Origin of the sequence: Amycolatopsis sp. MJM2582 (assembly GCF_000754115.1) — a bacterium.
GTDB classification, from domain to species: Bacteria; Actinomycetota; Actinomycetes; order Mycobacteriales; family Pseudonocardiaceae; genus Amycolatopsis; species Amycolatopsis japonica.
In genome coordinates, this window is sequence record NZ_JPLW01000003.1 from 1,328,322 (window position 1) to 1,384,839 (window position 56,518).

Genomic DNA, 56,518 nt, shown 5'->3' on the forward strand with positions numbered 1-56,518 from the left:
CGCCCACGCCGCGCAGGTCCACGAGGGTCTGGTCGATGTCCCACAGCACGAGCCGATGCGGAGTAGTCACGCGATCGACGGTACCGGTGAGCTTATTCAACGTCTGTTGACTTCTTTGCGGCCGAGGCCTACCTTGGCAGCTAATTCAACATGTGACGAATAAATGGAGGACGGTCATGTCGAACCGTCGCCCCGCCGGGGCCTTCGCCTTGCTAGCCGCTGTGGCCGGTGCGCTGGTCGCCGCCGTACTCGGCTTTCTCACCTTCGGTGCGCAGGCCACCGTCGCGCCCGACGGTCTCCCTCTCGCCGTGGCAGCGCCTCCGGGGCCGCTTCAAGTGGCCGCGAACGGGATCGCCTCCCATGGCGGAGGTCAGGTCTCGTGGCGGGTGACCACCCCCGGGGAAGGCCGGAAACTGCTGGAGGACAAGGAGGTCTACGGCGTTCTCGAACTTCCGTCGACGGTCGTGCTCTCCGGGGCGGTGAACCCGTCCGGGACGCAGATCGCGCAGCAGGCGCTGACCGGCGCCGCGCAGGCGCTCGGCGGGACGCCGAAGATCGAAACACTGCATCCGGCGAGCGCGGCGGGCCGGGTCGCCCCGCTCGCGCTGAGCGCGCTGGCATGGGTCGGCTGCCTGATCGCGGGCGCCGTGCTGGTCCTGGCCGGACGGCGGATCGGCCGGGACGCGGGAGCCGCCGCGCGCCTCACCCAGATCGTTTCGGCGGGTGGGCTGGTCACCGCCGTGCTGGCCGGGTTCCTGAAACTGTGGGACTCCACGCTCCCGCTCGGCTGGGACGTCCTCGGCTTCCTTTTCCTGGCCGCCACCGGATTCGCCGCCCTGCAGACCGGGCTGCTGAGGCTATTGGGCGTGCGGGCGATGGCGATCCTCGGCCCGCTGTACCTGGTCGCGCCCGCCGTCGCGGGTCAGGTGCCGGAGCTGCTGAACCCCGCGTACCGCGCCGTGCTGTGGTCCTGGACGCCGTTCCGGTTCTCGGCGGAAGGGCTCCGGAGCCTGTTGCAGGGCGTTCCCGGCGCGCCGGACGTCGCGACTGGGGTGTGGGTGCTCTCCGGACTGCTCGCGGTGGGACTGGTGCTCGCGCTGTGGCCGGGCCGGTCAGCCCTCCAGCAGGCTGAAACGGACGCGCCGGACCGGGTTGTCGAGGTTGGTGTCCACTAGGCAGACCGACTGCCAGGTGCCCAGCGTCATCACCCCGCCGATCACGGGGATCGTCGCGAACGGCGGCAGCAGCGCGGGCAGGACGTGGTCACGGCCGTGACCGGGACTGCCGTGCTGGTGCCGCCAGCGGCCGTCGCGGGGGAGCAGCTCGTCGAGCGCCGTGAGCAGGTCTTCGTCGCTGCCGGCGCCGGTCTCGAGGATCGCCAGCCCGGACGTCGCGTGCGGGACGAAGACGTGCAGGATCCCGTCCTCGGCGTCCGCGTCGCGCAGGAAGGCCTCGGCGTCCTTGGTCAAGTCGTGCACCACGGCCACGCTGCCGGTGCGCACCTCGATCTCCGTGGAGTACATGCTCTTCACGGTAGTGCCCCGAAGCGCGCGACGTAGTGCCAGACGCGTTTGAGGGCTTGCGGGTCGAGGTGCCGGGCTTCGCCGAGGACGCGCGGATCGAGGTGACCGTCTTCGGCCAGCGCCAGGCCGAGCTCGACGAATTCGGCGCCGCGGTACGCCGGGTGCCGTTGGAGTTCTTCGGTGGACAGGCGGAAACCCGGATGCCATTCGACCGGACAGCCGAGGCGTGAAGCGGCCTTCTCGACGTCCGTGCCGCGGTGGCTCGGGTCGAGAACCAGGGCCTCGACGTCCTTCGCGAGGTCGACGGGACCGTGGACGTGCGCCTCGATGTAGTCGTCGAGAAGGTCGGCGTCGTCACGGGCCGCCAGCTCGATCAGTGCGGAAACCCTGGTGCCGCAGCCGAAATCCGCCGGATTCAGCACGCTGTCGGGATAGCAGAACGTCGTCCTGCGGAGAGTGTGCGCGGCCATGCGGAAATGGGCGGAGCCGAATCTCGGCGCGCCGCCTGCCGGGCGGCGGCGGAAGTTCAACGCGCCGTACTTCGGCCGTTCGGCCGCGGGCGCGTCGTCGTAGGCGCCACCGAACATCCGGCTTTCCCAGCGCCAGCGGTCTCCGCCGGGACGCGCGGTGAGCCCGCCGTTGCTGGTCCCCGTTTCGAACTGGTTGCGGTAGAACCCGTCTTCGGCCATCGCTTCGAGCAGCGGGCGTCCGTCCACTGTGGATCTGTCGGGGTGGAAGTGCAGCGTCACCGGCAACCCGGCCTCGTGCCCGCCGCGTGCTTTCGCCGCGACGTATGCGAGGGCCCGGGACTGCATCGTCCGAGTATCAGGCGTGCCGCCGGGCGAGCGCGACCAGATATCGGACCGGTTCCCCGGTCGGATTGACGTAGGCGCAGGGCTGCGGAGTGCCGAGCTGCAGGCAATCGCCCGCGTCGAGTTCGTGCTCGACGTCGCCCTCACGGAACCGCAGATGCCCGTCGAGCACCCAGATCTGGTGATGGGTCAGCACGTAGGTGTGAGCGGGGAAGGCGACCTCGGCGCCCGCGGGCAGCACGACCTCCACCAGTTCCAGCGGCCCGCCGAGCGAAGGCGAGACCGCGCGGCGCACGTATCCGGTGTCGGGGTCGGTCCAGGTCGGCTGATCGGCGGCGCGCACCAGCCGCCGGTCGCCGTGTTCGGCGCGCGCGATCAGCTCGGACAACGTCATGCCGAGCGCGGCGGAAAGCCTGCCGAGCAGGACCGCCGTCGGCTGCGCCTCGCCCCGCTCGATCTTGCCGATCATCGCCCTGGACACGCCCGAGGATTCGGCGAGGGCGTTGGCCGAAAGGTTCTGATCGAGCCTCGCGGCCTGGAGCGTCGCGGCGAGCGACGCGGACAAGGGATCCGACATGCTGCTCACTATAGTGGCAGTCTCGGTTACTATGGTCGCCATGATCAGGGAAGGGACGGAAGCCGACGCGACGGCGTGCGCGGAGATCTACGCGCCGTATGTCACCGACACGGTGATCTCGTTCGAAACCGAGCCGCCCAAGCCGGACGAGATGGCCGAACGCATCGCCAAGGCGCAGCGAGCACACGCTTGGCTCGTGCTCGAAGACGACGAAGGCCGCGTCGTCGGCTACGCCTACGGAGGCCCCTTCAGCGGCCGGCCGTCGTATCGCTGGTCTTGCGAGGTCAGTATCTATCTGGAGCTCGGCCGCCGGAGGACCGGCGGCGGGCGCGCGCTCTATCAGGCGCTGCTGGACGAGCTGGCGTCACGCGGTTTCCGGAACTTCTGCGCGGGGATGGTGCTGCCGAACGACGCGAGCGCCGGGCTGCACCGCGCGCTCGGCTTCGAGCCGGTGGGGACGTACCGGCGCATCGGGTACAAGCACGGGGCTTGGCGGGATGTCGCCTGGGTGCAGCTCTGCCTTCCTGAGCTGGACGGGGTTCCGGTGGAGCCGTCCTAGGACTCCAGATACCGCAGCACGGCGAGAACCCGCCGGTTGTCCCCTTCGGACTGGGGCAGCGCCAGCTTCCCGAAGATGCTCGACACGTACTTCTCCACCGAGCCCGCCGAAAGGAACAACGCCGCCGCGATGGCCGAATTCGACCGGCCTTCGGCCATCAGGCCCAGCACCTCGCGCTCCCGCGGCGTCAGTCCCGCGAGCGCGTCCGTCTTCCGGGTGGCGGTGAACAGCTGGCTGACCACTTCCGGGTCGAGCACCGTCTCGCCCTCGGCCACCCGGCGAAGCGCGTCCAGGAAGTCCGAAACCTCCGCGACGCGGTCCTTCAGCAGGTAGCCGACGCCGCCCGCGCGGTCGGCGAGGAGTTCCGTCGCGTACTGCGTCTCGACGTACTGCGAGAACAGCAGGATCGCGCACCCCGGCAGTTCCGCGCGCAACGCGATGGACGCGCGCAGTCCTTCGTCCGTGTGCGTCGGCGGCATCCGGATATCCACAATGGACACGTCCGGCCGATGTTCGCGTACCGCCGCGCACAGGCTGTCGCCGTCGGCGACGGCCGCGACGACCTCGTGCCCCCGAAGGTTCAGCAGTTCGACGAGCCCCGCCCGGAGGATGGCCGAATCCTCCGCGATCACGACGCGCACGCCGCCCCCTATTTCCGTAATGGTATTTCCGCGCTGATCACCGTAGGCCCTCCAGGAGGGCTGTCGATGTCGAGCCCGCCGTCCACCGTCGCGAGCCGCTCGGCGATTCCGGCGAGCCCTCCGCCGCGTACCGGCCGGGCCCCGCCTTCACCGCCGTCGCGCACCACGAGCCGCAGGTCTTCGCCGACGATACCCACGTCGACCTCGATCGCGGAGGAAGTGTGTTTGGCGGCATTCGTCAGCAGTTCCGCGACGGTGAAGTAGGCGATCGTCTCGATCGACGGGGACGGCCGGCTCGGCAGGTCCACGGTGATCCGCGCGTCGATGCCCGAGCCCGCGGCCAAAGTGGACAGCGCGACGTCGAGGCCGGCGTCGAGCGCGGCGGGATGGATGCCGCGGGCGAGGTCGCGAAGTTCGACGAGTGCCTGTTTCGCGTTGGCGTGCGCGGCGGTGACCAGGGCGGTGACCTGCTCGATGTCGCCGTCGCCCGCCAGTTCGTCCTTCGCGATGCCGAGCTTCATCGCCAGCGCGACCAGCTGCGCCTGCGCGCCGTCGTGCAGGTCGCGTTCGATCCGGCGCAGCCGCCGCGTCGCGTCGTCGACCGCGGTCGCGCGGCTGCGTTCGAGGTCACGCACCCGCTTCGAAAGGTCCTCGGCGCCGAGGACGCCGCGCACCAGCAGCCGGTCGAATTCGGTGAGCCCGCGGACCACCCACGGCATCGCCAGCAGAACGGCCAGCCCGGTGGCGGCGAGTGGCAGGGTGAGGGGCCACGTGTCGACGCGCAGGTCGAAGGTCGGCATCGCGTCACCGTGCAGGGTGAACCAGAACAGCGGATAGCTCAGCGTGCTCACCGCGTACACGAACAGGGTCGCGACCAGGAAGAACTCGATCAACGACAGCGGCAGCCGGATCACCAGATAGGCGATCGACCGCCAGCCGAGCGGGTCCCCGAGCCTGCCTTTGACGGCGTTCCAGAGACCTGGCCGCAGTTCGGGCCGGGTGGGCGGAGTGACCGTCGTCCCGAGCAGGGCGCGTGCCAGGCCGATGTGGGCGATGCCGATCAGCCTCGCGCCCGCCAGGACGCCGATGAGCACCGGAACCCCGATGGTCAGCAGGCTCAGACCCGCTCCGAGGATCAGCCCGAGGACCACGAGCACCACGAACGCCAGGGTCAGCGGCGCGCCGATGATCACCCAGGCCAGCTCGCCCCAGTACACGCGGCTCAGCTGTGCGCCGAGGACGCGTCCAAGCAGGGCGAGGCGGGTGATCACGGCTTCAGCTTGCCGTGGCCATCTGCCACGTGGCCATCCAGGTTTCCCTAGTCTTCGGTACAGCTGGTCGTGAGTGGCTACTCGGTCGGGTCGGTGATTGCGCGTGATCCGACGGACGACATGCGTGATTGAGTGGACGACACACCGACACGGCCGGCCCCGTCGCGAGACGTCCACCCAATCACGCGTGTCGTCCATTCAGGCACGCGTGTCGTCCACTCGGTACTGGAGCCCCTTGCCACCCCAGTACATGAAGGCCCCCTTCCTTGCGCCAGGCGCAAGGAAGGGGGCCTTCATGTACCCGGGAAGTTGTGGCCGGTGGGGTTTCCGGAGCAGCCGTGAAGGACTCCTTGAGGGACCCAGAGTCCCTCAAGGAGTCCTTCACGGACCACGCTGGCCTCACGTGCGGTGGGTGCAGGGGGGCAACGAGGACTAACCCGAATCGTGGCTCTCGTCCGCCTGCGCCCGCTGGGACGCCTCACGCATCTCGATGACGTCCGTCAGCCAGTCGCCGGTCTCGCGGGCGATGTCCCGGATCGCGCCGGTGATGATCGTCGCGATGTTGCCGATGTGGGTGGCCGCGGACTCGGTGACCTCTTGGACCACGTCCTTGGTGCTTTCGAACTGACCGACCATGTCAGACACCTTAAGCCGCTCGGAGGGTCTTGTCGCTCTCCACGGTAGCCGGGGTGCGGGGCTCACCGTTCCACGGAAGGGCCAATTTCACGATCTTCTTGGCCACCGAGAACAGCTGCTTGTGCAGGGGGCCGGTGTTGTACGGCAGGCCGTACTTCTCGCAGATCGCCCGCACCTCGCCCGCGATCTCGGGGTAGCGGCGCGCCGGAATGTCCGGGAACAGGTGGTGCTCGATCTGGTGCGAGAGGTTCCCGGTCATGACGTGGAACAGCTTGCCGCCGGTGATGTTCGCCGAGCCGAGGATCTGCCGCAGATACCACTGGCCGCGCGACTCGTTCTCGGTCTCCTCCTCGGTGAAACTCTCGACGTCGGCGGGGAAGTGCCCGCAGAAGATGATCGAGAACGCCCACAGGTTGCGTGTCAGGTTCGCGGTGGCGTTGCCGAGGAAGGTCAGCGGCGCGAGCGGACCGGTCAGCAGCGGGAAGAGCACGTAGTCCTTGCCGACCTGACGTCCCGCCTTGCGCACGATCTTCCGCAGCACCGGCTTGTTCTCGGCCCAGGTGCGTTCGCCCTTGGCGACCCGGTCGACCTCGAGGTCGTGCAGCATGACACCCCACTGGAAGAACAGCGCGAGCAGCGTCGCGTACACCGGGTTGCCCAGGTAGTACGGGTTCCACTTCTGCGCCGGGTCCATCCGCAGGATGCCGTAACCGATGTCGCGGTCCTTGTCGAGGATGTTGGTGTAGGTGTGGTGGATGTAGTTGTGGGAATGGCGCCAGTTCTCCGAAGGCGCGACGGTGTCCCACTCGAACTTCTGGGAACTCAGCGCCGGGTCGCGCGTCCAGTCGTACTGGCCGTGCATGACGTTGTGGCCGATCTCCATGTTGTCGAGGATCTTCGCCACCGAAAGCGCGGCGACGCCGGCGACCCAGGCGGGCGGGAAGAAGCCGGCGAACAGCAGCCCGCGGCCGGCGACCTCGAGCGCGCGCTGGGTCTTGATGACGTTGTGGATGTAGTCGACGTCCACCTGGCCGAGGTCGGCGACGATCCGCTGCCGGATCTCGTCCAGTTCGCGGCCGAAGTCCTCGACCTGCTGAGGGGTCAGCTTGTCCTGCAAGCCGGTCATGGCCCGCTCCTTTCTAAGCGTTGATCTCGACGTCCCCGACCGGGACGGAGATGCAGAGTTGGATCTCTTCGTTCTCTTCGCTGGAGGTCTCGCCGGTCTTGGCGTTGCGCACGCAACCGGAGGTCTTGATCTGTGTGCACGAGAAGCAGATGCCCATGCGGCAGCCGTGTTCCGGGCTCAGGCCGGCTTCTTCCGCCTGCTCCAGCAACGGTTTCCCGGAGTTGGCGAACTCGCGGCCGCTGCGCGCGAAGCGCACCTGTCCTTCGGCGTTCTCGGTGTCGAAGGTGAGCGCGGGCGGGGTGAACTCCTCGGTGTGCAGATGTGCACCCAGGCCGTCGGCCTCGAAGACCTCGCGCACCGAGTCCATCAGCGGCTTCGGACCGCACAGGAAGGTTTCGGCGTCGGGGTACCACGGAGCGGCCTCCGCGAGGTGCTCCTTCGAGAAGAAGCCGTGCAGGTCGCCGCCGGTCTTGGCGTGAGTGAACGCGTGTACCACCCGCAAGCCGGGGAGGCGGCGGGCGAGGTCGGCGAGTTCGGTGCGGTAGAGGGCGTCTTCGGCGCCGTTGGAGTAGTGCAGGAAGACGAGATCGCCCTCGTACTTCTCGTCGGCCAGTGTGCGCAGCATCGACAGGACGGGCGTGATCCCGCTTCCGCCGCTCAGCAGCAGGATCCGCCGCGGTCGCGGCGAAGGCAGGGTGAACTCACCGTCCGCAGTGGACAGTCCGAGCACCGAACCGACGGTGACCGTGCGGTTCAGGTGCCGCGAGACCAGGCCTTGGGGGTCGGCCTTGATGGTCAGTTCCAGTGTCCCGTCGTGCTCCGAACCGGCGGGCGAGTAGCAGCGGGTGCGGCGGACGCCGTCGATCTCGACGGTCACCCGCACGTACTGGCCGGCGAGGTGGCCGCGCCAGGCCCGGCTCGGCCGGATGGTCAGCGTGACCGTGTCGGGTGTCTGCCGCCGGACGCCGGTGACCTGGCCGCGGATCTCGCGGCGGATCAGCATCGGGTCGACGAGTTCGAGGTAGCGGTCCATGCCGTGGGGCGTGAGCAGGGCCTCGGCCAGCGAGGCCAGCCGCCTGGCCCTGCGCGGTACCAGTGCCGTCATCACTTCTCCCAAATTCAGTGAACGCTTGTACACTGAATAGTGAAGTGGTGAAGATCCCGCTTGTCAACGCGAGAGGACGGCGATGTGACGTGGGTGATAGCGCGGAGGCGATTACGCTGTCCGTCGTGACAACCGAGCCCGTTTCCCGGCAGGAACGCAAGCAACGCACCCGGCAGGCACTGCTGGACGCGGCGCTCGACCTGGTCGCGGAACGCGGGTTTTCCGGGCTCAGCCTGCGGGAGGTCGCGAAACAGGCAGGCATCGTGCCGACGGCGTTCTACCGCCATTTCGCGTCGATGGACGAGCTCGGCGTGGCGCTGGTCGAGGAGTCGATGCGCACCTTGCGCACGATGATCCGCTCCGCGCGCACGAGGCCGTCGGCGTACAACGACATGATCCGCTCGTCGGTGCGCATCCTGCGTGAGCACGTACGGGCGCACGAGGACCATTTCCACTTCCTGACCAGGGAGCGCTACGGCGGCACCGGCCCGGTCCGGCAGGCGATCGGCTTCGAACTCAAGCTCTTCGTCAGCGAACTCGCCGTCGACCTCGCGCGTTTCGACTTCCTCCGCGACTGGAGCACCGAAGACCTGCACCTGCTCGCCGACCTGATCGTCACGACCATGCTCACGACGGTGCTGGAGCTGCTCGAAACACCTTCACGTGACGACGAGATCGTCCGCACGGCCGAACGGCGGCTGCGGCTGATCTTCCTGGGCGTGCCGAACTGGCGCAGCGTTCCGTGATGCGGAAATCGTTGCCATAGCGCGCCTATGACGTCGCGCACCTGGATCGATGGCTGGATCGATCGTGATGAGTGATGTCACGGAAAGATGCCGTCCGGATACGTTCAGCCAGGAAAGTTGTCGGCCGGGCGTGGTAAGAAGTGCGGGTTCGTGTGGTCCTCTCCAGCGAGGAGGTCGCCTGTGGCGGCAGAGAACGAGCAGCTCACGGTCGGCGTGGTCCGGGAAACCGGACAAGGTGAACGCCGCATCGCGCTGGTACCGAAACTCATCGAGCGCGTTTCAGGACGCGGACTGCGGGTGGTGGTCGAGCCCGGCGCGGGCGCCGGCGCGCTGCTCGCCGACGAGACCTTCGAGCAGGCGGGCGCGGTGATCGGCGATCCGTGGGATGCCGACATCGTGGTGAAGGTGGCGCCTCCGAGCGCGGCCGAAGTCGCGAAGCTCAAACAGGGCACCATCCTCATCGGCTTCCTGAATCCGCGGGGTGATCCCGAGGGGATTGCCGCGCTCGAAGCGGCGGGCGTCCGCGCCTTCGCCGTCGAGGCGATCCCGCGGATCTCCCGCGCGCAGGCGATGGACGCGTTGTCGTCGCAGAGCAGTGTCGCGGGCTATCGCGCCGTGCTCCTCGCCGCGGAGAAGCTCACCCGCTTCTTCCCGATGCTCACCACCGCCGCGGGAACGGTGCCCCCGGCCAAGGTGCTCGTTCTCGGCGCCGGTGTCGCGGGGTTGCAGGCCTTGGCGACGGCGAAACGGCTCGGCGCGCAGACCACCGGGTACGACGTCCGGCCGGAGGTCGGCGAGCAGGTGAAGTCGCTCGGCGCGAAATTCCTCGACCTCGGCATCGAGGCGGTCGGCGAAGGCGGGTACGCCCGCGAGCTGACCGAAGAGGAGAAGGCCGAGCAGCAACGCAGGCTCACCGAGGCGATCACGAAATTCGACGTCGTGATCACCACCGCGCTCGTCCCCGGCCGCAAGGCACCGGTCCTCGTCACCGCCGACGCGGTGAAGGGGATGCCCGCCGGTGGTGTCGTGGTCGACCTCGCCGGCGAATCCGGCGGCAACTGCGAGCTGACGAAACCGGGCGAGGAGGTCGTCGAGCACGACGTCACCATCTGCTCGCCGCTCAACCTCGCCGCGGAGATGCCCGCGCATTCCAGCGAGCTCTACGCGCGCAACGTCACCGAGTTGCTGGAACTGCTCGTCGACAAAGAAGGCAAGCTCGCGCTCGACTTCTCCGACGAGATCGTCGCCGGGGCCTGTGTCGCCGGAAAAGAAGAAGGAGGCGAGTGATGCTCGTCGGCAGTTTGGCGATCCTCGTACTCGCCGGATTCGTGGGCTTCACGGTCATTTCCAAGGTGCCCAACACGCTGCACACCCCGCTCATGTCGGGGACCAACGCCATCCACGGCATCGTCCTGCTCGGCGGGCTGATCGTGCTCGGCCTCGGGGTGGACGGCGTGCTGAACAAGGTCCTGCTGGTGATCGCGATCGCCTTCGGCACGATCAACGTGGTCGGCGGCTTCCTCGTCACCGACCGGATGCTTTCGATGTTCAAGGCGAAGAAGCCGGAAGACGGTGGTGACAAGTGACGACCTTCATCGCCGTCCTCTACATCATTTCCTTCGCACTGTTCATCTACGGCCTCATGGGCCTGACCGGTCCGCGCACCGCGGTGCGCGGCAACTGGATCGCCGCTGTCGGCATGGGCATCGCGGTGATCGCGACGCTGCTGACGCCGGGCATGAGCAACTGGCTGCTCATCGCGCTCGGCGTGGCGATCGGTGTCGTCGTCGGCGTCCCGTCCGCGCGCAAGGTGAAGATGACCGCGATGCCGCAGATGGTGGCGCTGTTCAACGGCGTCGGCGGCGGGGCGGTCGCGCTCATCGCGTGGGTCGAGTTCCGCACCACCGAGGGCTACACGCACGAGCCGGCGTACGTCGCGATCGCGTCGTTGTTCGCCGCGATCGTCGGGTCGGTGTCCTTCTGGGGTTCGAACATCGCGTTCGGGAAACTGCAGGAGCTCATCTCCGGCCGCCCGATCACCCTGGGCAAACTGCAGCAGCCGGTGAACGCGCTGGTGCTGATCGCCGCGATCGTGCTCGCGGTCGTCATCGCGAGCGGCGGCGACGCCGAACTGCTGATGATCGGCCTGCTGGTCGCGGCGGGCGTCCTCGGTGTGGTGGTCGTGCTGCCGATCGGCGGCGCGGACATGCCGGTCGTCATCTCGTTGCTCAACGCGCTCACCGGTTTGTCGGCGGCGGCCATGGGGCTCGCGCTCGACAACACCGCGCTGATCGTGGCGGGCATGATCGTCGGCGCCTCGGGTTCCATCCTGACGAACCTGATGGCGAAGGCGATGAACCGGTCGATCCCGGCCATCGTCGCCGGCGGGTTCGGCGGCGGCACGGCGGTCGCGAGCGGTGGCTCCGGCGAGGTCCGGCCGGTCCGCAGCACCAGCGCGTCCGACACCGCGATCCAGATGGCGTACGCCAACAAGGTCGTGGTCGTGCCCGGATACGGCATGGCCGTCGCGCAGGCTCAGCACGTCGTCCGCGAGATGGCGAAGTTGCTGGAGGCCAAGGGGATCACGGTCGCGTACGCCATCCATCCGGTGGCGGGCCGGATGCCGGGGCATATGAACGTGCTCCTCGCCGAGGCCGACGTCCCGTACGAGCAGCTCAAGGAAATGGACGAGATCAACTCCGAGTTCGCCCAGACCGACGTCGCGCTGGTGATCGGCGCGAACGACGTCACGAACCCGGCCGCGGAGACCGATCCGGGCTCGCCCATCTACGGGATGCCGATCCTCAAGGTGAACCACAGCCGGTCGGTGATCGTGCTCAAACGCGGGATGAGCTCGGGCTTCGCCGGCATCGACAACGAGCTCTTCTACGATGCGAAGACCAGCATGCTCTTCGGCGACGCCAAATCGTCGGTGGGCGAGATCGTGGAGGAACTCAAAGCACTGTGATCGGTCCTTCGGAAGTCGTCGCCTCGTTCGACGACCCGGCCGACAACCTCGCGTTCGACGAAGCCCTCCTGCGCGCCGCACCGGAGGCGCCGGTCCTGTGGATCTGGCGCAACACCGACTGTGTGGTCGTGGGGCGGGGGCAGAAGATCGAACGCGAGGTCAAGGCCGACGTCTGCGCGAGCGACGGCGTCCCGGTGCTGCGCCGGGCCAGCGGTGGCGGCACCGTGTTCCACGATCCCGGCAACCTCAACGTCACGTTGGTCCTGCCGGGGCCGTCGCACAGACCGCTCGAAGCACTCGGGGAACTGATGACCGCGACGGTGGCCGAACTCGGGCTGCCGTCGCGGCTCGGTGATCGAGGTCTGTTCGTCGGTGACGCGAAGCTGTGCGGTTTCGCCGTCTTCCGGACGAGAACGGGCTTGCTCGCGCACTCCACCCTGCTCGTTTCGACCGCCGCCGAACGGGTCGGCCGGTACCTCACTTCGGCACCCGCGGATCCCCGTCCGCTCGACTCCCACCGGAGCCGGGTCGCGTCGCTCGCCGAACATGGCCTGCGTAAAGGTGTTGCCGACGTCACGGCCGCCGTCCGCGTGGCGGCGGCCGCGCAACTGGGTGAACTCGCCACCCGGAAGCCCTCGGACGAGGAGCTGGAGTGGCACCGCTCGCTCCAGCACACGCGGTACCACTACCCGGAATGGCATGCCGAAGGCGCTCAGCGTAAATGAACTGAAAACGAAAAGGCCCTTTCGCGAATATCGCGAAAGGGCCTTTTCGATGAACTACTTTTCGGTGGCCGAGAAAGTGACGGCGGGCACCTTGCGGGCGGCGCGCGTGGTCTTCTTCGGCTCGGCGGCCTTCTTCGCCGGAGCCTTGGCCGCGGCCTTCGGTGCCGCCTTGGCGGCGGCCGTCTTCGCGGCGGCGGCCTTCGGAGCGGCCTTCGTGGCCGTCGTCTTGGCGGTTGTCTTCGCTGCCGTCTTGGCCGGAGTCTTCGCCGCGGCGGCTGCCTTCGCGCGGCCGGCCGGAGCCTTGGCCGCCGTGGTCTTCGCCGCCGCGCCGCGAGTCGTCTTCGCCTTGGCCGCGGTGGCTTTCGCCGTGGTCTTGGCGGGAGTCTTCGCCTCCGCCTTGGGGGCGGCGGCCTTCTTGGCGGCGGTGGGCTTGCGGCCGGCGACACCCTTGGCGGCGGGCTTGCGGCCCGGCTTCGCGGCCGTCTTCGCCTCGGCCTTCGCCGCGGTGGCCGCGGTCTTCGGGGTCGACTTCGACACCCGCGCGCCCTTGGGGCGCTGCACGACCCGCGGCCGCAGTTTGCGTCCGCCGATCCGGCGGCCGTTCTCCACATAGGCACGCAGGATTTCCCGGAGTGCGGTGGCGTTGTCGGCCGAAAGGTCGATGTCGTAAGCGATTCCGTCCAAACCGAAAGCGACCGTTTCCTCGGCCGCCTCGCCGGTCAGATCATCCAGCAAATGCACAGCAGTGTTCCTGGCCATGAAAAACCTCCCGCGCTCGATCGTTCTACTGCGTAACCGGCACGGTGAAACCTGAACCCGCGGCTGATGACTCACGCAGCGACACGAGGATAGCGGCAGGTTGCGCGAAGCTGCGCGGTGGTGTGCGCTGAATGCATGTCAGCACAGACTTTTGACGTGATCGTGATCGGAGGCGGCCCGGTCGGCGAGGTCGCCGCCGAACGGGCGGCACGAGGCGGCCTTCAGGTCGCGCTCGTCGAACACGAACGCTTCGGCGGCGAATGTTCTTACTGGGCCTGCATTCCGAGCAAGGCGCTGCTGCGGCCGGGGAACCTCCTCGCCGCCGCCAAACGGGTCCCCGGTGTCCCAGTTGGCGACGCGGTCGACCCGGCGGCGGTGTTCGCGCGGCGGGACTGGTTCACCGGCAAGGGAGACGACACCGGACAGGTCAAGTGGGCCGAAGGCGTCGGGATCGTCCCGATCCGCGGGCACGGCCGGATCACCGGTGAGCGGAAGGTCACGGTCGACGGAGGTGACGAGCTGACCGCGCGGCACGCCGTGATCGTCGCCACGGGCAGTGTCCCGCGGACACCGTCGATCCCCGGGCTGGACACGATTTCGCCGTGGGGTTCGCGTGAGGCGACCTCGGCCGAAGCGGTCCCGCGCCGCCTCGGCGTACTGGGCGGCGGTGTCGTCGGAGTCGAAATGGCGCAGGCCTTCGCCACGCTCGGCGCCGAAGTCCACTTGATCATCTCGGGGGCGCGTCCGTTGCCGCGGCTGCCGGAATTCGCGGGCGACGCCGTGATCGCGGGGCTCCGCGAAGCCGGCGTCACCGTGCACACCGGCTCCGGTCTCGACTCCGTGTCCGCTGTGGACGGTGGTAAGGAACTGGCGTTGAAGGGCGGCGACCGGTTGATCGTCGACGAGCTGCTCGTCGCCACCGGCCGCCGCCCGGCGACCGACGGGCTCGGCGTGGAGACGCTCGGGCTCGAAGCGGGCGCGCCGCTCACGACCGACGACAACGGCCGTGTGTCCGCTGTGGACGGTGACTGGCTGTTCGCCGTCGGGGACGTCACCGGCCGGGCGCCGCTGACCCATCAGGGCAAGTACGCGGCCAGGGCCGCGGGCGACTCGGTGGCCGCGCAGGCGGCGGGCAAACCGGTCGACTCCGCCGCGTGGAGCGCGCACAGCGCCACGGCCGATCACCACGCCATCCCGCAGGTCGTCTTCACCGACCCGGAGGTCGCTTCGGTCGGGCTCGCCGGGCCCGAGGAGGGCAAACCGCATCGCGTCGTCGACATCGACATCGCGGTGGCGGGTTCGTCACTGCACGCGGACGGTTACGCGGGCAAGGCGCGCCTCGTCGTCGACACCGAACGCGACGTCCTGGTCGGCGCGACCTTCGTCGGGCAGGACGTCGCCGAACTCCTGCATTCGGCGACGATCGCGATCGTCGGGGAGGTCCCGCTGCCGAGGCTGTGGCACGCGGTCCCGTCGTTCCCCACGATCAGTGAAGTGTGGTTGCGCCTGCTGGAGGCGTACGGCCTCTAGCCGTTGACAGGCAGTTCGAGCGCGGCCTTCGCACCGCGCACGAGGCCGGGATCGTCCGGAGTGGACGGTCCCGGCAGCCACACCACCTGGATCAACCGGACCGATTTCCCGTCCAGGCTGCTCTGGTAGGCGGCGCCTTCGAACACCGGCACTTCGCCCTGCCACTGGTTGGTCTCGGTGGCGAGATCGAGGATGCCGCCGCCACCCGGGTTGTCGGCGATGGCCTTGAACGCGTTCGCCTGCTCCGTGTTCGGGAATTCCACGACGGCGATCGTCACCGCCGCGGCCCGGCCGTCGATGGAACTGGCGAAGCTGGCCCTTTTCACCGTGGAGCAACTCGTCTGCTGAAGACTCGACTGGACGTCGCCGTACGCGTGGGACGCGCATTTCTGGTCCGCGGCCGACGCCCGAGAGGTGAACTGGATGTTCTCCACCGCGCTGCTGCTCGGCGGCGGGGGACTGGTCGCCGGGGTCGGCGGGGGAGTCTGGGTGGACGCGGTGTCGTCGCCACCGGAAGCCACGCTGATGGCCGCCACCAGCAACACGATGAGCAGACCGATCGCGGCGACCGGGAGCCATTTCACGGTCTTGGACTGCCGCGGCGACTTCGGTGCGGACTCGGCGGGTGCGGGAGCGGCGGCCGCCGCCGGCGGCGGGGTCTGCCGAACCGGGGGAACGGGCTTCGCGGGCGTGGCCTGCTGAATGGGAGGAGCGGCCTTGACCGGCGGTACGGGTTTGGCGGGAGGAACGGGCGGCACCGCCGGTTTCGCCGGTCTCTTCCCCTTCCCCGGATGCTGGACCGGAACCGTCGGCGCGATCGCGACGAGCGGGTTCTCGCGGATCACCGTGGGCTCGTCGTCGGAGTAGGCGCTGAACCCCTCCCCGAGCAGCATCTCCTCGGGCATCGGTGGCGCGTCCGGGGCGAGCGCGGCGATCAGGTCCCGCGCCTGCTGCACCGAGCGGGGGCGGGGCGCGGTGGCCAGCGAGACCGTCGCGGCGAGCATCGTCGTCGCCGTCGGATAGAGGACGCGGACCGAACCGGCGAGATCCGCGGCAGGCTGGTCGACCGTCTCCACGTAGGGGCCGACGGCGATGATCGTGCCGATCGGCCCGGCGGCGGGGGCGACGTCCGCGATCTTGTGCGTGCACGCGGCGGACAGCGAGAGCGCGTCCGTGGCCGGGTTGATCGAGGTGTCGCCGTGGACCAGCGGCCAGCCGTCGGCCTTCCACGGTCCGCCGAGCGGGGCTTCGAGTTTCAGTGCCGGGTCCGGCAGGTCGACACCGATGACGATGAGGACACCCTTCGGCATGACCACGACGGCTTCGACGGGCCGTCCCTCGACCGGGCTGGCGCCGATCAGGGCGACCCCGCCGACGACGTTGCTGCCCCGGCCGAGTGAAGCCAGCGCGGCGCGGACGTCCTCGGCCACCCGGGACGGCTGTTGAGCGAGGCGAACGAGTCGCACCGAACCCCTCCCCATCTCGTCGGTCTCGGTGCACAAACTAGCGCCTCCATCCGGACTAACGCGGAGACACGTCCCAGGTAGGCGCCGTGATGTTGCTCCGAAAAGTTGTAATGCACGTGAGCACCGTCACCCGTCCGGGTGGTACTCGTTGGTAGGTGACAGTTCCTTGCCCCCTGTCACCAGGAGAAACGCAATGGCCGTATCCCGACCCTGGCGTCGACGCGCCGCGCTCGTCGTCGCCCTGCTCGCCGTCCCTGCCGCGGGGATGGTCCCCGCGCAGGCCGCCGGACCGTCGGCACCCGTCGCCCCCGGACTAGCCCGCCTGCTCTCGGCCGTCACCGGTACCGCGGGGGTGACCGCGCTCGTGCACGCCGACGACGTCGCCACCGCCGAACGCGCCGCCCGCTCGGCCGGGCTCGCGAAGATCACCTCGTTTTCGAAGATCGGCGTCGTCGCCGTCCGGGGCACCGCCGACCAGGTGCGCGCGGTGCGCAAGGCCGCCGGGGTCACCTACGTCGAAGGAAACGAGAAGCTCAAGGCGCACGGCAGCGCCGGGACCACGGCGACGCGGAGCCTGCAGACGCAGACACAGCTCAAGGACGCCGGCGGTGCTCCCGTGGACGGCAAGGGCGTCTCCGTCGCGATCATCGACACCGGGGTCGACCCGACGCATCCGGCGTTCAAGGGCGCCGACGGCAAGACGCGGGTGGTGCGCAGCCTCAAGAGTCTCTGCCTCGACGGCACGGCGACGAACTGCATCGTCGACGTCCCGACCTCCGTCGACACCGACACCCTTTCCCTGGGCGGCCACGGCACGCACGTCACCGGCATCGCCGCGGGCAACCGGCTGACGCTGACCGACGGCACCAAGGTCGGCGGCTCGGCACCGGGCTCGAAGATCGTCTCGGTCTCGACGGGGGCCGCGCTGCTCGTCCTGGGCACGGACGCCGCGCTGAACTGGGTGCTGGAGAACCACAAGGCTCCGTGCGGTGCGGGCGTCGCGGCGTCGGTGTGCCCGCCGATCAAGGTGACCAACAACTCCTACGGTCCCAGCGGCGGCGGCGCCTTCGACCCGAACTCGGCGACGGTGAAGCTGCAGCGCGCGCTCGCCGCGGAAGGCGTCGTCACGGTGTGGGCGAACGGGAACGACGGCGGTGACGGTTCGGCGAACCTCTCCAACCCGCCGGGGCAGGACCAGACGCCGGGTGTGCTTTCGGTGGCGTCGTTCAACGACCAGGGGACCGAAACCCGTGACGGCACGGTCTCCGACTTCTCCTCGCGTGGTCTCAAGAGCAGCCAGGCGAGCTGGCCCGATGTTTCCGCGCCGGGGGAGAACATCCTCTCGTCGTGCCGCCCGACGCAGCCGATCTGCACGCAGGGCCTGCAGCCCAAGAACGGCCCGGGGCTCCTGGATCTCGCCACCTACAACGTGATCAGCGGGACCTCGATGGCGGCGCCGCAGATCACCGGGATCGTCGCGCAGCTGTTCCAGGTCGCGCCGAACGCGAGCCCCGGTGAAATCGAGGCCGCGATCAAGGGCACCGCGTACAAGTTCGCCGATGGTTCGCCGTACGTCGCGGCCGGGCCGTACACGTCGAGCTTCGACAAGGGCACGGGTCTCGTGGACACCTTCGCCGCGGCGAAGTCCCTCGGCGCCCAGGGCTGAGCCAAGTCCGTGAAGGCCTCCTTCCCTACCTTCAAAGTAGGGAAGGAGGCCTTCACGGCATGGGGGCACAATTGCCGTCCCCGGGTTAACCCGCGTGAAGGGATCTTTTCTTCGGCTCAGCCGAAAGAAGGGGGCCTTCGCAGGAGTCTCGCGTCCCAATCAGGTGCGACTTGTGGTGTTCATGTGGCCAAACAGCACAGTTGGGGTGCACAATGTGCTCACGCGTACCGGGAGGCGGCACGAGCCACCTGACCAGCGCAGCTCGCGAGGTCGTAGGGGAAGACGCCCCTCGTCGAGTAGCGGAGGTCAGCAGTGAGCACCCGTGGCAACACCCGTGGCGTGGTGTACGTCCACTCGTCGCCGTCTGCGGTGTGTCCGCACGTCGAGTGGGCCATTTCGGGCACCCTGGGTGCCCGAGTCGAGTTGAAGTGGACGGCGCAGCCCGCCAGTCCAGGACAGCTCCGCGCCGAATGTGGTTGGCGTGCGCCTTCGGGCACCGGCGGCAAGCTGGCGTCCGCGCTCAAGGCGTGGCCGATGATCCGGTTCGAAGTCACCGAAGAGCCCAGTGCGGGGGTCGACGGGGAGAGGTTCTGTTTCGCTCCGGGCCTCGGCCTGTGGCACGGCAGGACCAGTGCCAACGGCGACATCGTCGTGGGCGAGGACCAGTTGCGCGCCTTGGTGAGCAAGGTCCGCTCCGGCGAATCGCTGGCGCACAAACTGGACGAGCTCCTCGCCGCCAATTGGGACGAAGCGCTCGAACCGTACCGGCACGCCGGTGACGGTGCGCCGGTCACCTGGCTGCATCAAGTCGGGTAGACGCCGGTGAAGACGGAAGAGGCGGGCGGCTAACCTTTCAGGGTGACCGCCCAGCCTCGCCCCCTCTCTCGCCAGCGGTGGCTGATCCCCGTCCTCGTGGTCGTGATCTCCTTGACCGTCGGCGTCGGGCTGCTGGCACGCGATCTCTACAAACGCCCGGAGGCCGAGCCCACCCAGCCGGTCGTCAGCGAGTCGCCGACGTCGGTCGCCCCGGAGCAACAGCCGGGTTCGCCCGTCGTCGAAGTGACCCCCGACGTCTTCGCGCATCCGCAGTACCAGAGCGTCCGCCAGGTACTGCAGGGGTATTTCGATTCCATCAACGAGCGTGACTATCCGAAGTGGACTTCGGTGGTCAGCCGTGACCGGGCCAAGAGCAAGACCCCGGCGGAGTGGAAGAAGGACTTCCAGTCCACTAAGGATGGCAGCATCCTCGTCTATCGCATCGAGCCGGGCGCGCCGACCACGCTGCGGGTGCTCGTCGCCTTCACCAGTACGCAGGACGTCGAAGACGCGCCGGTGTACCTGCCCGAGGGATGCATCCGGTGGCGGCTGGTCCTGCCGCTGCGGCTGGAGAGCGGGTCGTGGCGCGTCGACACGACCGACGGCGGTACCAACCCCGAACACGAAAGATGCTGAAGTAAGGGACGACATGGTCCCCGAGGCTGACGCGGGAGTGGGCCGGGCGGAATAGAGTCGCGGGCATGGCAATAGATCAGCCGGCCCTGCTGACCGACGCCTCGAGGGGGCTCACCAGCGAAGAGGTCGCCCAGCGGGTGGCCGCGGGCCAGACCAACACGGTCTCGACGAAGACCAGCCGGACCACCGGCGAGATCATCCGTGCGAACGTCTTCACCCGGATCAACGCGATCTACGGTGTGCTCTTCGTGCTCATCCTGTCGACGGGGTATTTCATCGACGGGCTGTTCGGCGGACTGATCATCGTCAACAGCGCGGTCGGCATCATCCAGGAGCTCCGGGCGAAACGGACCCTGGAACGGCTCGCGATCGTCGGACAGGCGAAGCCGACCGTCCGCCGTGACGGCCAGAGCGCCGAGATCGCCCCGGAAGACGTCGTACTCGGGGACCTCGTCGAACTGGGGCCCGGCGACAAGATCGTCGTCGACGGCCCGGCGCTGACGGCCGACGCGCTGGAGGTCGACGAGTCGCTGCTGACCGGTGAATCCGATCCGGTGGTCAAGCAGCCCGGTGACAAGGTGCTCTCCGGCAGCTTCGTCGTCGCGGGCAGCGGCACCTACCGCGCGGACATCATCGGCGACGAGTCCTACGCGGCGAAACTGGCCGCGGAGGCCAGCAAGTTCACCCTGGTGAAGTCGGAGCTGCGCCAAGGCATCGACAAGATCCTCAAGTTCATCACGTACCTGCTGATCCCGGCGGGCGCGCTGACCATCTACAACCAGCTCGCGGGCGACCAGGCGTGGCCGGACGCGTTGCGCGGCATGGTCGCGGCGCTCGTGCCGATGGTGCCCGAGGGCCTGGTGCTGATGACCAGTGTCGCGCTGGCGGTCGGCGTCATCCGGCTGGGCAAGCGCCAGTGCCTGGTGCAGGAACTCCCGGCCATCGAGGGCCTCGCCCGGGTCGACGTGGTGTGCGCGGACAAGACCGGCACGCTCACCGAGAACGCGATGCGGCTTTCCGACGTCCGCGAGATCACCCCGGGCCACCCGGTGGACGACGCGCTGGCCGCGCTCGCGGCCGCGGATCCTCGTCCGAACGCGAGCCTGCAGGCGATCGCCGAGGCGTACCGGACCGATCCGGGCTGGCGCGTTTCCACGACGATGCCGTTCTCCTCGGCGCGTAAGTGGAGCGGTGCGTCGTTCGGCGGCGACGGCGACTGGGTGCTCGGCGCGGCCGACGTCCTGCTGCCCGAGGGGGAACACCGGGCGGAAGCCGAGAAGATCGGCTCGCGCGGCCTGCGTGTCCTGTTGCTGGGCCGTGCCGAACGGGCCGTCGACGCGGCCGAGGGCCCCGGTGACATCGAACCGGTCGCGCTCGTGGTGCTGGAACAGAAGGTCCGCCCCGACGCGAAGGACACTTTGGACTTCTTCGCGCACCAGAACGTCGCGGTCAAGGTCATCTCCGGCGACAACGCGATCTCGGTGGGCGCCGTCGCGGGCACCCTGGACCTGCCGGGCGCGGACAAGCCCGTCGACGCGCGAAAGCTGCCGGATGACGCCGAAAAGCTGGCCGACACCGTGGAGGATCGCGCCGTCTTCGGCCGTGTGACGCCGCTGCAGAAACGCGCGATGGTCGGTGCGCTGCAGTCGAAGGGGCACACCGTCGCGATGACCGGTGACGGCGTGAACGACGTCCTCGCGCTGAAGGACGCGGACATCGGCGTCGCGATGGGCGCCGGCAGCCCGGCCACCCGCGCGGTCGCGCAGATCGTGCTGCTGGACGACAAGTTCGCCACCCTGCCGCATGTCGTCGCCGAGGGGCGGCGGGTGATCGGCAACATCGAGCGCGTCTCGAACCTGTTCCTCACCAAGACGGTCTACTCGGTACTGCTGGCGCTGATGGTCGGCATCGCGCAGGTGCCGTTCCCGTTCCTGCCGAGGCACATCACGATCACGGCGTGGTTCACGATCGGCCTGCCCGCCTTCGTGCTCTCGCTGGCGCCGAACAACGAACGCGCCCGCACCGGTTTCGTCGGCCGGGTGATGCGGATGGCCGTGCCGGCCGGGCTGGTCATCGCCACCGCGACGTTCGTGAGCTATCTGCTGGTGTACAAGGGATCCGGTCAGTCCGAACTGGACAAGATCCAGGCGGGGACGACCGCGCTGATCACGCTGATCACGATCGCGCTGTGGGTGCTCGGGATCGTCGCGCGGCCGTACCGCTGGTGGAAGATCCTGCTGATCGGCGGGATGGTCGTGCTGACCCTCGCGCTGTTCCTGATCCCGTTCACGCAGAAGTTCTTCGCGCTGGACCCGAGCGTGAGCGCGTACACGCTGTCGGCCTTCGCCTGCGCCGGGGTGGGGATCGTGCTGGTGGAGATCGCCTGGTGGGCCGGGCGGTATCTGGTCAAGCGCCAGGACGCCTGACCGCCGCTCCCGCAAGTGTCATGAAAGGGCCGTTCAGGACATCTTTCGTCCTGAACGGCCCTTTCATGACATCCGGCACCGCAGCGCCCCGAAATACGTGAAGGCCCCCTTCACCGCGCTAGACGCAGTGAAGGGGGCCTTCACGTACTGAAATCAGGCCGCCGGGGTGAACAACAGCGCCGTGTTGTGCCCGCCGAAGCCGAACGAGTTGCTGATCGCCGCGCTCAGCTCCACCTTGCGAGCCTCACCGGAGACGACGTCGAGCTGCACCTTCGGGTCCAGGTTCTCCAGGTTCAGCGTCGCCGGGATGAGCCCGTGGTAGATCGCCAGGATCGTGGCGATGCCCTCGACCGCGCCCGCGCCGCCGACCAGGTGGCCGAGCGCGCCCTTGGGAGCGGTCACCACGACGTGCTCGCCGATGGCGTTGCGGATCGCCGCGGCCTCGCCGACGTCGCCGACGACCGTCGAGGTCGCGTGCGCGTTGACGTGGCCGACGTCGGTCGGGGAGACCCCGGCCATCGTCATCGCCTGCCGCATGGCGGCGATCTGGCCGACGCCCTCCGGGTGGTTGCCCGTGATGTGGTAGGCGTCCGAGGTGATCCCGTACCCGCTCAGCTGCGCGTAGATCCGCGCGTTACGGGCCTTGGCCCGGTCCGCCCGCTCCAGGATCACGACACCGGAGCCCTCGCCGAGGACGAAACCATCACGGTTCACGTCGAACGGCCTGGACGCCTTCGCCGGGTCGTCGTTGCGGGTGGACACCGTCCGCGCCTGGGCGAAACCGGCGAGGGTGATCGGGTGGATGCACGATTCGGCACCACCGGCGATCACGACGTCGGCACGACCCGAACGGATCATCTCGTAGCCGGCGGCGATGCCTTCCGCGCCCGACGCGCAGGCCGAAGCGGGCGAGTGCACACCGGCACGTGCCTTCAGGTCGATCCCGACGTGAGCGGCGGGGCCGTTCGGCATCAGCATCGGCACGGTCAGCGGGGAGACCTTGCGGAGTCCCTGCTTGTGCAGAAGGTCGTTCTGGGAGATCAGGGTGACCGGACCGCCGACACCGGTACCGATGGTCACCCCGAGGCGCTCGGGTTCCACATCCTGATGCTCGTCGGTCGGCTGCTCGAAACCCGCGTCCGCCCAAGCCTGGCGGGCGGCGATGAGCGCCACCTGCTCACAGCGGTCCAGCCGCCGGGCCTGAACCCGCGGCAGGACTTCGGACGGGTCGACGGCGAGCATGGCGCCGATCTTCACCGGCAGTTCGAGTTCGTCGACCCAGTCGGCTTCGATGCGGCGGATCCCGCTCGCCCCGGCGAGCAGGCCGTCCCACGTGGACGCGACGTCCCCGCCGAGCGGCGTGGTCGCGCCCATCCCGGTGATCACGACGTCGTTGTTGCTCATTGGAGTCTCCCCAAGGTCGGCGCCAATCAAGAAGTCGGACTTACTTGGAGTTGGCCGACACGTAGTTCACCGCGTCGCCAACGGTCTTCAGGTTCGCCAGCTCGTCGTCCGGGATCTTGACGCCGAACTTGTCCTCGGCCTGGACAGCGATCTCCACCATGGACAGCGAGTCGATGTCGAGGTCGTCCACGAAGGACTTCTCGGCGGTCACGTCGTCCTGCGCCACACCGGCGACCTCTTCGACGATCTCGGCGAGGCCGGCGAGGATCTCTGCGTTGTCTGCCACTGGTTGTTCCCTTCTCGGTGATGCTTTCGGCTGCCCCGCGGACACGGTGCCCGCGGGGGAAGTATTCATCACGGGCAGACGAAGGCCTGGCCCGCGTAGGAGAGTCCGGCCCCGAAGCCCACGGCGAGCACGACGTCGCCCTGTTTCACGGTGCCGGCCTTGCGCATGTGGTCCAGCGCGAGCGGAATCGACGCGGACGAGGTGTTGCCCGAGTACTTGATGTCGTCGGCGACGACCATGTCCTCGCGGGCGCCCTTGGCGCGCAGCTTCTTGGCGATGGCCTCGACGATGCGCAGGTTGGCCTGGTGCGGGATCAGGACGTCCACATCGGACGGTTCGAGCCCGGCCAGTTCCAGCGCCTGCAAGGCGATCGGCGCGATCTGGGTGGTCGCCCAGCGGAAGACCGACTGGCCCTCCTGGTAGATCCACTTGTCGTCGCGCATGTAGATCAGGTCGACGTGCTCGCCCGCGCTACCCCAGGCGACCGGGCCGATCTGCGGGGTGTCGGCCGCGCCGATCACCGCCGCGCCGGCGCCGTCGGCGAAGATGATCGCGTTCGCGCGGTCGACCGGGTCGACGTGGTCGGTGAGCTTCTCGGCACCGATGACGAGCGCCTTCTTCGCGCTGCCCGCCCGGATGAGGTCCGAAGCGACGCCGATGCCGTAACAGAATCCGGCGCAGGCGGCGTTGAGGTCGAACGCGGCCGGATGCGTGATGCCGATCCGGTCGGCCACCTGCGCGGCGGCGTTCGGGATCTGGGTGGGCATCGTGCAGTTGGGCAGGATGACCGTGTCCACTTCGGACGGGTCCACACCGGCGTCGGCCAGCGCGGCGGTGCCCGCCTTGACCGCCATGTCGACCAGCGACTCGTCCTTCTCGGCGAACCGGCGCTCGACGATGCCGACCCGCTCGCGGATCCACTGGTCGTTGGTGTCCATGATCTTCGAGAGATCGTCGTTGGTCACGATCTTCTCGGGCTGGAAGCTCCCGACACCGAGGATGCGGGTCCCGGCGGCGCCCGGCGCCTGCCGCAAAGTGGATCGGTCGGTCACGAAGCGTCCTCCTGCCCCTGAAGCTTCGCCAGCTCGGCAGGCGTCTTCAGAGCGATCGTGGTGGTCACGGTTCCCTTGAGCTGCCGCTTGACCAGCCCGGTCAGCGTGCCCGCCGGCGGAAGTTCGAGCGTCGAGGTGACACCCGCGGTGACCAGACCGTCCATGGTCAGATCCCAGCGAACCGGGCTCGTGACCTGCTTGACCAGCCGGTCGAGGTACTCGGCCCCGCTGGTGACGACCTGGCCGTCGGCGTTCGACAGCAGCGGACGCGTCGGGTCCGCCGGGGTGATCTTCGCAGCGTGGGCGGCCAGCGCTTCACGCGCGGGTGCCATGTAGGAGGTGTGGAACGCGCCCGCGACCTTGAGCGCGCGGACCTTGGTGCCCTCCAGCGGCTCGGCCACGATCTTCTCGATCGCGTCGGCGGCGCCGGAGGCGACGATCTGGCCGGCGCCGTTGCGGTTCGCCGCGGCGAGGCCATGGCCCTCGAGCCACGCGACGACCTGCTCCGGGTCGCCGAGCATGACCGCGGCCATGCTCGTGGGCTCCAGCGCGCACGCCTTCGCCATCTCGGCGCCGCGGACGGCGGCCAGCGCGACGGCGTCTTCGGAGCTCAGCACGCCGGCGATGGCGGCGGCCGCCAGTTCGCCGACGGAGTGACCGGCGACCGGCGCGTCCGCGGCGACCGGGGCCTCGCGCTGAAGGTGCTCGAAGGCCAGCAGTGACAGCGCCACGATCAGCGGCTGCGTGATCGCGGTGTCCTGGATCTCTTCGGCGTCCGCTTCGGTGCCGAGGCGGACGAGGTCGAGACCGGCCCGCTCGGACCAGGCTTCGACGCGCGCGCGGGCGCCGTCGAGCTCGAGCCAAGGGGTGAGCATGCCTGGGGCTTGGGAACCCTGACCGGGGGCGAGGACTGCAACTGTCACCCCATTAGAGAACACTCTCGGCCACCATGGTCGTGATGCCGACGCTCACCAAGTCCGGCCGACGTAATTGTCGGAACCCTCCAAAAGCGTCTTCCTGATCTCCGCGCTTAACCCAAAAGCCTTGTCGGGTTCAACCAGCTTTCCCTATGAAGTCCGTCACTGCGCAGAGTTACCAACCGGTTCGGGTCACCGTGGTCGTGAGTGGCGATTCGGGTTCTAACCCGAATCGCCACTCACGACCAACCGGACACGGTCACCAGAGGCCGCGGGCACGGGCCAGCCGCCCGACCGTCAGCGCCACCTTCAGCACCCAGGCGTCCCGCGATTCGGCGGCGTGGCGGCCGGTCAGTTCCGCCGCCTTCCGCAGCCGGTACCGGACGGTGTTCGGATGCACGAACAGCGTCCGCGCACAGGTCTCCAGGACACCGCCACTGTCGAGGTAGGTCTCCACCGTCCGCAGCAAGGCCGGGCCCGCTTCTTCGAGCGGTCGCGCGATCTGCTCCACGAGCAGCCGTTCGGCCTCGGGGTCGCCGGACAACGCGCGTTCGGGCAACAGGTCGATCGATCTCGCGGGCCGGGGCGCGCCGGGCCAGCCGACGACGGCGCGCAGGCCGGAGAGCGCTTCGGTCGCGCTGTGGTGCGCTTCGGCGAGGGTGGGCACCGTCGGGCCGGCGACGACCGGTCCGTCGGCGAAGGCGACCGACAGCTTGGCGAGGATCTCGCGGTCCTTGACGCTGCCGTCGGTGGGACCGGCGACCACCACGACCAGCCGGGATCCCTGCACCGAAAGCAGCACGGGGCGCCCGACCCTGGCGGCGCGGCTGCGGACCTCGAACACGACGGCGGGCGGGTCGTCCGACGTCGGGGTGCCGACCACCGCGGTGGCGGGCGCGGCAGGATCCCAGCCGAGCGCGGCGGCCCGGGAGAGCACCGCCTCCTCGGCGTCGCCGCGGACGATGCCGTCGACGACCAGCGCCTCCAGCCGCGCGTCCCACGCGCCGCGCGCCTCGGCGGCGGCCGCGTAGGAGTTGGCGGCGGCGAACGCGATCTCCCTGCCGTAGCGCAGGATCCCTTCGATCAGCGCGGCGCGTTCGGCCTCGTTCGCGGCGAATTCCGGCAGTTGCTCCTCGAACACCTCGATCGCCAGCCGTACCATGCCGACCGCCTGCCGCAGGCTCACCCAGCGGGACAGTTCGGCGGGCGCTTCGCGGAAGGCCTCGGTGGTGAGGGAGAGCGCCTCCTTGGCGTCGCGGAGCCAGTCGACGAAACCGGCGGCACCCGCCTGGGTGATCAGCAGGACGCTCGCGCGCTGGTCGGCGGGGAGGCGGGCGAACCAGCTCAGCCGCTCTTCCATCACCGCCACGCTCGCGCTCGCGAGCCGGCCGGAGGCGTGCTCGAGCCGCCGGAGGGTCTTGGCGGACAGCCCGTGGTGCTTGGGGACACGCCGTCCGGAAGTCGCATCAGCCATGGTCAGCCGATCCTAGTCCGGTGGGCAAAGGGGGCGTGGTCCTGCGGTCTCCCGGCTCTTCTGTCCGAAGTGGATGGTCAAGAGCGAGAAATTGCGAAATGTGTTCGCATAAAACTCGAGGCCGCCCGGCGCTCGCGTTTTTCGCTGCGCCGGACGGCCTCGTCTCCCCGGTCCCCACCGGTAGGACAAGTATGGGACTTGTCGATCTTTTCCCGCTAGCTCACTCACTCGATCGTGGGTCGCCGAGTTGCCGGTGCGGTGCTCGTGATCAACGATCCCTCGCAAGCCGCACCGGTGTTGGGCGCGGATGCGCAGAGGAGGGAGTTCGCCGTGGGCGAGCAGCTGAAAGACGGTCTGGGACAAGCATGGAACCTTGTCGCCACCTTCGTGCCGAAATTGATCGGTTTCCTGATCATCCTGCTGATCGGCTGGTTGATCGCGAAAGCCGTGTCGAAGGCATTGGGACTGGTTCTGTCGAAGATCGGTTTCGGCAAGCTCATCGAGAAGACCGGGCTCACCGGAACGCTCAAACAGGCGAATGTCGACGCGGGCGGGATCCTCGTCAAACTCGTGTACTACTTCATTCTCCTGATCGCGCTGCAGCTCGCGTTCGGCGTATTCGGTGAGAGCAATCCGGTCAGCGCGCTGCTCAACGACATCATCGCGTTCCTGCCGCGGATCCTGGTGGCGCTGGTGCTGGTGATCGTCGCGGCAGCCGTGGCGAAGGTCGTCCGCGACCTGGTGACCGGAGCCCTGTCGACCCGGCCCGCGGGACGGCTGCTCGGCACCATCGCCTACTGGATGATCATGGCGTTCGGCATCATCGCCGCGCTCGGCCAGGTGAACATCGCGACCGCGATCACCGGACCGGTCCTGATCACCGTGCTCGCCACCATCGGCGGCGTGATCGTCGTCGGCTTCGGCGGCGGCCTGATCAAGCCGGCGCAGGACCGCTGGCAGGGCTGGCTGGCCAATCTGCAGGGGCAGCTGGAGGCGGGTGACGCCAAGCGGGAGGTCCGTTCGGAGCCGCCGACTTCGCCCGTGGGCATCGGTCGCGTAGATTCCTGAGCATCCCGCGGGCCCGGTGATCGAGGAAGGCACCGGGCCCGCGCGGAGTCGAAGGGGCCCATCGCCGCGGAACACGCGGTGAGGGGCCCTTTCGCGTCTCCTCAGCGCCCCTCGAGCCGGCCGCCTGTTCCGCACCTCACACTCACTGGGGAATGGGGCCGGAACGGAGCATGTTGGAGCGGTAGACGGAGAGGGGTGCGGACGTGGACTTCCTGCTGCACAACGGTGTCACGGTGCTCGGACAATGGATCTCCTTCGCCGAGCTGGCGGGGCAGATCTTCGCGCTCGCCGTGGTCTTCCTGGCGCAACGCCGCACGTTGTGGACGTGGCCGGTCCAGGTCGGGGCCACCGTGCTGTTGTTCTCGGTCTACGTCTCCGCGCATCTCGGCGGGCTCGCGACCAGGCAGATCGCGATCCTCGCCATCTCGATCTACGGCTGGTGGGCCTGGTCCCGCCGCAGCGACCCGGTCTACGGCGTCGTCGTCCGCAAGGGCCGTCTCGGCGAGCGTCTGGCGATGGCCGGCGCGTTCGCGATCGGCACCACCGCGATGGCGCTGGTCCTCGACGCGCTGGACGCCTCGTGGGCGCCTTGGCCGGACGCCGCGATCTTCGTCGGCACGCTGGTGGCCTTCGCCGCGCAGGGCGCGGGTCTCGTCGAGTTCTGGCTGGTGTGGCTGGTCGTCGACGCGATCGGCGTACCGCTGCAGCTCTCGTCGGGCCTGTACTTCTCGGCGGCGGTGTACATCGTGTTCGCCGGCTTGGTCGTGCACGGCTGGTGGAGCTGGAACCGGACGGCGAAGCAGGTCCGCACCGCTCCTTCCGGAGTCACGACGGCCTCCGCCTGACCGCGTTTCGTCCTCTGAACGCGGTAGTCGGCGATACGAACCACCGCATTCAGAGGACGAAACGCGCGGGGGTCAGCGCATGGTGGCGTGTGACGGCTTGAGGTCGGCCAGGGTGCGGACACCCAGCAGCTGCATCGTCCGGACCATCTCGGCGCGCAGGATGTCCACGCACCGCTGAACGCCGCGCTCGCCCCCGGCCATCAGGCCGTAGAGGAACGCGCGCCCGATGAGCACCGCGTCCGCGCCGCGCGCGATGGCGGCCACGATGTCACCGCCGGACAGGATGCCGGTGTCGACCCACACCTCGGCGTCGCCCTGGATCTCGTCCAGCACCGCGGGCAGCAGCTCGATCGGCGTCGGCGCGCGGTCGAGCTGGCGGCCGCCGTGGTTGGACAGCAGGACCGCGTCGGCGCCGTGCTTGACCACGTCACGCGCGTCGTCGACGTTCTGGATCCCCTTGACCACGAGCTTGCCCGGCCAGGTCTGGCGGACCCAGTCGAGGTCGTCGAAGTTCAGGGTCGGGTCGAAGAGCTGGTTGAGCAGCTCGGCGACCGTGCCGTCGAACTGGCTCAGCGACGCGAAGGTCAGCGGCTCGGTGGTCAGCAGGTTGAACCACCACGCCGGATGCATCGCGCCGTCGACGAAGGTCTTGAGGGTGAGCGCGGGCGGGATGGTCAGCCCGTTGCGGACGTCGCGCAGCCGCGCGCCCGCGACCGGGGTGTCCACTGTCAGCATGAGCGTGTCGAAGCCGGCGGCCCAGGCGCGATTCATCAGATCTTCACCCGCCTTGTGGTCGCGCCAGACGTAGAGCTGGAACCACTTGCGGGCCTCCGGGGCGGCCGCGGCGAGGTCTTCGATGGACGTCGTCGCCATCGTCGACAGCCCCATCGGGATGCCGTTGCGCTGCGCGACGCGGGCCACCGCGGACTCGCCCTCGTGGTTCATCATCCGCGTGAACCCGGTCGGCGCGAACGCGAACGGCAGCTCCGAACGCTTGCCGAGGATCTCCTTGCCCGTGTCCACATCGGACACACCGCGCAGGACGTTCGGGTGGAATTCCACGCTGCGGAAGGCCTGCCGGGCGCGGCGGAGGCTGTCTTCCAGCTCCGCGGCGCCGTCGGTGTAGTCGAACGCCGCGCGCGGCGTCCGCTTGCGGGCGAGCATCCGCAGGTCGGCGATCGTGTGCGCGCCCGCCAGCCGCCGTTCGGTCGGGTTGAGCACGATCGGCTTCGGCCGCAGGATCTGCTTCAGCTCACTCGGCTTCGGCAGTCGACGCTTGGTCACACTCGCTCACCCTTTCCGCAAACATCCGATGTCTCACCCTAGCTCGTCCGGTCCCGGACGCAATGAACGGTCCGTTCCTTGCAGATTTCGCAAGGAACGGACCGTTCATGGCAGTGCTAGGCGCTGCCGGAGTCCGACAACTGCGGACCCGCGGCGGCGACGTCGTCGAGACGGTACTTGCGCGCCGCCTCCGCCGCCTTCGACCGGTCGATCTCGCCGCGCTTGGCCAGCGCGCTCAGCGTGCCGACCACGATCGACTGGGCGTCGACCAGGAACTTCCGCCGGGCGGCGGGACGGGTGTCGGAGAACCCGAACCCGTCGGTGCCCAGCGTCAGCATGTCGGTCGGCACCCAGGGGCGGATGAGGTCCGGCACGGCCCGCATCCAGTCCGAGACCGCGACGACCGGCCCGTTCGCGCCGGACAGCTTCTGCGTGATGTACGGCACACGCGGGGAGTCGCCCGGGTGGAGCAGGTTGTCGTGGTCGACCTCGACGGCCTCGCGCCGCAGCTCGGTCCACGACGTCGCCGACCACACGGCCGCGCGTACGCCCCACTCCTCGGCCAGCATCTGCTGGGCCCGCAGCGCGTCCGGCATGGTGACACCGGAGACCAGGATCTGCGCCTCCGGGCCGTCGCCCGACGGGGCGTCCGCGTACTTGTAGAGACCCTTGAGCAGGCCGTCGACGTCGAGGTTCTCGGGCTCGGCGGGCTGCTGGTAGGGCTCGTTGTAGATCGTCATGTAGTAGAAGATGTTCTCGCCGTTGCCGTCCGGCCCGGTCTCGCCGTACATCCGGCGAAGACCGTCCCGCACGATGTGGGCGATCTCGAACGACCACGCCGCGTCGTAGGCCACGACGGCCGGGTTGGTCGCCGCCAGCAGCAGCGAGTGCCCGTCGGCGTGCTGGAGGCCCTCACCGGTCAGCGTGGTGCGGCCGGCGGTGGCGCCGAGCACGAAACCGCGGGCCATCTGGTCCGCCGCCGCGTAGAGGCCGTCACCGGTCCGCTGGAACCCGAACATCGAGTAGAAGATGTAGATCGGGATCATCGGCTCGCCGTGCGTGGCGTACGAGGTGCCGACGGCGGTGAACGACGCGGTCGAGCCCGCCTCGTTGATGCCCTCGTGCAGGATGACGCCCTTTTCGGACTCCTTGTAGGCCAGCATCAGGCTCGCGTCGACCGACGTGTACGTCTGGCCGTGCGGGTTGTAGATCTTGGCCGTCGGGAACATCGAGTCGAGACCGAAGGTGCGCGCCTCGTCCGGGATGATCGGGACGATCCGCTTACCGATCTCGGAGTCCTTCGCCAGCTCGCGGACGAGCCGGACGAACGCCATCGTGGTGGCGACCTCCTGCTTGCCCGAGCCCTTGCGGATGCCTTCGTAGACCTTGTCGCCGGGCAGCACGAGGGCCTTCGAGGCCTTCGGGCGGCGCTCCGGCAAGAACCCGCCGAGCGCGCGGCGGCGGCCGATCATGTACTCGATCTCCGGCGATTCCTTGCCGGGGTGGTAGTACGGCGGCAGCTTCGGGTCGCGCTCGAGCTCCTCGTCGCTGATCGGGATGCGCTGGGCGTCCCGGAACAGCTTGAGGTCGTCGAGGGTGAGCTTCTTCATCTGGTGCGTGGCGTTGCGGCCCTCGAAGGACGGCCCGAGGCCGTAACCCTTGATGGTGTGGGCCAGGATCACCGTCGGCTGGCCGTGGTGCTCCAGCGACGACTTGTAGGCCGCGTAGACCTTGCGGTAGTCGTGCCCGCCGCGCTTGAGGTTCCAGACGTCGGCGTCGGTGAGGTCCTTGACCAGTTCCTTGGTCCGCGGGTCGCGGCCGAAGAAGTGCTCGCGGACGAAGGCGCCGTCGTTGGCCTTGTAGGTCTGGAAGTCGCCGTCCGGCGTGGTGTTCATCAGGTTGACCAGGGCGCCGTCACGGTCGGCGTGCAGCAGCGAGTCCCACTCGCGGCCCCAGATGACCTTGATGACGTTCCAGCCGGCGCCGCGGAAGTACGACTCCAGCTCCTGGATGATCTTGCCGTTGCCGCGCACCGGGCCGTCGAGCCGCTGCAGGTTGCAGTTGATCACGAAGGTCAGGTTGTCGAGGCCCTCGCTCGCGGCCACGTGGATGAGGCCGCGCGATTCCGGCTCGTCCATCTCGCCGTCGCCGAGGAACGCCCAGACGTGCTGGTCGCTGGTGTCCTTGATGCCGCGGTCACGCAGGTAGCGGTTGAATCGCGCCTGGTAGATCGCGTTCATCGGGCCGAGGCCCATGGACACGGTCGGGTTCTCCCAGAACTCCGGCATCAGCCGCGGGTGCGGGTACGACGGCAGGCCGCCGCCCTCGCCGGCGTGCGAGAACTCCTGGCGGAAGCCGTCCAGCTGGTTCTCGGTCAGCCTGCCCTCGAGGAACGCGCGGGCGTAGATGCCGGGGGAGGCGTGGCCCTGGATGAAGATCTGGTCGCCGCCGCCCGAGTGGTCCTTGCCGCGGAAGAAGTGGTTGAAGCCCACTTCGTACAGCGCCGCGGACGAGCCGTAGGTCGAGATGTGCCCGCCGACGCCGACGCCGGGACGCTGCGCGCGGTGCACCATGATCGCGGCGTTCCACCGGATGTAGGCGCGGTACCGGCGCTCGATCTCCTCGTCACCGGGGAACCAAGGTTCGTTCTCGGTGGGGATGGTGTTGACGTAGTCCGTCGACGTCAGCGCCGGGACGCCGACGTGGCGTTCCCTGGCCCGCTCGAGGATGCGCAGCATCAGGTACCGGGCGCGCTGCTGACCACCCCTGGCCAGCGCCTCGTCGAAGGAGTCCAGCCATTCGGCGGTCTCCTCCGGGTCGATGTCGGGCAGGTGCGCCGCCAATCCGTCACGGATGACGCGGACGCGTGCCGGGGTCTCCTTGCCGGAGGCGCCGTCGTTCTGCGGGGCCAAGGGGTCTCCTTGCGAAAGGTGGTAGCTGGTTGTGCTCGTACGCGGGCGTGTTCGCCGTCCATCGTCGTCCTCCGGTTCCGTTCGCGTCACCGCTACTGATCGGTAACGTTCGCGGACCCGATTGCGACACGCCTCGCACGCGCCTGTACTCGCGCGCGCGTTTTCTCTCCCACCCTAAAGCAGGCCGTTCGGAGGTGCCCAGGCGCGCCCGAATTGACCCCGTGAGAGTGGGCTGAATGTCCGTACGCCGCGACACGAGTTGTTCAAGATCCGGTGTGGACGGTTGCGCGGAACGCTTCACCAGTGTTCGCTAACGGGCATCGTGTACCCGAGTGTGGTGCCCGCCCGGTCGATGAGGCCGGCGCGACACCACGCTCCGTCGTAGTTGGAGGAGTGACAGCAGTGGTCGCCGCGGGAGACGCTGATCAGAGCAGCGTCGCCGAAAGGCTCGGGATCAAGCCGGACATGGTGGTCCAGGAGATCGGCTGGGACGAGGACGTCGACGACGACCTTCGTGCGGCGATCGAGGAACAGATCGGCGGCGACATCCTCGACGAGGACGCCGACGAGGTCATCGACGTGGTGCTGCTGTGGTGGCGCGAAGACGACGGTGATCTCGGTGACACGCTGATCGAGGTCCGGACTCCCCTGAACGAGAACGGCGTGATCTGGGTGCTGACCCCGAAGACGGGCCAGCCAGGGCATGTCGAGCCGAGTGACATCGCCGAGGCGGTGCCGCAGGTCGGACTGGCCCAGACGGCCAACATCAGTGTCGGCCCCAAGTGGGCGGGCACCCGGCTGGTTTCGCCGAAGTCGTCCAAGACCAAGCGGTGACTTCTCCAGGCGCGCGATCGACACGATAGGGTTGTCGTCGCAGGCCCCTGTTCGCTCTTGAGAGGAAACCGCCGGTATGGCCGTCGAGGTCGGATCGCAAGCCCCGGACTTCACGCTCAACGACTACAACAAGCAGTCCGTGACGCTGTCGTCCTTCAAGGGCGAGAAGCCGGTCCTGCTCGTGTTCTACCCGTTCGCGTTCAGTGGCATCTGCACCGGTGAGCTGTGCCAGCTCCGCGACGAGTTCGCGGACTACGACGGCCAGGGCGTCCAGGTGATCGGCGTGTCCGTGGACACCCCGTTCTCGCTCAAGGCGTGGGCCGAGCAGGAGGGCTACCAGTTCCCGCTGCTTTCGGACTTCTGGCCGCACGGTGAGGTCGCGAAGGCCTACGGCGTCTTCAACGAGGCGGCCGGCCTGGCCACCCGCGGCACCTTCCTGATCGACAAGGACGGCGTCGTGCGGTTCGCCGAGGTCAACCAGCCCGGCGAGGCGCGCGACCAGCAGGCGTGGAAGAAGGCCGTGGCCTCGCTGGCCTGAGTCTTCACGGTGGCACCCGTGCGCGGGTGCCACCTCCCGGGCGCATAGCTCAGCGGGAGAGCACTCGGTTTACACCCGAGCGGTCGTAGGTTCGATCCCTACTGCGCCCACCGAAAACCCGGCGACACCCCGCTCGCGCGGGACTACCTTGAGCCGGATGCACGACCTCACCTGGCGGCCACTGCGGCCCGAGGACGCCCAGGCGTCGGCCGACCTTCTCAACGCGATGGAGACCGTCGACGGGATCGGCGAGAACTACACGGCGGAGGACACCCTCCAGGAGCTGGTCGACCCATACGCGGACCTGGAACGGGCGAGCCTCGCCGCCTTCGACGGCGACGTGATGGCCGGCTACATGAAGATCCGCTTCAAGCCGTCCGCGGAGGAGATCCATCGGGTCTTCCTCGACGGGGGAGTCCACCCCGCGTATCGACGGCGGGGGATCGGCGGCGCGCTCGTCGACGCGGGGGTGGCGGCGGCGAAGGTGGTACACGCGTTGCACCACCCGGACGCGAAACTCGTGGTCGACGTCAATCGGCCGGAGCGCATCGCCGGGCTGGCCGAGCTCGTCCGGTCGCGGGGGTTCGTGCCGGTGCGCTACTTCCAGCGGATGGAGCACTCGCTCTCGGAGTTGGATGCTTCGGCGATCCCCGACGGGTTCACGGTCGAGCCGTGGTCGGAGCGGAACGACGAGGACTTTCGAGCGGTCCGGAACGCGGCGTACCGGGATTGCTGGGGCGCGGTGCCGATGCCCGCCGATCTCTGGCGGAACAAGATCGTCAACCAGACCTTCCAGCCCGAGGCCAGCTTCCTGCTTCGGGAGGAGGGCGTCGCGGTCGGGATGCTGGTGACCATGTGGTGGGAGGCCGACACGGAGGCCACCGGCGTCCGCGACGCGCATTTCATGGCGATCGGGACGCTTCGGGAGTACCGGCGGCGGGGTGTGGCGAGCGCGCTGATGGGGCACGCGCTGAGGGCCGTCGCCGGGCAGGGCTACGACCGCGCGAGTTTGAACGTGGACTCGGCGGATCCGGCGGGGGCGTTCGGGGTGTTCGAGAAGGCGGGTTTCGTGCCGACGATGCGGTACGTGCGCTGGGCGCTCGAAGCCTGACGCAGTTAGTCGACTAAACGCGCGCAAGACACGTGAAGGCCTCCTTCACTCGGCTCAGCCGAGGGAAGGAGGCCTTCACGCACCCCCAACACCTGTGGAACGTCTTCGGTTTTCGGCGGTCTGGTCTGCCCCCTCGGCAGGCCAGACCGCCGGTGCGCCGCGCCGCGGGTGGCGAACTTTCGGCTGCACAAGACAGGAGACGGTCGGGACTGCCCAGATACATCAAGATCGGCGGCCATTGGAGTGATCCGGGCCGCGAGGGGCGATCACGGTGAGCGACTAGGCGCGGATCAGCCGGTTCGCCAGGGTCGACATCGTGTAGGCGCCGATGCCCATGACGACTTCGAGGGCGTTCCGTTCGGTGTATCCGTGCCCGAAGAAGGTCCGCAGGGTCTCGTCGTCGACGGCGCCCGCGGTTTCGAGCACCGCCACCGTGAACTGCCGGATGGCTTCCAGCCGTTCATCGGGGACGGGCTGCTGCGAGCGAAGCGCCGCGATGACGTCGTCGTCCGCGTGATGTCCCTTCAGCTTGCCCGTGTGGATCTCGACGCACACCTCGCAGCCGTTGCGGGTCGCCACGGTCATCACGACCGTTTCCCGTGCGAGCGGGTCGAGTGTGGTCCGTTCGAAGCTCGCGCTGAGCTTCAGGAAGCCGTCGAGCAGTTCGGGAGACGACGCCTGCCGGGCGACGGCGGTGGGGAGGTGCCCGAACTTCCGGATGGTCGCTTCCATGGCGCGACGCGAGCCTTCGGGGGCGGTTTCGACGGTGTGATCGGTGAACAAGGTTTCCCCTTAAGATGGTCAACGTGGTTGACGAAAAGGTAAACCAGGTTGTCGAATCTGGCAAGCAGGTTCGCGAAACTCCCGGCTTCGAGCTGCCGCTGCTGCTGTTCGCGGGCTTCCGCTCGATCATCGACCGGCTGCACGCCGAACTCGCCGAACAAGGACATCCGGACGTCCGCCCGGTCTACGGCTTCGCCATGCAGGCGATCGGCCGCGAAGGCGCGACGGCGAGCGAGATCGGGCGGCGGCTCGGGGTCAGCAAGCAGGCGGCGGGCAAGACCGTCGACAAACTGGAGCAGCTCGGCTACGTCGCGCGCGTCGACGACCCGGCCGACGCGCGGCGCAAGGTCGTACGGCTCACCGGCCGCGGGTTCGACTCACTCGGCCGGTCGGCGGCGATCTTCGAGGAGTTGCGCAAGGAGTGGGCAGGCACGTTGGGTATCGACAGGGTCCGCGAGCTCGAAGCCGACCTTCGCACGATGGTGCCCTCAGGCGGCTTCCGCCTCGATGTCGCCAGCTGGTTCGGCGCCTAGAACGGGCAGCCGGGATTCGGCGCGTCCTGCGAGAGCGGGCTCCCGTGTGGCAGCACGTAGAGCACCTCCAGCACCACCGGTGTCGTCCCGAGGTTCCGTCCGATGTGGACGGTGTCGCTCGGCTCGGTGAAGACGGCGCCCTTCCGGTACAGGCCGTCGAGCCCGCAGTCGGCCGAGTTGTGCGTCAGCGTGCCCGCTTTCACGTACGCGTACAGCTTTCCGTCGTGATAGTGCCAGCCGGTGTAGCCGCCGGGCTGGATGACGACCTCGCGCAGCACGTAGTCGGTGTTCCCGACCGTCCGCTGCTCGAAGATCGTCCCGGTCACCCCGGATCCGGGAGTCGCCCCGGCCGTCGCGGGGACGGCGAGCGCGAGGACGAGGGTGGCGAGCAGCGTGGTCACGGACCGCAGGCGCATGAACGAACGGTACCGCGATCGGCACTGCCCGAAAGGGCCGTTCATTACGCCCGAAGCGTCCGCCGCAGCATCTTGCCGCTCTCCGTCCGCGGCAGCCGGTCCCGGAAGTCGAACCGGCGCGGAGTCTTGAACCCGGCGAGCTCGGCCCGGCAGTGCGCTTCGAGCCGTTCCGCCAGCGCGGGATCCCCGGTGACGCCCTCGACCGGCTGCACGACGGCGACGACCCGTTGGCCCCACTCGGGATCCGGCTCGCCGATCACCGCGACGTCGGCGACGTCGGGATGGCTCAGCAACCGCGCTTCGATCTCGGCCGGATAGATGTTCACGCCACCGGAAAGGATGAGATCCGTCCGCCGGTCACACAGGAACACCCGCCCCTCGGCGTCGAGATAGCCGACGTCCCCGACGGTCACGAACTCCCCGGATCGCGCGGCGGCCGTCTTGCCCGGATCGCCGTGATAGTCGAATTTCGTGTGCGCGGAACTGAAATAGAGCATCCCGGCCTCGCCCGTGGGGAGCTCGCGGCCGTCGTCGTCGAGAACCTCGACCCGCACTCCGTCCAGCGGCTTGCCGACAGTGCCCGGTGCGGCGAGCCATTCGCGCGCGTGCACCGCCGTGATCAGGCCCTCGGACGCGCCGTAGTACTCGTGGACGACCGGTCCCAGCCAGGCGAGCATCCGCTCCTTGACCTCACGGGGGCACGGCGCGGCACCGTGGATCACCGACGTCAGGCTCGACAGGTCGTGGCGCGCACGCACGTTCTCGGGCAGTCGCAGCAGGCGGTGGAACATCGTGGGCACCAAATGCGTACTCGTCACGCGGTGCTTTTCGGTGAGCCGCAGCGTTTCCGCGGCGTCGAACCGGTCCATCAGGACGAGCGTGTGCCCGAGATGCAGGGTCGCGGTCGAGAACATCCCGGGCGCCGCGTGGTAGAGCGGGCAGGCGACGAGGTGCACGCCGTGCCCCGGCCGGACGTCCAGGCGTTCGAGGGTGTGCGCGTGGATCGGGTGCAGTGCGGGCGGTTGCCCGGAAAGGGCGCGCCGGACGCCTTTGGGGCGCCCCGTGGTCCCGGACGTGTAGAGCATCGTCTGGCCGGCGGTCCGCCGCTCCGGCGTGGTCGTGGGCAGGTCCGTTCCCCAAGCCGCGTAGTCGGCCCAGCCGGATGTCCCGCCGCGCGAAAACCGGTGCAGGCCGGACAGTTCCGCGGTGCACGTCGCCGCGATGTCCGCGTCCGCGACGGCGACCTTGGCGCCGCTGTCGGCCGCGATGTAGGCGATCTCGGCGGGTGAGGACCGGTGGTTGACCGGCGTGAAGTACATCCCCGCCTGCAGGGTCGCCAGCAGGAGCTCGTAGTAGGTGAGTCCATTGTGGATGATCGCTACGACACCGTCGCCCTCGCCGAGACCGAGCGCCCGCAAGGCGTGGGTCAGCTGATTCGCCCGCGCCGAAAGCTCGCCGAAGGTGGTCTCGCGGCCGTCGACGTCGATCACCGCGACGCGGCCAGGGTCCTGGGCGGCGACTTCGTAGAAGGTGCTCATCCCGGGCTCCTCAGGGATTCGAGATGCCGCCGGAGCACCGCGCGCATCAGCTCCGGCGAAGTCCGGCCCGCCGACACCGCGAGCCCGTCCAGCAGCGCGGCGAGCCGCTCGGTCTCGACGTTCAAGTCGACGTCGCCGAGCAGGCCACCTGCTTCGTTCGCGCCCTCGAGCACCCGGCGGACGAGGAACCGGACTCCCTCGTACATGCGCTTGGCCTCCTCCGCGAGGTCGGGCCGGTTCTTCGCGGCGGCCGAGAACGCCAGCCAGACGTCGGCCTCGGCCCGAGTCTGCTCGGTGAGCGGAAGTAGTTCGCCGAGGAACGCCTCGGTGGCTTCCTGACGCCGTGGGCGTGGTGTCGCGGGGTCGAGCAGAACGGGGATGTGCCCCGCCAGCCGCGCCTCCAGCCGGTCCCCGAGCGCGCGCATGGCGAACACGATCAGTTCGTCGTGGCCGCCGAAGTAATGCCGCACCGAACCGATCGCGAGACCGGCCTCCTCGGCCACGCTCCTGAGTGACGCCTGCGCGAGGCCGTCCCGCTGGATCACCCGGAAGACGGCTTCGGCTATCTCCAGGCGGCGGGCTTCCGGGTCGACGATCTTGGGCACGTTGTCTTTATAGCACGACCTTGCTATTTTATTTGGCACAGTCATGCTACAAAGGGGGAGTTCATGCGGACCTGGTTGCTGATCGCGCTGGTGGTCGCCGCGGTGATCGTGCTCATCGTGCGCAGGCTGCGCGGCGAGCCGCTGGTGGCCCGGGAGGTGTTCGGGGCCCCGGTGATCCTGCTCGGGATCGGCGTCTACGGCTTGGTCAAACTCGAGATCTTCACTTTGACCGACGGTCTCTGGCTCGCGCTGGGGTCCGCGGTCGGATGCGGTCTCGGCGCGGTGCGTGCCACCACCACGAAACTGTTCGAGCGCGACGGCGTGCTGTGGCTGCGCTACACCGGCTGGACGTTCGGCGTCTGGATGCTGTCGCTGCTGGTGAACTTCGGGATCGGGTTCCTGGCCACCACGGCGGGGGCGCATCCCGACGCGCGGCCGGTGACGCTGTCGATCGGCGTCAGCCTGCTGGGGGAGGCGCTGGTGATCGCCAAGCGCGCGAAGACGACGGGGCTGCCGTACGCCCCGCCGTCCGATTCGCTGCTTTCCCGCCGTTAGGCCAGTTTCCCGACTTCGCCGACGAGGAGCGCGATGTCGTCTTCGGTGTTGAAGTAGTGCACCGAAGACCGGACCATCGGCGGCAGTCCGCGCTCGGCGAAGTCGAACTGGGCGGACGTCGCCTCGGTGACGCTGACGTTGATCTTCGCCGCGGCCAGACGCTGTTTCACTTCCTGCGACGGCGTTTTCGCCACACTGAACGTGACGATCCCGCACTGCCACACACCCTGGTCGTGGACACGGACGCCAGGGATCTCGCGGAGCGCGTCACGCAGTTTCGCCGCGAGCGCGGCGACGCGGGCTTCGATGGCGGGCATGCCCCATTCGAGGGCATAGTCGATGGCCGCGCCGAGACCGTGCAGGGCGGCGTGATCGCGTTCCCAGACCTCGAACATCTTCGCCGTCGGATCGACTTCGTAGCTTTCGGGCGTCGTCCACGCCGCCGAATGAAGATCGAGCATCGCCGGCTCGACGCGTTCCCGCAGCCGCGGGTGCGCGTACAGGAATCCGGTGCCCCGCGGTCCGCGCAGGTACTTGCGGCCGGTCACGCTGAGCGCGTCGCAGTTCAGGCGCGCGACGTCGAGGTCGATCTGGCCGGCGCTCTGGCACGCGTCCAGCAGGAACGGGATTCCGGCCGCCCTGGCCACCGCGCCGATCTCCTCGGCCGGGTTCACCAGCCCGCCCTGGGTCGGCACGTGCGAGACGGCGATCAGCTTGACGTCGCCGTCGATGCGGCGCTCGAGGTCCTCGACGTCCAGTTGCCCGGACTCGTCGTTGTCGACCACCTCCACGACGGCGCCCGTGCGCTTCGCGATCTGCAGGAAGGAGATGACGTTGCTCGCGTACTCGGATTTCGCCGTCAGGATCCGGTCTCCGGCGGCGAACGGCAGCGCGTAGAAGATCGCCTGCCACGAGCGGGTCGCGTTGTCGGTCAGGGCGATGTCGGTGGGGTCGGCACCGACGAGCCGGGCGGCCGACGCGTAGACGCCGTTCATTCGCTCCACGGTCGCCGCGGCCTGCTCGTATCCGCCGATCAGGGCCTCTTCGCGCAGATAGTCGACGACGGTGTCGGTCACCCGTGCGGGCGGCAGCGACGATCCGGCGTTGTTGAGATGGACCACCTCCGCACAGCCCGGGGTTTCGGTGCGAGCGCGGTGCACATCGAAGTCCGTCATGCCTAACTGAATACAGTACGGCCGAAGTGCATGCAATACTGCACCGATGACGAGGAACCTGCTCCGCCGCGACCTCGCGGAGGAGATCACCGCTCGCGTGCTCGACGGCCGGATCGCCGCGGACAGCCGCATCAACGAGGTGCACCTCGCTCGCGAGCTGGGCGTCAGCCGCACCCCGTTGCGCGAGGCGCTGATCGGGCTGGCCGATCGCGGCCTGCTCGTCTCGGCGCCGAACCGGGGTTTCCTCGTGCCGCCGTTCGATCCGGAGGAGGCCCGGCAGCTGTACCCGCTCGTCGCGGAGCTGGAATCGCTCGCGTTGCGCTGGAGTTCGCCGCAGGACCTCGCCGGGCTCACCGGCGGCCTGGACCGGATCGCCGACGAGATGGCCGAGGAGCTCGGGCGACAGGGTGATCTGTCCACTTTGGATGATCGATGGCACGCGCTGCTCGTCTCGCGGTGCACGAATCCGCATCTGCTGCGGTTGCTGGAACAGACGAAGCCGCTGCTGAAACGCTACGACGCGCGCTATTTCGGTGGCGTCGAGCGTTCGAGGGAGAGTATCGACGAGCACCGCCGGATCGCCGAGGCGATCCGCGCCGCGGACCTCGACGCGGCTGTCGGGCTGCTCGGGCGGAACTGGGTGAAAACGTTGGCATATTTGGAAGACATGGGGTGACACGATGTTCGTGACGGCACATCTGAGCGACAACCATCTCGACGGCGGGGACCGCGCCGACGAACGGACGGCGCGGGTCATGCGGTACCTGGAGGGCCTGGCGACACCGGTCGACGCGATCCTCGTGACCGGTGACATCTCCGACCACGGCACCGTCGAGGAGTACCGGCGCGCGGCCGAGCTGTTCAAGACCGACACACCGCTCTTCACCTGCCCCGGCAATCACGACAAGCGTGGCCCGTTCCGGGAAGGGCTGCTCGGGCAGGCGCCGGACGAATCCCCGGTCAACGTGGCGCACACGGTCGGAGACGTCACGTTCGTCATGGCCGATTCGAGTATCCCGGGCAAACCGGACGGGCAGTTCGACGACGAGACCATGGCGTGGCTGGACAGCGTCCTCGCCGACGGGGACGGCCCCGCCTTCATCGCCTTCCACCATCCGCCGGTCCCGCTCGGCCTGCCGCTGGTGGACGCGATGCGCCAGTACGGCGAGGACAAGCTGGCCGAAGTGCTTTCCCGCCACCCGCGCGTGGTCGCCCTGCTCTGCGGGCACGTCCACACCGCGGCGTCGACGACGTTCGCCGGCGTGCCGCTGCGCTCGGCGCCCTCGGTCGGGTCGAGCATCCTGTTCCCGTGGGAGGAGAACGGTCTCCGGCACTGGAGCGAAGGCGGCCCGATCGACTACGACCTGCCGCCGTCGCTGCTGTTCCACGTGCTGCACGACGACGGCAGGCTGACCACGCACCAGCGGGTCGTGCCTGCCTGAACACACGCTCGCGGCCGAGGTGGGGCGAAAGTGGCTTTCGCGACGTCCGTGGCGGCGGGAAGCGGGCCTTCACGCGCCTGGCCCGTGAGCAGCCGCAGCCAGAATCCGGTAGGTACCTGAGGCACCCTTGGCTTGACCCGAACCGCCACTCACGACCCGGCGAACACCGGCAGCGTGATCCGGGACGGGTGCGCGGGGTCGTGGAAGACCTCGAACCGCGCGGGTTTCCCGTCCACCGCGCTGAACACCGGCTCGTCGGTGCCGTGGTTGCGGGCGAAGCGGGGGAACGCTCCGCCCGCGACCTGCACCCGCAGCCGGTGGCCGCGCCGGAACCGGTAGGCCGTCGGGTCGAGCTGGATCCCGGCCGCGACCACACCGTCCACATCGGACTCGGGATCGCCGGGGCGCAGGCGGAGGACGCCGTCGGTGACATTGCGGGAGACGCCGCGACGGTCCACATCGCACAGCCGGACGAACACGTCGCCGTGCCCGAGGTCGGTCCGGACGTGCACCAGTGCGGAGATCTCGCCGATGACGTCGAGGTCGCGCTCGAGCACGTCACCGGTGAAGAGGAGCACGTCCCGCCGCGCTTCGACTTCCTTGTTGTCCTGTTGTTTCTGCACGCCCGACAGCAACGGGCCGCCGACGGTCGGCGTGGGATCGGCCGGATCGAAGGTGAACGTGCCCGGCTTCGACTCGACGGGGTCGGCGACGGAAAGCCCGCCAGGGCGCAGGAAGTACGGGGTGGCGTCGGACTCAGGCGGCCAGCTTTCGAAGTCCAGCCAGCGTCCGGAGCCCTGGAGGTACAGGCGCACGGGCGACCGCCTCAGCGGCGCGCGATCGCCGAGGAGATGCGCGGAGAGGAAGCCGATCTGGTCGGTGATCAGGGTTTTCAGGCTGGCGGGCTCACCGTGCGCCCACGGTCCGATGGTGATCCTCGGTTCGCGTCCGGCCGCGGCGAGCTCCTTGAAATCGCGCAGCTGGGCGGAGATGAACAGGTCGTACCAGCCGGTCACCATGCTCACCGGTGTCCGCAGGGCGGCGACCTCGGCGCTGTGGTCCGACGGCGCCCAGAAATCGTCGCCGGGCTCGGCGTGCCGGGAGACGTCCTGCAGGAACCGCACCTGCTTGCCGATGGCCGCGACGTCCGCACCGGAAACCGGCAGATGCGCCATGGCCCGGCGGGTCTTCTTCGTCTGCCAGGGATTCGGCAGACCGGCGAACCGGCCTTCCTGCCGTCCGATCAGCGCCGACCACGACACCATGTTGTCGACCGCGAGGATCCCGCCGGGATAGAAGGTCGAGACGAATTCCGACGCGGTGACACCGAGGCACAGCGCTTCGAGGGGCTCGTCGAGGTACGGCGCGACGGCCCATTGCGTGTGACCGAGGTAACTCGCACCCGCCATCGCGACCCGGCCGTCGCACCACGGCTGTGCACGCAACCAGGCGACGGTGGCGAGGCCGTCCTCCTTCTCCAGGTGGAACGGCCGGAATTCGCCGCCCGAGCCGAAAGTTCCGCGAGTGCTCTGCAGGACCACTTGCAGCCCGTGCCGGGCGAACGTCTCGCCGAAGATCTTGCCCATCACGCCCTTGCGGCCGTACGGCGTGCGGATCAGCACGACCGGCCGGGGCTCGTCGCCCGGAACGGCGTAGCGATCCGCCAGCAGACGGACGCCGTCGGGCATCGGGACGGGGATCGCCTTGGTCACCGAGGGGGCGGGGCCCTCGGCGGGCGGGAGGCCGAGGTACCGGTCGAGAAGTCGGTCGAGCACGCTGGCCGCCTTTCGTGCGGAGGATCACCTTCCGCTTACGACCGTACCCGCATGTCAGGAAAGTGGCTTTCAGGACGAAAAATGTCCTGAAAGCCACTTTCATGACACTGGCGCGGGGCGGACCGCCCGGTACCGCCCCGCTGGTCTCAGGAAAGCCGGGCGAGCGTCTCCGGCTTCAGCAGTTTCGCCAGCTCTTCGGCGGGCAGAAGGCCCTTCTCGACGACGAGCTCCGCCACGCCGCGCCCGGTTTCGAGCGCCTCCTTGGCGATCTCGGTCGCGGCCGCGTACCCGATGCTCGGGTTCAACGCGGTCACCAGCCCGATGGAGTTCTCGACGTAGCCCCGCATCACGCCGGCGTTCGCGGTGATCCCGGAGACACAGCGCTCCGCCAGCACCAGGCAGGCCGACCGCAGATGCGTGATGCTCTCCGAAAGCGAGTGCAGGATCAGCGGCTCGAACGCGTTGAGCTGCAGCTGCCCGGCCTCGGCCGCCATCGTGACCGCGACGTCGTTGCCGATGACCTCGAACGCGACCTGGTTGACCACCTCGGGGATGACCGGGTTGATCTTGCCGGGCATGATCGACGACCCCGCCTGCACCGGCGGCAGGTTGATCTCGTTGAGCCCAGCCCGCGGTCCGGAGGAGAGCAACCGCAGATCGTTGCAGCTCTTCGAAAGTTTCACCGCGATCCGCTTGAGCACGCCCGAAAGGTGCACGAACGCGCCGCAGTCCTGCGTCGCCTCGATGAGGTCCGCGGCCGACACGACGGGCAGGCCGGTGATCTCGCGAAGGTGCGCGACGGCGGCTTCGGCGTACCCGGGTGCGGCGTTGAGCCCGGTGCCGATCGCGGTCGCGCCCAGGTTGATCTCGTGCAGCAGCGTCACCGCCTCGGTGAGCCGCAGCCGGTCTTCACCGAGCATGACCGCGTAGGTGCCGAATTCCTGCCCCAGTGTCATCGGGACGGCGTCCTGCAACTGCGTGCGGCCCATCTTCAGCAGATCGTGGAACTCGACGGCCTTGGCCGCGAAAGCCTGCTCCAGCACGATCATCGCCTCGGCCAGCTCGCGCACGGCGATGATCGTCGCGACGTTGACCGCGGTCGGGTACGCGTCGTTGGTCGACTGCCCGAGGTTCACGTGCTCGTTCGGGTGCACGCGGGCGTAATCGCCCTTCTCGTGCCCGAGCAGTTCGAGCGCGCGGTTCGCGATCACCTCGTTGGCGTTCATGTTCGTCGAGGTGCCCGCGCCGCCCTGGATGACGTCGACGACGAACTGGTCGTGCAGCGCGCCTTCGCGGATCTCACGGCACGCCCGGCGGATCGCGTCGGCGACGTCCGGCTCCAGAAGCCCCAGGTCGGCGTTGGCGTGGGCGGCGGCCTCCTTGACCGAGGCGAGCGCCTCGATCAGATGCGGGTACGCGGAGATCGCGGTGCCGGTGATGGGGAAGTTCTCCCTGGCCCGTGCGGTGTGCACGCCCCAGTAGGCGTCGGCGGGGACTTCCTTGTCTCCCAGCAGATCGTGTTCCACGCGGTGCATCGAAGGCTCCTCAGGCGGCCAGGTCGAGTTCGGCCAGCGCGCCGGTCACGCGCAGGCCGGGGGTGGGCTCCAGCACGTTCGGATCGACGCCGCACAACGCGAGCGAGGCGGCGAGCACCGGACGGCGGGCGCGGTCTCCGCCGTCGGCGATCTTGATCGCGATCGCCGTCCCGTCCGGGAGCGCGGCGACCTGGACGGCTTCGAAACCGTCCTTGGCGATCAGGCCGGGGACCGCGCGCATGAGCGCGGTGACGTCGCGACGCGTGCCGGCGACCAGTTCCGGATGCTTCCGGATCCCTTCGGCGACAAGGCCTTCCGGGGTTCCCGGCGACGCCGCGGCGATCTTGCCCACCGCGCGGGCGAGGCCGCGCAGCGAGACCGCGAAGAGGGGAGCGCCACAGCCGTCGACGGCGACCTTCGGGATCCGCTGTCCGGTCAGCTCCTCGACGCATTCCGCGATCGTGCGCTGCAGCGGATGCGCGGCGTCCAGGTAGTCCTTTGTGGACCAGCCGTGCCGTCGGCAGGTGGCGAGCATCGCCGCGTGCTTGCCGGAACAGTTGTGCGCCAGCCGCGACGCGCTCCGTCCCGAAGCGACCCAAGCGTCGCGCTCGACCGGGTCGAACGGCAGGTCTTCCGGCGTCCGAAGGTCTTCCGCGGTGAGCCCGGCGCCGTCGAGGGTCCTGAGCACCTCCGCGAGATGGATCTCTTCGCCGGAGTGGCTGGCCGCGCCGACGGCGAACCCGGCGGGGCTCAGCTCGACGCCGAGCCGCGCCATCGCCGTGGCCTGCAAGGGTTTCGCCGCCGAACGCGGATAGAACGCCGCCTCGATGTCACCCGCGGAGAACAGCACGCGGCCGTCGGGTGCGAGCACCACGGCCGAACCGTGGTGCACCCCCTCGACCATGCCGTCGCGGAGGAGGTGCACCAGCGGTTCGTGCGCGGGCACGCGGATCTCGGGGGTCACAGCTTCGTCTTTTCGAAGACGTCCATGTTGATCCGCTTGCGGACCCCGAACCAGCCCGCCACCAGCGCGAGCCCGATGACCGGCAGGCAGTACAGGGTGATGCGGCCGACCTCGTCGAAGCCCATCAGCACGATGACCGCGGCGAGGAAGATCAGCGTCGCGATCTCGGTGTAGGGCGAGAGCGGCAGCCGGTACGACGGCCGCTCGACCTCGCCGAGCTTGGCCTTGCGGACGAACAGCAGATGCGAGAGCACGATGATCGCCCAGGTGCCGAGAATGCCGATGGCGGCGAAGTTCAGCACGATCTCGAAGGCCTGGCTCGGCACGACGGCGTTCAGGCCGACGCCGACCACGCAGACCGCCGAGGTGAGCAGGATCCCGCCGTAGGGCACGTGGTTCTTGTTCATCACGCCGGTGAACTTCGGCGCGGAGCCCGCCAGCGACATCGACCGGAGGATGCGGCCGGTGGAGTAGAGGCCCGAGTTCAGGCTGGACAGCGCCGCGGTCAGCACCACCAGGTTCATCACGTTGCCCGCTTGCGGCACACCGATGTGCGAGAGCACGGTGACGAACGGGCTTTCCTGCTTCGAGTAGGCGTCCCACGGCATCAGCATCGCCAGCAGGATCACCGAGCCGACGTAGAAGATCCCGATCCGCCACATGATCGAGTTGATCGCCTTCGGCATGATCTTGCGCGGGTTCTCCGTCTCGCCGGCGGCGACGCCGACCAGCTCGACCGAGGCGTAGGCGAACACGACACCCTGGACGATCAGCACCATCGGCAGCACCCCGGCCGGGAAGATCCCGCCGTGGTCGGAGATCAGCGAGAAGCCCGGCGTGTTGCCGTCGATCGGCTGCTGCGTGACCAGCAGGAAGATCCCGATCCCCATGAACGTCACCAGCGCGGCGACCTTGATGATGGCGAACCAGAACTCCATCTCGCCGAACAGCTTCACCGAGACCATGTTCAGCGCCAGCACCACCGCGAGCGCGATCAGTGCCAGCACCCATTGCGGGATCGGGGTGAAGAACGACCAGAAATGCGCGTACAGCGCGATCGCGGTGATGTCCGCGATCCCGGTCGTCGACCAGTTCAGGAAGTGCATCCAGCCCGCGACGAAAGCGCCCTTCTCGCCCATGAATTCCCGGGCGTAGGAGACGAAGGCGCCGGAGGAGGGGCGGTACAGGATGAGTTCGCCGAGCGAGCGCACCACGAAGAACGCGAAAAGGCCGCAGACCGCGTACACGATCGCGAGGGCCGGGCCCGCTTGCGCGAGCCGTCCGCCCGCGCCGAGGAACAGGCCGGTGCCGATGGCGCCGCCGATCGCGATCATGTTGACGTGGCGGGGTTTCAGCGCCTTGTCGTAGCCGGCGTCACCGGCGTCGGCCGGCACCGGCGCGGCTTTGCCGTCCGCGCTGAGGGTCTGTTCGGTCACGGTGTCAGTCGTCCTTGTTCTGGTGCGTCGTGGGGCTCGGCCGCACGATGGTGGTCAGCGCGTCCTCGACGTGCTCGAGATGGGAGGTCATCGCCGCGACGGCGTCCGCTTCGGAACCGGAGGCGATGGCGGTGACGATCTCACGGTGCTCGATGTTCGAGCGGGTCCGACGATCCCCCAATTGGTTGAGAAATGACGACTGGCGGGCCAGCGCGTCCCGGATCTCTTCGATGACCTTGCCGAACACCGGATTGCCGGAGGCCTGCGCGATGGTGATGTGGAACAGCGAGTCGAGCGCCACCCACGCGGTGTTGTCGGTTTCGAGATCCATGCGCTCGACGAGGTGGCCGAGCAGGTCCAGGTCGTCGGTGCTGCGGCGCACGGCCGCGTATCCGGCGACGGGGATCTCCACGTGCCGCCGGACCTCGAACAGGTCGCGGGCCGAGTAGGTCCCGAAGGTGGGGTTCTCGACCGGCCCGGTGGCGGTCACGAAGGTCCCTTTGCCCGTTTTGGACACGGTGAGGCCCAGTGCCTGCAGCCCCCGCAAGGCTTCGCGGACGACCGAGCGGCTGACTTCGAACTCCTTGCCGAGCGCGGATTCCGACGGCAGTTTCTGGCCGACGGGGTACTCGCCACGCTCGATGGCGCCGCGGAGATGGGCCAGAACGGCCTCCATCGCGCTGACGCGTCGTGGACCACCATGTCCGGCTGTCTGGCTGTCAGACAGGTTCATGAGACGAGATCGTGCGGTCGGTCCAACGCTTTGTCAAGCGATCAGCCGAGTGCCTCGATCCAGCCTGCGAGGTCCTTGTCGACGGTGTATCCGCCCGAGAATTGGAACCCGTGCTGGGCACCTTCGTAGACGCGGAGTTCCGTGGTGACACCGGATTCCCGCGCCGAGGTGGCCAGCGTCACAGGGGGCACGTCGATCGTGAATGGCCGTTGGCCGCAGGTCCGTGAAGGCCTCCTTGCCTACCCTGAAGGTAGGGAAGGAGGCCTTCACGGACTACGCGATCGCCACCGGCGGCTCTGCAACACCACCTGCCCCAGCAGCCACAGCAGATGCGCGTGAGGGCCCCCTTCCCTCGGCTCAGCCGAGGAAACTCGACCTTCACACCTTCCCCAAGTACGTGAAGGCCCCCTTCACTGCGTCTAGCGCAAGGAAGGGGGCCTTCATGTACTCGAAAGCGAGCAAGGGCAGCGATGGCACGCCACTCACGACCCACTGAACGTCATACGCGGCTGAGCGCGATCACCGGGAACGGCCGCGTGGTCTTCGACTGGTGTTCGGCCAGCCTCGGGAACGCCTTCGCCTGCTTCGCGAACAGACGGTCCCGAGCCGCTCCGGTCACTTCGGTCGCGTGAGCGGCGAAGGACTCTCCCTCCGCCTCGACGTCCACAGACGGCTCCGCGACCAGGTTGCGATACCAGTCCGGATGCCCGGGTGCGCCACCGTTCGCGGCGAAGACGATGTAGCGGTCGTCGTCGGCCAGGAACAGCATCGGCGTCACGTGCCGTCGCCCGGTGCGGGCACCGGTGGTGGTGAGCAGCAAGGTCGGGAGACCGTCGCCGTGGCGGCCGTTCGCGCGGAACTCCGCGATCACGCGCTCGTTCATGGCCTGCAGGTCGATCATCAACTCTCCGGGCGTTCGGTTGATCTTGGCGGCTGGTCAGTCTGCACATCCACGCCCAGGTCGGCAAGCATTTTCCGATCAGCGCAGCTTATGGCCCCGAAACTGTCGGTGCCGATGGCGATACTGCTCCCGTGTCCCCCGTCAGCCGCGGCCGCAAGCCCGCCAAACGACCGAAGCACCAGCGCTCCCATCCGACGCGCGCGCCCCTGGACGTGTCCAGCGTGGAGCGCTGGCCGAAGCTGCTCCACGGGCCGGTCGAGCTGTCCGGCTGTGTCGTCCAGGGCCAGGCGGATCAGGATCTGGTGGTCCTCGCCGCCACGCTGACCGCGGGCAAACGCACGGTGGGCGTCGAAGTGGTGGTGAACGGTCGCGAGGTCGACGTGATCGAGCTCCACCCCGAACCCGAGGAAGCGCTGGCGGTGCTTCGCAACGGCTTCGAGGTCGTCGAGGCCCCGCTGACCCCCGGGGAGTTCCGAAGCCAGGTCGAAGCCGCGCTGAACGTCAAAGCGGACAGCGTCGCCTGGATTCGGGAGAGGATCCCCGACCTCTTGAAGGTGGGGAGAGATCCGAGGCCCGATCTGCCCGAGCGTGTGGCCCAGCTGCGCCGGTGGCTCGGTCTTCCCGGCTACGAGCCGCTGCCGCGCACACCGTCGGCCGATGCGCTGCCGCTCGTCCTTCCCCCGCCCGCGCCGGTCACCGGGCTCCGGCTGGCGGTCGCCCTGTGCGAACCGGACGACGCGATCTGGCGGCGACTCGAAGTCCGCTCGGACGTCACCCTCGCCGGGCTGCACCGGTTCCTCGCGGCCGCGTTCGACCGTGACGAACGGGAGTATCACCGGTTCGAGACCGCGTACGGCGGCTTCAGCGTCGACGCGCAGAGCTGTGAAGGCGATCGTTTCGACGACGAGGTGACCCTCGGCCAGGTCGTCACTTCGCCAGGCCACCGGCTCGTCTACGAGGCGGAGAGCTGGAGGCACTGGATCCGCGTCGAGCAGCTGGTCGCCGTCCCCGAAGCACCGAGCTGCCTCGGCGGCGAACGCGCCGCGCCTCCGGCGGAATGCGAGGACGAGCGGAGCTACGAGATGTTGCTGGACGCACTGCGCGATCCGTACGACGAAGACAACGAGGAACTGATCGAGGAACTCGGCGCAGGGTTCGATCCGGAGTGGTTCGACAGGGAGGTGATCAACGAACGCTTGGCCCGGCTGAGCTGACCTGGCTTCGCGCCCATTCGAGTGGTGATCGCTTCGGCGAGGCAGCTGGATTTGATCTCGCCGGACGAGCAGACTCGGCAGCGCGCGAAGGCCGTCCAACCCCGTAGGGCGCCGTAGAACCTCGGCGCATAAGGTGGGAGGACCGGCCCGCGTCAAGCAGCCAGGGATCCGTCTGCCTAGGGGAGGTTTTCGCTGGTGTCGAACGATTCCTTCGTCCACCTGCATGTGCACACCGAGTACTCGATGCTCGACGGTGCGGCGAAGATCGCCCCCTTGTTCAAGGAGGCGGCGCGCCTGGGTATGCCCGCGGTCGGCATGACCGACCACGGCAACATGTACGGCGCGGACGAGTTCTACCAGCAGGCGGTCAAACACGACCTCAAACCGATCATCGGCATCGAGGCCTACATCGCGCCGGAGAGCCGCTTCCACAAGAAGCCGGTCTTCTGGGGTCAGTCGAACCAGCGCGGCGCCGACGAGTTCGGTGAGGGCGGTGACGTCTCGGGTGGTGGTGCCTACACCCACATGACGATGCTCGCCGAGAACTCCACCGGCCTGCGCAACCTGTTCAAGCTCTCCTCCCTGGCGAGCATGCAGGGCTACTACCGCAAGCCCCGGATGGACCGCGAGCTGATCGCGGAGAACCACCACGGCATCATCGCGACCACCGGCTGCCCCTCGGGCGAGGTGCAGACGCGGCTCCGGCTGGGGCAGCGCACCGAGGCGATCCAGGCGGCGTCGGACTACAAGGACATCTTCGGCGCCGACAACTTCTTCCTCGAGCTGATGGACCACGGGCTGCCGATCGAGCGGTCGGTCCGTGAGGGACTGCTCGAGGTCGGGAAGCTGCTCGACCTCAAGCCGCTGGCCACGAACGACTCGCACTACGTCACCAAGGACCAGGCCGACACCCACTCCGCGCTGCTGTGCGTGCAGGCGGGCAAGACCCTGAACGACCCGAACCGCTTCAAGTTCGACGGTGACGGCTACTACCTGAAGTCGGCCGCCGACATGCGGGAGTACTGGGACAAGGAGGTCCCCGGCGCCGCCGACTCGACGCTGCTGATCGCCGAGCGCGTCGAGTCCTACAAGGACGTGTACACGCACAAGGACCGGCTGCCGTTCTTCGAGGTCCCCGAGGGCTACGACCAGGGCACCTGGCTGCGGGAAGAGGTCGCGCGCGGCCTCAAGTGGCGGTACCCGGACGGCGTGCCGGACCCGTACTACAACGAGCGCATCGAGATCGAGCTCGACGTCATCATCGGGAAGGGCTTCCCCGCCTACTTCCTCATCGTCGCCGACCTCATCAACTACGCCCGCAAGGTCGGCATCCGCGTCGGCCCCGGCCGTGGTTCCGCCGCCGGCTCGCTGGTCGCGTACGTCCTCGGTATCACCAACCTGGACCCGATCCCGCAGAAGCTGCTGTTCGAGCGGTTCCTGAACCCCGAGCGCGTCTCGATGCCCGATATCGACATCGACTTCGACGACCGCCGTCGCGGCGAAATGATCCGCTACGCCACCGAGAAGTACGGCGTCGACAAGGTCGCGCAGGTCATCACCTTCGGCACCATTAAGACCAAGGCGGCCATCAAGGACTCCGCCCGCGTCCACTTCGGCCAGCCGGGGTACGCGATCGCGGACCGGATCTCGAAGGCGCTCCCGCCGCCGATCATGGCGAAGGACATCCCGCTTTCGGGCATCGTCGACTCGAAGCACGAGCGCTACGGCGAAGCGGCCGAGGTCCGCGCCCTCGTCGAGACCGACGAAGAGTGCAAGACGATCTTCGAGACCGCCCGCGGCCTCGAAGGCCTGATCCGCAACGCCGGCGTCCACGCCTGCGCGGTCATCATGTCGTGCGACCCGCTGACCGACGCCATCCCGCTGTGGCAGCGTGACGACGGTTCGATCATCACCGGCTGGGACTATCCGTCGTGCGAGGCCATCGGCCTGCTGAAGATGGACTTCCTCGGCCTGCGGAACCTCACCGTCATCGGTGACGCGATCGACAACATCAAGACCAACCGCGGGATCGACATCGACCTCGACACCCTCGGCGTCGACGACCCGGAGACGTACAAGCTGCTCTCCCGCGGTGACACGCTCGGCGTGTTCCAGCTGGACGGCGGGCCGATGCGTGACCTGCTCCGCCGGATGCAGCCGACGGTGTTCGACGACATCGTGGCGGTGGGCGCGCTGTACCGCCCCGGTCCGATGGGCATGAACGCGCACAACGACTACGCCGACCGCAAGAACGGGCGGCAAAAGGTCAAACCGATCCACCCCGAGCTCGAAGAGCCCCTGAAGGAGATCCTGGCCGACACCTACGGCCTGATCGTCTATCAGGAGCAGATCATGCACATCGGCCAGAAGGTGGCCGGGTACTCCATGGGCCGCGCGGACGTGCTCCGCCGCGCCATGGGTAAGAAGAAGGCGGAGGTCCTCGAGAAGGAGTTCGTCGGCTTCGAAGAGGGCATGAAGTCGAGCGACCTGGTTCCCGGCGGCTTCTCCTCCGAGGCGATCAAGGCGCTCTGGGACACGATCCTCCCGTTCGCCGGCTACGCGTTCAACAAGAGCCACGCGGCCGCGTACGGCCTGATCTCGTACTGGACCGCGTACCTCAAGGCGAACTTCACGCCGGAGTACATGGCCGCGCTGCTCACCTCGGTGGGTGACAACAAGGACAAGTCCGCGGTCTACCTCTCGGAGTGCCGCCGCCTCGGGATCAAGGTGCTCCCGCCGGACGTCAACGAGTCGGCGCTGAGGTTCGCGGCCGTCGGGGAGGACATCCGCTTCGGTATGGGTGCCGTCCGCAACGTCGGCGCGAACGTCGTCGAGTCGATCATCAAGACCCGCGAGGAGAAGGGGAAGTACTCCTCCTTCACCGATTTCCTCGACAAGTCGGAGCTGGTGGCCTGCAACAAGCGGGTCATCGAATCGCTGATCAAGGCGGGTGGCTTCGACTCGCTCGGCAACACCCGGCTTTCGATGATCCAGGTGCACGAGGACGCGGTCGAAGCCGTGGTCCCGCTCAAGCGCCAGGAGGCGATGGGTCAGTTCGACCTCTTCGGGTTCGGCGGGGACGACGACGCGGAAGCGGCGGCGTCCTCTTCACCGCTCGCGCATCTGAAGTTCGGCGAAGAGGAGTATCCGCGCAAGCAGCTCCTGGCCTACGAACGGGAGATGCTCGGCCTCTACGTCTCGGCGCATCCGCTGGACGGCGCCGAACGCATCCTGCGCAAACACGCGCCGAGGCCGATCGCCGCGATCCTCGCCGACCCGCCGAAGGAAGGCGAGCTGGTCGTCTCCGGGCTGATCACCTCGCTGGAACGCCGGGTCAACAAGAAGGGCGAGCCCTGGGCGATCTGCACCATCGAGGACATGGACGCCTCGCTCGAGGTGCTGTACTTCCCGAAGTCGTACGCGATGTTCTCCGCAGACCTCATCGAGGACAACGCGGTCCTGGTCAAGGGCCGGGTGAACTGGCGCGAGGACAAGATGTCCATCTTCGGCGGCGGTCTCGTCCCGCTCGACCTGTCCGAGGTCGGCAACGGCGACGACGATCTGCCGCTGGTCCTGCTGGCCGCGGCGGAGAAGATCGACCAGTCGGTGGTCAGCGAGCTGAAGCAGACCTTGCTGGCGCACAAGGGCGAGACCCCGGTGCACCTCAAGCTGGTCGGCAAGAACCAGACGGTCTTCGCGCTGTACGACTATCCGGTCAAGGTGACGTCGATGCTGATCGGTGAGCTCAAGGGCATCCCCGGGATCGCCGCCAGCACCTGATGACCACCTACGTTCCCGATCCCCGGCGCTGGAAGGCGCTCGCCGTCTCCCTCGCCGCCGGGTTCATGGGGTTGCTCGACGTCAGCATCGTCAACACGGCACTGCCGTCGATCCAGAAGGACCTCGGCGCGTCGAGCGGCGGGATCCAGTGGGTGGTTTCGGGCTACGCGCTGGCTTTCGGGCTGGTGCTGGTGTCCGGCGGCAGGCTCGGCGACGCGCTCGGCCGTCGCCGCATGTTCCTGTTCGCGCTCGCCGCGTTCGTGCTGACCAGCACGTTCGCCGGCGCGGCGCCGAACGAGACGACGCTGATCATCGCGCGGCTCCTGCAGGGTTTCGCCTCGGGTATGTTGACGCCGCAGAACAGCGGGATGATCCAGGACCTGTTCCGCGGCGCCGAACGCGGTCGCGCGTTCGGCATGTTCGGTGCCACCGTCGGGATCTCGACCGCGATCGGGCCGGTACTCGGCGGCGTGATCCTCGCCGTCTTCGGTGATCCGGAAGGCTGGCGCTGGGTCTTCTACGTGAACGTGCCGATCGGGATCCTGGCGTTCGCGCTGGCCTTGAGATGGCTGCCGAAGGCCGAGTCCCCGGCGAAAAGCCTGCGGGGCGAGATCGATTTCGTCGGCATCATGCTGCTGGGTGTCGCCGTGCTCGGGGTCCTGCTCCCGTTGATCGAATCCGAACAGGGCGGGCTCAGCGGCCTGTGGTGGCTGTTCGTCGTCGCGGTGGTCTTCGGTTTCGCGTTCGTGCGCTGGGAACGCTCGATGGTGCGGCGCGGTCGTCCGCCGCTGCTCGACACCCGGCTGTTCACCAACACCCCGGGATACGCCTCTGGTGCCGCAGTCGGCGCGCTGTACTTCAGCGGATTCACCGGGATGTGGCTGGTCTTCGCCATCTTCTTCCAGCAAGGCCTCGGCTACACCCCACTGCAATCCGGGCTCGCCGTCACCTCCTTCGCCCTCGGCTCGGCCGTGTCGGCGGCGATAGCGGGCCGGCTGGTGTCGAAGTGGGGCCGCAAGCTGACCGTCGCGGGGCTGGTCATGGTGATCGCCGGGATGGTCACGGTCGCCGTCCTCGCCGGTCAGGATCCCGGAGCCGCGGCGGGCTGGTGGTTCGCGTTGCCGTTGCTCGTCGCCGGTGTCGGCGGCGGCATGGTCATCTCGCCCAACACCACGCTCACCCTGGAATGCGTCCCGACCTCGATGGCCGGAGTGGCCGGGGGAGCGTTGCAGACCGGGCAGCGGATCGGCACCGCGATCGGCACCGTCGTGCTGGCCTCGGTCTTCCACGCGGTGCTCGGCGCGAACGGCGGCTATCCGTCGGCGCTGACCGCGGCGATGCTGTGCGCCGCCGCGTTGACGAGTTCGGCGCTCTTACTCGCCGTGATCGAACTCCGTGCGCGCCGGAAACGGCGCTCGCT

The 56,518-nt window shown here is 68.6% G+C and carries 54 protein-coding genes and 1 tRNA gene (2 of these 55 only partly in view); 25 read left to right on the forward strand and 30 right to left on the reverse strand.

Features of this window, described 5'->3' with window-relative positions; all coding sequences use genetic code 11:
• On the reverse strand, positions 1 to 49 hold the 5' end (the start) of the coding sequence (locus ED92_RS25035) for an HAD hydrolase-like protein (protein WP_016336147.1). 638 nt of this gene lie to the left of the window's left edge; 49 of the gene's 687 nt are visible here — the first part of the coding sequence; it begins with the start codon at positions 47 to 49; the stop codon falls past the left edge of the window.
• 127 nt (positions 50 to 176) lie between these two features.
• Here ED92_RS25035 and ED92_RS25040 point away from each other — a divergent pair, with 127 nt between their 5' ends.
• A complete protein-coding gene (locus ED92_RS25040) occupies positions 177 to 1,175 on the forward strand; it encodes a hypothetical protein (RefSeq protein ID WP_037342382.1) in 999 nt (332 codons plus the stop codon).
• Here ED92_RS25040 and ED92_RS25045 read toward each other — a convergent pair.
• Genes ED92_RS25045 through ED92_RS25055 form a run of 3 tightly spaced genes read right to left on the reverse strand, consistent with a single transcriptional unit; the run spans position 1,113 to position 2,912 of the window.
• Entirely contained in the window at positions 1,113 to 1,523 is a 411-nt protein-coding gene (locus ED92_RS25045) for a secondary thiamine-phosphate synthase enzyme YjbQ (RefSeq protein WP_037342383.1), read from the reverse strand. The genes ED92_RS25040 and ED92_RS25045 overlap by 63 nt on opposite strands.
• Positions 1,524 to 1,528: 5 nt before the next feature.
• Positions 1,529 to 2,338, reverse strand: coding sequence for a DUF3626 domain-containing protein (locus tag ED92_RS25050; protein ID WP_200882743.1), 810 nt, complete (start codon positions 2,336 to 2,338; stop codon positions 1,529 to 1,531).
• A gap of 10 nt (positions 2,339 to 2,348) precedes the next feature.
• Positions 2,349 to 2,912, reverse strand: coding sequence for an XRE family transcriptional regulator (locus tag ED92_RS25055; RefSeq protein ID WP_037342384.1), 564 nt, complete (start codon positions 2,910 to 2,912; stop codon positions 2,349 to 2,351).
• A gap of 31 nt (positions 2,913 to 2,943) precedes the next feature.
• Between ED92_RS25055 and ED92_RS25060 the strand changes: the two genes are divergently transcribed.
• Positions 2,944 to 3,471 (forward strand): GNAT family N-acetyltransferase, encoded by a 528-nt coding sequence (locus tag ED92_RS25060; RefSeq protein WP_037342385.1) that lies wholly within the window; start codon positions 2,944 to 2,946, stop codon positions 3,469 to 3,471.
• On the opposite strand, the gene ED92_RS25065 is transcribed toward ED92_RS25060, so the two are convergent.
• From ED92_RS25065 to ED92_RS25085, 5 genes are all read right to left on the reverse strand, one after another.
• Complete coding sequence (locus ED92_RS25065) at positions 3,468 to 4,112, reverse strand: response regulator transcription factor (RefSeq protein ID WP_037342386.1); 645 nt, start codon at positions 4,110 to 4,112, stop codon at positions 3,468 to 3,470. The two genes, ED92_RS25060 and ED92_RS25065, sit on opposite strands and share 4 nt — an antisense overlap.
• Positions 4,113 to 4,120: 8 nt before the next feature.
• A complete protein-coding gene (locus ED92_RS25070; RefSeq protein WP_037342387.1) occupies positions 4,121 to 5,383 on the reverse strand; it encodes a sensor domain-containing protein in 1,263 nt (420 codons plus the stop codon).
• Positions 5,384 to 5,815: 432 nt separating this feature from the next.
• Entirely contained in the window at positions 5,816 to 6,019 is a 204-nt protein-coding gene (locus tag ED92_RS25075) for a hypothetical protein (protein WP_037342388.1), read from the reverse strand.
• A 10-nt stretch (positions 6,020 to 6,029) separates the two neighbouring features.
• On the reverse strand, positions 6,030 to 7,145 hold the full coding sequence (locus ED92_RS25080) for an acyl-CoA desaturase (RefSeq protein WP_037342389.1): 1,116 nt from the start codon (positions 7,143 to 7,145) through the stop codon (positions 6,030 to 6,032).
• Positions 7,146 to 7,158: 13 nt separating this feature from the next.
• Positions 7,159 to 8,250: a ferredoxin reductase gene (locus tag ED92_RS25085; RefSeq protein WP_037342390.1), complete on the reverse strand. Its 1,092-nt coding sequence runs from the start codon at positions 8,248 to 8,250 to the stop codon at positions 7,159 to 7,161.
• A gap of 89 nt (positions 8,251 to 8,339) precedes the next feature.
• Here ED92_RS25085 and ED92_RS25090 point away from each other — a divergent pair, with 89 nt between their 5' ends.
• The 5 genes from ED92_RS25090 (at position 8,340) to ED92_RS25110 (ending at position 12,689) form a co-directional block, all read left to right on the forward strand.
• On the forward strand, positions 8,340 to 8,996 hold the full coding sequence (locus ED92_RS25090; RefSeq protein WP_016336136.1) for a TetR family transcriptional regulator: 657 nt from the start codon (positions 8,340 to 8,342) through the stop codon (positions 8,994 to 8,996).
• Between the two features lie 180 nt (positions 8,997 to 9,176).
• Positions 9,177 to 10,283 carry a Re/Si-specific NAD(P)(+) transhydrogenase subunit alpha gene (locus ED92_RS25095; protein WP_037342391.1) on the forward strand — a complete coding sequence of 369 codons (1,107 nt, stop codon included), beginning with the start codon at positions 9,177 to 9,179 and terminating at the stop codon, positions 10,281 to 10,283.
• Entirely contained in the window at positions 10,283 to 10,582 is a 300-nt protein-coding gene (locus ED92_RS25100; RefSeq protein WP_016336134.1) for an NAD(P) transhydrogenase subunit alpha, read from the forward strand. The genes ED92_RS25095 and ED92_RS25100 overlap by 1 nt, the downstream gene beginning before the upstream one ends.
• Positions 10,579 to 11,964: an NAD(P)(+) transhydrogenase (Re/Si-specific) subunit beta gene (locus ED92_RS25105; RefSeq protein ID WP_037342392.1), complete on the forward strand. Its 1,386-nt coding sequence runs from the start codon at positions 10,579 to 10,581 to the stop codon at positions 11,962 to 11,964. Before ED92_RS25100 ends, ED92_RS25105 begins: the two co-directional genes overlap by 4 nt.
• Complete coding sequence (locus tag ED92_RS25110) at positions 11,961 to 12,689, forward strand: lipoate--protein ligase family protein (RefSeq protein ID WP_037342393.1); 729 nt, start codon at positions 11,961 to 11,963, stop codon at positions 12,687 to 12,689. The genes ED92_RS25105 and ED92_RS25110 overlap by 4 nt, the downstream gene beginning before the upstream one ends.
• A gap of 54 nt (positions 12,690 to 12,743) precedes the next feature.
• Here the strand turns inward: ED92_RS25110 and ED92_RS25115 are convergent, their stop codons facing one another.
• Positions 12,744 to 13,448: a histone-like nucleoid-structuring protein Lsr2 gene (locus tag ED92_RS25115; protein WP_081975903.1), complete on the reverse strand. Its 705-nt coding sequence runs from the start codon at positions 13,446 to 13,448 to the stop codon at positions 12,744 to 12,746.
• A 156-nt stretch (positions 13,449 to 13,604) separates the two neighbouring features.
• Here ED92_RS25115 and ED92_RS25120 point away from each other — a divergent pair, with 156 nt between their 5' ends.
• The gene (locus ED92_RS25120) at positions 13,605 to 14,978 is read left to right on the forward strand and encodes an NAD(P)/FAD-dependent oxidoreductase (RefSeq protein ID WP_037342395.1); all 1,374 of its coding nucleotides are present in this window, start codon (positions 13,605 to 13,607) and stop codon (positions 14,976 to 14,978) included.
• Here the strand turns inward: ED92_RS25120 and ED92_RS25125 are convergent.
• Positions 14,975 to 16,444, reverse strand: a complete 1,470-nt coding sequence (locus tag ED92_RS25125) for a hypothetical protein (RefSeq protein WP_037342654.1) — start codon at positions 16,442 to 16,444, stop codon at positions 14,975 to 14,977. The two genes, ED92_RS25120 and ED92_RS25125, sit on opposite strands and share 4 nt — an antisense overlap.
• Before the next feature lie 193 nt (positions 16,445 to 16,637).
• On the opposite strand from ED92_RS25125, the gene ED92_RS25130 reads away from it, so the two are divergent.
• The 4 genes from ED92_RS25130 to ED92_RS25145 all read left to right on the forward strand — a co-directional run bounded on the left by ED92_RS25130 (position 16,638) and on the right by ED92_RS25145 (position 21,988).
• Positions 16,638 to 18,110 (forward strand): S8 family peptidase, encoded by a 1,473-nt coding sequence (locus ED92_RS25130; RefSeq protein WP_037342396.1) that lies wholly within the window; start codon positions 16,638 to 16,640, stop codon positions 18,108 to 18,110.
• A gap of 312 nt (positions 18,111 to 18,422) precedes the next feature.
• Positions 18,423 to 18,926, forward strand: a complete 504-nt coding sequence (locus ED92_RS25135; RefSeq protein WP_016336127.1) for a DUF3145 domain-containing protein — start codon at positions 18,423 to 18,425, stop codon at positions 18,924 to 18,926.
• A 42-nt stretch (positions 18,927 to 18,968) separates the two neighbouring features.
• Positions 18,969 to 19,562 (forward strand): hypothetical protein, encoded by a 594-nt coding sequence (locus ED92_RS25140; RefSeq protein WP_037342397.1) that lies wholly within the window; start codon positions 18,969 to 18,971, stop codon positions 19,560 to 19,562.
• A gap of 65 nt (positions 19,563 to 19,627) precedes the next feature.
• Entirely contained in the window at positions 19,628 to 21,988 is a 2,361-nt protein-coding gene (locus tag ED92_RS25145; RefSeq protein ID WP_200882744.1) for a cation-translocating P-type ATPase, read from the forward strand.
• Positions 21,989 to 22,141: 153 nt separating this feature from the next.
• Here ED92_RS25145 and ED92_RS25150 read toward each other — a convergent pair whose 3' ends face one another.
• The 5 genes from ED92_RS25150 to ED92_RS25170 all read right to left on the reverse strand — a co-directional run bounded on the left by ED92_RS25150 (position 22,142) and on the right by ED92_RS25170 (position 27,121).
• Complete coding sequence (locus ED92_RS25150; RefSeq protein WP_037342398.1) at positions 22,142 to 23,392, reverse strand: beta-ketoacyl synthase; 1,251 nt, start codon at positions 23,390 to 23,392, stop codon at positions 22,142 to 22,144.
• 40 nt (positions 23,393 to 23,432) lie between these two features.
• Positions 23,433 to 23,678 (reverse strand): acyl carrier protein, encoded by a 246-nt coding sequence (locus tag ED92_RS25155; RefSeq protein ID WP_004559006.1) that lies wholly within the window; start codon positions 23,676 to 23,678, stop codon positions 23,433 to 23,435.
• A 68-nt stretch (positions 23,679 to 23,746) separates the two neighbouring features.
• Positions 23,747 to 24,730 (reverse strand): beta-ketoacyl-ACP synthase III, encoded by a 984-nt coding sequence (locus tag ED92_RS25160; protein WP_037342399.1) that lies wholly within the window; start codon positions 24,728 to 24,730, stop codon positions 23,747 to 23,749.
• Positions 24,727 to 25,653, reverse strand: coding sequence for an ACP S-malonyltransferase (locus tag ED92_RS25165; RefSeq protein ID WP_255355371.1), 927 nt, complete (start codon positions 25,651 to 25,653; stop codon positions 24,727 to 24,729). Before ED92_RS25165 ends, ED92_RS25160 begins: the two co-directional genes overlap by 4 nt.
• A 253-nt stretch (positions 25,654 to 25,906) precedes the next feature.
• Positions 25,907 to 27,121 carry a CdaR family transcriptional regulator gene (locus tag ED92_RS25170; RefSeq protein ID WP_037342401.1) on the reverse strand — a complete coding sequence of 405 codons (1,215 nt, stop codon included), beginning with the start codon at positions 27,119 to 27,121 and terminating at the stop codon, positions 25,907 to 25,909.
• Positions 27,122 to 27,451: 330 nt separating this feature from the next.
• Between ED92_RS25170 and ED92_RS25175 the strand changes: the two genes are divergently transcribed.
• Complete coding sequence (locus ED92_RS25175; protein WP_037342658.1) at positions 27,452 to 28,189, forward strand: hypothetical protein; 738 nt, start codon at positions 27,452 to 27,454, stop codon at positions 28,187 to 28,189.
• A gap of 203 nt (positions 28,190 to 28,392) precedes the next feature.
• Positions 28,393 to 29,034, forward strand: a complete 642-nt coding sequence (locus ED92_RS25180; RefSeq protein ID WP_037342402.1) for a nicotinamide mononucleotide transporter family protein — start codon at positions 28,393 to 28,395, stop codon at positions 29,032 to 29,034.
• Positions 29,035 to 29,106: 72 nt separating this feature from the next.
• Here the strand turns inward: ED92_RS25180 and ED92_RS25185 are convergent, their stop codons facing one another.
• Together ED92_RS25185 and aceE are read right to left on the reverse strand one after the other, a co-directional pair.
• Positions 29,107 to 30,318: an alpha-hydroxy acid oxidase gene (locus tag ED92_RS25185; RefSeq protein WP_037342403.1), complete on the reverse strand. Its 1,212-nt coding sequence runs from the start codon at positions 30,316 to 30,318 to the stop codon at positions 29,107 to 29,109.
• Positions 30,319 to 30,434: 116 nt separating this feature from the next.
• A complete protein-coding gene (gene aceE / locus ED92_RS25190) occupies positions 30,435 to 33,230 on the reverse strand; it encodes a pyruvate dehydrogenase (acetyl-transferring), homodimeric type (protein ID WP_037342404.1) in 2,796 nt (931 codons plus the stop codon).
• Positions 33,231 to 33,632: 402 nt separating this feature from the next.
• On the opposite strand from aceE, the gene ED92_RS25195 reads away from it, so the two are divergent.
• From ED92_RS25195 to ED92_RS25210, 4 genes are all read left to right on the forward strand, one after another.
• A complete protein-coding gene (locus ED92_RS25195; protein WP_037342405.1) occupies positions 33,633 to 34,064 on the forward strand; it encodes a DUF3052 domain-containing protein in 432 nt (143 codons plus the stop codon).
• Between the two features lie 76 nt (positions 34,065 to 34,140).
• Entirely contained in the window at positions 34,141 to 34,602 is a 462-nt protein-coding gene (locus ED92_RS25200; RefSeq protein ID WP_037342406.1) for a peroxiredoxin, read from the forward strand.
• 38 nt (positions 34,603 to 34,640) lie between these two features.
• Positions 34,641 to 34,712 (forward strand) — tRNA-Val (locus ED92_RS25205).
• Positions 34,713 to 34,759: 47 nt separating this feature from the next.
• Positions 34,760 to 35,713, forward strand: coding sequence for a GNAT family N-acetyltransferase (locus ED92_RS25210; RefSeq protein ID WP_037342407.1), 954 nt, complete (start codon positions 34,760 to 34,762; stop codon positions 35,711 to 35,713).
• A gap of 279 nt (positions 35,714 to 35,992) precedes the next feature.
• Here the strand turns inward: ED92_RS25210 and ED92_RS25215 are convergent, their stop codons facing one another.
• Positions 35,993 to 36,496 carry a carboxymuconolactone decarboxylase family protein gene (locus ED92_RS25215; RefSeq protein ID WP_037342408.1) on the reverse strand — a complete coding sequence of 168 codons (504 nt, stop codon included), beginning with the start codon at positions 36,494 to 36,496 and terminating at the stop codon, positions 35,993 to 35,995.
• Positions 36,497 to 36,510: 14 nt separating this feature from the next.
• Here ED92_RS25215 and ED92_RS25220 point away from each other — a divergent pair, with 14 nt between their 5' ends.
• Positions 36,511 to 37,029 (forward strand): MarR family winged helix-turn-helix transcriptional regulator, encoded by a 519-nt coding sequence (locus ED92_RS25220; protein ID WP_037342409.1) that lies wholly within the window; start codon positions 36,511 to 36,513, stop codon positions 37,027 to 37,029.
• On the opposite strand, the gene ED92_RS25225 is transcribed toward ED92_RS25220, so the two are convergent.
• Genes ED92_RS25225 through ED92_RS25235 form a run of 3 tightly spaced genes read right to left on the reverse strand, consistent with a single transcriptional unit; the run spans position 37,026 to position 39,588 of the window.
• Positions 37,026 to 37,445, reverse strand: a complete 420-nt coding sequence (locus ED92_RS25225) for a cupin domain-containing protein (RefSeq protein WP_037342659.1) — start codon at positions 37,443 to 37,445, stop codon at positions 37,026 to 37,028. The genes ED92_RS25220 and ED92_RS25225 overlap by 4 nt on opposite strands.
• A gap of 44 nt (positions 37,446 to 37,489) precedes the next feature.
• Positions 37,490 to 38,983 carry an AMP-binding protein gene (locus tag ED92_RS25230; RefSeq protein ID WP_037342410.1) on the reverse strand — a complete coding sequence of 498 codons (1,494 nt, stop codon included), beginning with the start codon at positions 38,981 to 38,983 and terminating at the stop codon, positions 37,490 to 37,492.
• Complete coding sequence (locus ED92_RS25235; protein WP_037342411.1) at positions 38,980 to 39,588, reverse strand: TetR/AcrR family transcriptional regulator; 609 nt, start codon at positions 39,586 to 39,588, stop codon at positions 38,980 to 38,982. The genes ED92_RS25230 and ED92_RS25235 overlap by 4 nt, the downstream gene beginning before the upstream one ends.
• A gap of 63 nt (positions 39,589 to 39,651) precedes the next feature.
• Between ED92_RS25235 and ED92_RS25240 the strand changes: the two genes are divergently transcribed.
• A complete protein-coding gene (locus ED92_RS25240) occupies positions 39,652 to 40,143 on the forward strand; it encodes a hypothetical protein (protein ID WP_037342412.1) in 492 nt (163 codons plus the stop codon).
• On the opposite strand, the gene ED92_RS25245 is transcribed toward ED92_RS25240, so the two are convergent.
• Positions 40,140 to 41,318 carry an aminotransferase class V-fold PLP-dependent enzyme gene (locus ED92_RS25245; protein ID WP_037342413.1) on the reverse strand — a complete coding sequence of 393 codons (1,179 nt, stop codon included), beginning with the start codon at positions 41,316 to 41,318 and terminating at the stop codon, positions 40,140 to 40,142. The two genes, ED92_RS25240 and ED92_RS25245, sit on opposite strands and share 4 nt — an antisense overlap.
• 46 nt (positions 41,319 to 41,364) lie before the next feature.
• On the opposite strand from ED92_RS25245, the gene ED92_RS25250 reads away from it, so the two are divergent.
• Together ED92_RS25250 and ED92_RS25255 are read left to right on the forward strand one after the other, a co-directional pair.
• Positions 41,365 to 41,994, forward strand: coding sequence for a GntR family transcriptional regulator (locus ED92_RS25250; protein ID WP_037342414.1), 630 nt, complete (start codon positions 41,365 to 41,367; stop codon positions 41,992 to 41,994).
• A 4-nt stretch (positions 41,995 to 41,998) separates the two neighbouring features.
• On the forward strand, positions 41,999 to 42,760 hold the full coding sequence (locus ED92_RS25255) for a metallophosphoesterase (RefSeq protein ID WP_037342415.1): 762 nt from the start codon (positions 41,999 to 42,001) through the stop codon (positions 42,758 to 42,760).
• Between the two features lie 149 nt (positions 42,761 to 42,909).
• On the opposite strand, the gene ED92_RS25260 is transcribed toward ED92_RS25255, so the two are convergent.
• From ED92_RS25260 to ED92_RS25285, 7 genes are all read right to left on the reverse strand, one after another.
• The gene (locus ED92_RS25260) at positions 42,910 to 44,535 is read right to left on the reverse strand and encodes a CocE/NonD family hydrolase (protein ID WP_037342416.1); all 1,626 of its coding nucleotides are present in this window, start codon (positions 44,533 to 44,535) and stop codon (positions 42,910 to 42,912) included.
• A 146-nt stretch (positions 44,536 to 44,681) separates the two neighbouring features.
• Positions 44,682 to 46,070 (reverse strand): aspartate ammonia-lyase, encoded by a 1,389-nt coding sequence (gene aspA, locus ED92_RS25265; protein ID WP_037342417.1) that lies wholly within the window; start codon positions 46,068 to 46,070, stop codon positions 44,682 to 44,684.
• 10 nt (positions 46,071 to 46,080) lie between these two features.
• Positions 46,081 to 47,034 (reverse strand): asparaginase, encoded by a 954-nt coding sequence (locus ED92_RS25270; protein ID WP_037342418.1) that lies wholly within the window; start codon positions 47,032 to 47,034, stop codon positions 46,081 to 46,083.
• Complete coding sequence (locus ED92_RS25275) at positions 47,031 to 48,470, reverse strand: amino acid permease (protein ID WP_037342419.1); 1,440 nt, start codon at positions 48,468 to 48,470, stop codon at positions 47,031 to 47,033. Before ED92_RS25275 ends, ED92_RS25270 begins: the two co-directional genes overlap by 4 nt.
• A 4-nt stretch (positions 48,471 to 48,474) precedes the next feature.
• A complete protein-coding gene (locus tag ED92_RS25280) occupies positions 48,475 to 49,146 on the reverse strand; it encodes a FadR/GntR family transcriptional regulator (RefSeq protein WP_037342420.1) in 672 nt (223 codons plus the stop codon).
• A gap of 98 nt (positions 49,147 to 49,244) precedes the next feature.
• Entirely contained in the window at positions 49,245 to 49,385 is a 141-nt protein-coding gene (locus ED92_RS43030) for a hypothetical protein (protein WP_162836898.1), read from the reverse strand.
• 317 nt (positions 49,386 to 49,702) lie between these two features.
• Positions 49,703 to 50,104 (reverse strand): nitroreductase/quinone reductase family protein, encoded by a 402-nt coding sequence (locus ED92_RS25285; RefSeq protein WP_037342421.1) that lies wholly within the window; start codon positions 50,102 to 50,104, stop codon positions 49,703 to 49,705.
• A 131-nt stretch (positions 50,105 to 50,235) separates the two neighbouring features.
• On the opposite strand from ED92_RS25285, the gene ED92_RS25290 reads away from it, so the two are divergent.
• The 3 genes from ED92_RS25290 to ED92_RS25300 all read left to right on the forward strand — a co-directional run.
• Complete coding sequence (locus ED92_RS25290) at positions 50,236 to 51,318, forward strand: plasmid pRiA4b ORF-3 family protein (protein ID WP_235213361.1); 1,083 nt, start codon at positions 50,236 to 50,238, stop codon at positions 51,316 to 51,318.
• 195 nt (positions 51,319 to 51,513) lie between these two features.
• Positions 51,514 to 55,098, forward strand: coding sequence for a DNA polymerase III subunit alpha (dnaE, locus tag ED92_RS25295; RefSeq protein ID WP_037342422.1), 3,585 nt, complete (start codon positions 51,514 to 51,516; stop codon positions 55,096 to 55,098).
• Positions 55,098 to 56,518, forward strand: partial view of an MFS transporter gene (locus ED92_RS25300; RefSeq protein ID WP_037342423.1) — the 5' portion only. It continues 52 nt past the right edge of the window; the window shows 1,421 of its 1,473 coding nt (coding positions 1-1,421); its start codon is at positions 55,098 to 55,100; its stop codon lies off the right edge, out of view. The genes dnaE and ED92_RS25300 overlap by 1 nt, the downstream gene beginning before the upstream one ends.

What these genes read in the sequence shown, in the direction of transcription:
- ED92_RS25060 (WP_037342385.1), top strand. Translation starts at nt 2,944, where the DNA reads ATGGTCGCCATGATCAGGGAAGGGACGGAAGCCGACGCGACGGCGTGC.
- ED92_RS25225 (WP_037342659.1), bottom strand. Translation starts at nt 37,445, where the DNA reads ATGCGCCTGCGGTCCGTGACCACGCTGCTCGCCACCCTCGTCCTCGCG.
- ED92_RS25280 (WP_037342420.1), bottom strand. Translation starts at nt 49,146, where the DNA reads ATGGAGGCCGTTCTGGCCCATCTCCGCGGCGCCATCGAGCGTGGCGAG.
- ED92_RS25085 (WP_037342390.1), bottom strand. Translation starts at nt 8,250, where the DNA reads ATGACGGCACTGGTACCGCGCAGGGCCAGGCGGCTGGCCTCGCTGGCC.
- ED92_RS25130 (WP_037342396.1), top strand. Translation starts at nt 16,638, where the DNA reads ATGGCCGTATCCCGACCCTGGCGTCGACGCGCCGCGCTCGTCGTCGCC.
- ED92_RS25250 (WP_037342414.1), top strand. Translation starts at nt 41,365, where the DNA reads ATGACGAGGAACCTGCTCCGCCGCGACCTCGCGGAGGAGATCACCGCT.
- ED92_RS25075 (WP_037342388.1), bottom strand. Translation starts at nt 6,019, where the DNA reads ATGGTCGGTCAGTTCGAAAGCACCAAGGACGTGGTCCAAGAGGTCACC.
- ED92_RS25230 (WP_037342410.1), bottom strand. Translation starts at nt 38,983, where the DNA reads ATGAGCACCTTCTACGAAGTCGCCGCCCAGGACCCTGGCCGCGTCGCG.
- ED92_RS25145 (WP_200882744.1), top strand. Translation starts at nt 19,628, where the DNA reads ATGGCAATAGATCAGCCGGCCCTGCTGACCGACGCCTCGAGGGGGCTC.
- ED92_RS25115 (WP_081975903.1), bottom strand. Translation starts at nt 13,448, where the DNA reads ATGGCCAGGAACACTGCTGTGCATTTGCTGGATGATCTGACCGGCGAG.
- ED92_RS25045 (WP_037342383.1), bottom strand. Translation starts at nt 1,523, where the DNA reads ATGTACTCCACGGAGATCGAGGTGCGCACCGGCAGCGTGGCCGTGGTG.
- ED92_RS25170 (WP_037342401.1), bottom strand. Translation starts at nt 27,121, where the DNA reads ATGGCTGATGCGACTTCCGGACGGCGTGTCCCCAAGCACCACGGGCTG.
- aspA (WP_037342417.1), bottom strand. Translation starts at nt 46,070, where the DNA reads ATGCACCGCGTGGAACACGATCTGCTGGGAGACAAGGAAGTCCCCGCC.
- ED92_RS25210 (WP_037342407.1), top strand. Translation starts at nt 34,760, where the DNA reads ATGCACGACCTCACCTGGCGGCCACTGCGGCCCGAGGACGCCCAGGCG.
- ED92_RS25220 (WP_037342409.1), top strand. Translation starts at nt 36,511, where the DNA reads ATGGTCAACGTGGTTGACGAAAAGGTAAACCAGGTTGTCGAATCTGGC.
- ED92_RS25080 (WP_037342389.1), bottom strand. Translation starts at nt 7,145, where the DNA reads ATGACCGGCTTGCAGGACAAGCTGACCCCTCAGCAGGTCGAGGACTTC.
- ED92_RS25100 (WP_016336134.1), top strand. Translation starts at nt 10,283, where the DNA reads ATGCTCGTCGGCAGTTTGGCGATCCTCGTACTCGCCGGATTCGTGGGC.
- ED92_RS25150 (WP_037342398.1), bottom strand. Translation starts at nt 23,392, where the DNA reads ATGAGCAACAACGACGTCGTGATCACCGGGATGGGCGCGACCACGCCG.
- ED92_RS25040 (WP_037342382.1), top strand. Translation starts at nt 177, where the DNA reads ATGTCGAACCGTCGCCCCGCCGGGGCCTTCGCCTTGCTAGCCGCTGTG.
- ED92_RS25240 (WP_037342412.1), top strand. Translation starts at nt 39,652, where the DNA reads ATGCGGACCTGGTTGCTGATCGCGCTGGTGGTCGCCGCGGTGATCGTG.
- ED92_RS25050 (WP_200882743.1), bottom strand. Translation starts at nt 2,338, where the DNA reads ATGCAGTCCCGGGCCCTCGCATACGTCGCGGCGAAAGCACGCGGCGGG.
- ED92_RS25245 (WP_037342413.1), bottom strand. Translation starts at nt 41,318, where the DNA reads ATGACGGACTTCGATGTGCACCGCGCTCGCACCGAAACCCCGGGCTGT.
- ED92_RS25255 (WP_037342415.1), top strand. Translation starts at nt 41,999, where the DNA reads ATGTTCGTGACGGCACATCTGAGCGACAACCATCTCGACGGCGGGGAC.
- ED92_RS25285 (WP_037342421.1), bottom strand. Translation starts at nt 50,104, where the DNA reads ATGATCGACCTGCAGGCCATGAACGAGCGCGTGATCGCGGAGTTCCGC.
- ED92_RS25055 (WP_037342384.1), bottom strand. Translation starts at nt 2,912, where the DNA reads ATGTCGGATCCCTTGTCCGCGTCGCTCGCCGCGACGCTCCAGGCCGCG.
- ED92_RS25200 (WP_037342406.1), top strand. Translation starts at nt 34,141, where the DNA reads ATGGCCGTCGAGGTCGGATCGCAAGCCCCGGACTTCACGCTCAACGAC.